This is a genomic window from Thalassospira sp. CH_XMU1448-2 (genome assembly GCF_037027285.1).
Classification (GTDB): Bacteria; Pseudomonadota; Alphaproteobacteria; order Rhodospirillales; family Thalassospiraceae; genus Thalassospira; species Thalassospira profundimaris_C.
In genome coordinates this window covers 341,895-399,565 of sequence record NZ_JAYMEA010000003.1, presented here as the reverse complement: position 1 = coordinate 399,565, position 57,671 = coordinate 341,895, and the positions used below count along the sequence as shown (strand labels likewise).

The 57,671-nt window shown below is 54.3% G+C and carries 52 protein-coding genes (2 of these 52 cut by a window edge); 20 read left to right on the top strand and 32 right to left on the bottom strand.

All coding sequences use genetic code 11. The features are described from left to right. The 3 genes in view from WA318_RS14360 to WA318_RS14350 are tightly spaced (at most 55 nt apart) and all read left to right on the top strand, a layout consistent with a single transcriptional unit that may run on beyond the window. Nucleotides 1–1,605, top strand: the 3' portion of a protein-coding gene (locus WA318_RS14360; protein WP_336082163.1) for a chemotaxis protein CheB. The gene continues 111 nt to the left of window position 1, outside the view; the window shows 1,605 of its 1,716 coding nt (coding positions 112–1,716); its start codon lies beyond the left edge, outside the window; the stop codon is at nt 1,603–1,605. A gap of 6 nt (nt 1,606–1,611) precedes the next feature. Continuing rightward, the gene (locus WA318_RS14355) at nt 1,612–2,967 is read left to right on the top strand and encodes a CheR family methyltransferase (RefSeq protein WP_336082161.1); all 1,356 of its coding nucleotides are present in this window, start codon (nt 1,612–1,614) and stop codon (nt 2,965–2,967) included. A gap of 55 nt (nt 2,968–3,022) precedes the next feature. Further along, nucleotides 3,023–3,670, top strand: a complete 648-nt coding sequence (locus WA318_RS14350) for a methyltransferase family protein (protein WP_336082159.1) — start codon at nt 3,023–3,025, stop codon at nt 3,668–3,670. A gap of 100 nt (nt 3,671–3,770) precedes the next feature. On the opposite strand, the gene ctrA is transcribed toward WA318_RS14350, so the two are convergent. After that, a complete protein-coding gene (ctrA, locus tag WA318_RS14345; protein WP_068518026.1) occupies nt 3,771–4,466 on the bottom strand; it encodes a response regulator transcription factor CtrA in 696 nt (231 codons plus the stop codon). Nucleotides 4,467–4,868: 402 nt separating this feature from the next. Between ctrA and fliI the strand changes: the two genes are divergently transcribed. Together fliI and WA318_RS14335 are read left to right on the top strand one after the other, a co-directional pair. Then, nucleotides 4,869–6,437, top strand: a complete 1,569-nt coding sequence (gene fliI, locus WA318_RS14340) for a flagellar protein export ATPase FliI (protein ID WP_114099012.1) — start codon at nt 4,869–4,871, stop codon at nt 6,435–6,437. A gap of 79 nt (nt 6,438–6,516) precedes the next feature. Beyond that, entirely contained in the window at nt 6,517–6,945 is a 429-nt protein-coding gene (locus tag WA318_RS14335) for a flagellar FliJ family protein (RefSeq protein WP_114099013.1), read from the top strand. Between the two features lie 11 nt (nt 6,946–6,956). On the opposite strand, the gene WA318_RS14330 is transcribed toward WA318_RS14335, so the two are convergent. Next, nucleotides 6,957–7,436 (bottom strand): YbaK/EbsC family protein, encoded by a 480-nt coding sequence (locus WA318_RS14330; RefSeq protein ID WP_114099014.1) that lies wholly within the window; start codon nt 7,434–7,436, stop codon nt 6,957–6,959. Then, a complete protein-coding gene (locus WA318_RS14325) occupies nt 7,436–8,170 on the bottom strand; it encodes a TerC family protein (protein ID WP_114099015.1) in 735 nt (244 codons plus the stop codon). Before WA318_RS14325 ends, WA318_RS14330 begins: the two co-directional genes overlap by 1 nt. Before the next feature lie 216 nt (nt 8,171–8,386). On the opposite strand from WA318_RS14325, the gene WA318_RS14320 reads away from it, so the two are divergent. The 4 genes from WA318_RS14320 (at nt 8,387) to WA318_RS14305 (ending at nt 12,658) form a co-directional block, all read left to right on the top strand. Next, entirely contained in the window at nt 8,387–9,616 is a 1,230-nt protein-coding gene (locus WA318_RS14320; protein WP_336082152.1) for an ABC transporter substrate-binding protein, read from the top strand. 42 nt (nt 9,617–9,658) lie between these two features. After that, entirely contained in the window at nt 9,659–11,308 is a 1,650-nt protein-coding gene (locus WA318_RS14315) for an ABC transporter permease (protein ID WP_336082150.1), read from the top strand. Nucleotides 11,309–11,311: 3 nt separating this feature from the next. Then, nucleotides 11,312–11,959 (top strand): ATP-binding cassette domain-containing protein, encoded by a 648-nt coding sequence (locus WA318_RS14310; RefSeq protein WP_114099018.1) that lies wholly within the window; start codon nt 11,312–11,314, stop codon nt 11,957–11,959. 144 nt (nt 11,960–12,103) lie between these two features. Continuing rightward, entirely contained in the window at nt 12,104–12,658 is a 555-nt protein-coding gene (locus WA318_RS14305) for a prolyl hydroxylase family protein (protein WP_114099019.1), read from the top strand. Nucleotides 12,659–12,688: 30 nt separating this feature from the next. Here the strand turns inward: WA318_RS14305 and WA318_RS14300 are convergent, their stop codons facing one another. The 25 genes from WA318_RS14300 to WA318_RS14180 all read right to left on the bottom strand — a co-directional run bounded on the left by WA318_RS14300 (nt 12,689) and on the right by WA318_RS14180 (nt 43,917). Beyond that, entirely contained in the window at nt 12,689–13,126 is a 438-nt protein-coding gene (locus WA318_RS14300) for a hypothetical protein (protein ID WP_258548750.1), read from the bottom strand. A gap of 54 nt (nt 13,127–13,180) precedes the next feature. Continuing rightward, nucleotides 13,181–14,803 carry a hypothetical protein gene (locus WA318_RS14295; protein ID WP_336082146.1) on the bottom strand — a complete coding sequence of 541 codons (1,623 nt, stop codon included), beginning with the start codon at nt 14,801–14,803 and terminating at the stop codon, nt 13,181–13,183. Between the two features lie 7 nt (nt 14,804–14,810). After that, complete coding sequence (locus tag WA318_RS14290; protein ID WP_114099022.1) at nt 14,811–15,599, bottom strand: MinD/ParA family protein; 789 nt, start codon at nt 15,597–15,599, stop codon at nt 14,811–14,813. Next, on the bottom strand, nt 15,596–16,576 hold the full coding sequence (locus WA318_RS14285) for a GTP-binding protein (protein WP_114099023.1): 981 nt from the start codon (nt 16,574–16,576) through the stop codon (nt 15,596–15,598). The genes WA318_RS14290 and WA318_RS14285 overlap by 4 nt, the downstream gene beginning before the upstream one ends. 56 nt (nt 16,577–16,632) lie before the next feature. Continuing rightward, nucleotides 16,633–18,795, bottom strand: coding sequence for a flagellar biosynthesis protein FlhA (gene flhA, locus WA318_RS14280; RefSeq protein ID WP_114099024.1), 2,163 nt, complete (start codon nt 18,793–18,795; stop codon nt 16,633–16,635). A gap of 93 nt (nt 18,796–18,888) precedes the next feature. Beyond that, complete coding sequence (locus WA318_RS14275) at nt 18,889–20,451, bottom strand: sigma-54-dependent transcriptional regulator (protein ID WP_336082142.1); 1,563 nt, start codon at nt 20,449–20,451, stop codon at nt 18,889–18,891. An 88-nt stretch (nt 20,452–20,539) separates the two neighbouring features. After that, complete coding sequence (locus WA318_RS14270) at nt 20,540–21,334, bottom strand: motility protein A (protein WP_114099026.1); 795 nt, start codon at nt 21,332–21,334, stop codon at nt 20,540–20,542. A gap of 21 nt (nt 21,335–21,355) precedes the next feature. Further along, nucleotides 21,356–21,718: a flagellar motor switch protein FliN gene (fliN, locus tag WA318_RS14265; RefSeq protein WP_044827611.1), complete on the bottom strand. Its 363-nt coding sequence runs from the start codon at nt 21,716–21,718 to the stop codon at nt 21,356–21,358. Then, nucleotides 21,711–23,255 carry a FliH/SctL family protein gene (locus WA318_RS14260; protein ID WP_336082137.1) on the bottom strand — a complete coding sequence of 515 codons (1,545 nt, stop codon included), beginning with the start codon at nt 23,253–23,255 and terminating at the stop codon, nt 21,711–21,713. The genes fliN and WA318_RS14260 overlap by 8 nt, the downstream gene beginning before the upstream one ends. Nucleotides 23,256–23,334: 79 nt before the next feature. Then, complete coding sequence (gene fliF, locus WA318_RS14255) at nt 23,335–24,936, bottom strand: flagellar basal-body MS-ring/collar protein FliF (RefSeq protein ID WP_258548751.1); 1,602 nt, start codon at nt 24,934–24,936, stop codon at nt 23,335–23,337. A 355-nt stretch (nt 24,937–25,291) separates the two neighbouring features. Then, on the bottom strand, nt 25,292–27,037 hold the full coding sequence (locus WA318_RS14250) for a flagellar hook protein FlgE (RefSeq protein ID WP_336082134.1): 1,746 nt from the start codon (nt 27,035–27,037) through the stop codon (nt 25,292–25,294). Nucleotides 27,038–27,087: 50 nt separating this feature from the next. Beyond that, nucleotides 27,088–27,852, bottom strand: coding sequence for a flagellar hook assembly protein FlgD (locus tag WA318_RS14245; RefSeq protein WP_336082132.1), 765 nt, complete (start codon nt 27,850–27,852; stop codon nt 27,088–27,090). A 20-nt stretch (nt 27,853–27,872) separates the two neighbouring features. Next, nucleotides 27,873–29,492, bottom strand: coding sequence for a flagellar hook-length control protein FliK (locus WA318_RS14240; RefSeq protein WP_336082129.1), 1,620 nt, complete (start codon nt 29,490–29,492; stop codon nt 27,873–27,875). A 267-nt stretch (nt 29,493–29,759) separates the two neighbouring features. Beyond that, the gene (gene fliS, locus WA318_RS14235) at nt 29,760–30,266 is read right to left on the bottom strand and encodes a flagellar export chaperone FliS (protein WP_114099032.1); all 507 of its coding nucleotides are present in this window, start codon (nt 30,264–30,266) and stop codon (nt 29,760–29,762) included. 57 nt (nt 30,267–30,323) lie between these two features. Continuing rightward, nucleotides 30,324–32,093 carry a flagellar filament capping protein FliD gene (fliD, locus tag WA318_RS14230; protein WP_336082125.1) on the bottom strand — a complete coding sequence of 590 codons (1,770 nt, stop codon included), beginning with the start codon at nt 32,091–32,093 and terminating at the stop codon, nt 30,324–30,326. Nucleotides 32,094–32,195: 102 nt separating this feature from the next. Then, nucleotides 32,196–32,558 carry a flagellar protein FlaG gene (locus WA318_RS14225; RefSeq protein WP_336082123.1) on the bottom strand — a complete coding sequence of 121 codons (363 nt, stop codon included), beginning with the start codon at nt 32,556–32,558 and terminating at the stop codon, nt 32,196–32,198. A gap of 98 nt (nt 32,559–32,656) precedes the next feature. Next, complete coding sequence (locus tag WA318_RS14220) at nt 32,657–33,997, bottom strand: flagellin N-terminal helical domain-containing protein (RefSeq protein WP_114099035.1); 1,341 nt, start codon at nt 33,995–33,997, stop codon at nt 32,657–32,659. A gap of 488 nt (nt 33,998–34,485) precedes the next feature. Further along, nucleotides 34,486–35,832 carry a flagellin N-terminal helical domain-containing protein gene (locus tag WA318_RS14215; RefSeq protein ID WP_336082120.1) on the bottom strand — a complete coding sequence of 449 codons (1,347 nt, stop codon included), beginning with the start codon at nt 35,830–35,832 and terminating at the stop codon, nt 34,486–34,488. 409 nt (nt 35,833–36,241) lie between these two features. Then, nucleotides 36,242–37,600 carry a flagellin N-terminal helical domain-containing protein gene (locus WA318_RS14210; protein WP_114098476.1) on the bottom strand — a complete coding sequence of 453 codons (1,359 nt, stop codon included), beginning with the start codon at nt 37,598–37,600 and terminating at the stop codon, nt 36,242–36,244. A gap of 110 nt (nt 37,601–37,710) precedes the next feature. After that, nucleotides 37,711–38,181, bottom strand: a complete 471-nt coding sequence (fliW, locus tag WA318_RS14205) for a flagellar assembly protein FliW (protein WP_114098477.1) — start codon at nt 38,179–38,181, stop codon at nt 37,711–37,713. A 100-nt stretch (nt 38,182–38,281) separates the two neighbouring features. Continuing rightward, complete coding sequence (locus WA318_RS14200; RefSeq protein WP_114098478.1) at nt 38,282–39,511, bottom strand: flagellin N-terminal helical domain-containing protein; 1,230 nt, start codon at nt 39,509–39,511, stop codon at nt 38,282–38,284. Between the two features lie 26 nt (nt 39,512–39,537). Beyond that, on the bottom strand, nt 39,538–41,946 hold the full coding sequence (gene flgK, locus WA318_RS14195; RefSeq protein WP_114098479.1) for a flagellar hook-associated protein FlgK: 2,409 nt from the start codon (nt 41,944–41,946) through the stop codon (nt 39,538–39,540). 17 nt (nt 41,947–41,963) lie between these two features. Next, nucleotides 41,964–42,425 carry a hypothetical protein gene (locus tag WA318_RS14190; RefSeq protein ID WP_114098480.1) on the bottom strand — a complete coding sequence of 154 codons (462 nt, stop codon included), beginning with the start codon at nt 42,423–42,425 and terminating at the stop codon, nt 41,964–41,966. Between the two features lie 2 nt (nt 42,426–42,427). Continuing rightward, nucleotides 42,428–42,775 (bottom strand): rod-binding protein, encoded by a 348-nt coding sequence (locus WA318_RS14185; RefSeq protein ID WP_114098481.1) that lies wholly within the window; start codon nt 42,773–42,775, stop codon nt 42,428–42,430. Then, nucleotides 42,775–43,917 (bottom strand): flagellar basal body P-ring protein FlgI, encoded by a 1,143-nt coding sequence (locus WA318_RS14180; RefSeq protein WP_336082113.1) that lies wholly within the window; start codon nt 43,915–43,917, stop codon nt 42,775–42,777. Before WA318_RS14180 ends, WA318_RS14185 begins: the two co-directional genes overlap by 1 nt. Before the next feature lie 379 nt (nt 43,918–44,296). Here WA318_RS14180 and WA318_RS14175 point away from each other — a divergent pair, with 379 nt between their 5' ends. Together WA318_RS14175 and dksA are read left to right on the top strand one after the other, a co-directional pair. Beyond that, nucleotides 44,297–44,740 carry a flagellar assembly protein FliX gene (locus WA318_RS14175; protein ID WP_114098484.1) on the top strand — a complete coding sequence of 148 codons (444 nt, stop codon included), beginning with the start codon at nt 44,297–44,299 and terminating at the stop codon, nt 44,738–44,740. Nucleotides 44,741–44,889: 149 nt separating this feature from the next. Continuing rightward, nucleotides 44,890–45,306, top strand: a complete 417-nt coding sequence (gene dksA / locus WA318_RS14170) for an RNA polymerase-binding protein DksA (RefSeq protein WP_008890403.1) — start codon at nt 44,890–44,892, stop codon at nt 45,304–45,306. Nucleotides 45,307–45,554: 248 nt separating this feature from the next. On the opposite strand, the gene flgH is transcribed toward dksA, so the two are convergent. From flgH to WA318_RS14150, 4 genes are all read right to left on the bottom strand, one after another. After that, entirely contained in the window at nt 45,555–46,328 is a 774-nt protein-coding gene (gene flgH, locus WA318_RS14165; RefSeq protein ID WP_336082104.1) for a flagellar basal body L-ring protein FlgH, read from the bottom strand. Between the two features lie 116 nt (nt 46,329–46,444). Beyond that, nucleotides 46,445–47,440: a flagellar basal body P-ring formation chaperone FlgA gene (gene flgA / locus WA318_RS14160; RefSeq protein ID WP_336082102.1), complete on the bottom strand. Its 996-nt coding sequence runs from the start codon at nt 47,438–47,440 to the stop codon at nt 46,445–46,447. A 111-nt stretch (nt 47,441–47,551) separates the two neighbouring features. Next, nucleotides 47,552–48,337 carry a flagellar basal-body rod protein FlgG gene (gene flgG / locus WA318_RS14155; RefSeq protein WP_114098487.1) on the bottom strand — a complete coding sequence of 262 codons (786 nt, stop codon included), beginning with the start codon at nt 48,335–48,337 and terminating at the stop codon, nt 47,552–47,554. 66 nt (nt 48,338–48,403) lie between these two features. Then, a complete protein-coding gene (locus tag WA318_RS14150; protein WP_114098667.1) occupies nt 48,404–49,171 on the bottom strand; it encodes a flagellar hook-basal body complex protein in 768 nt (255 codons plus the stop codon). Nucleotides 49,172–49,596: 425 nt separating this feature from the next. Between WA318_RS14150 and WA318_RS14145 the strand changes: the two genes are divergently transcribed. The 9 genes from WA318_RS14145 to WA318_RS14105 form a co-directional block, all read left to right on the top strand. Beyond that, nucleotides 49,597–50,133: a flagellar basal body-associated FliL family protein gene (locus WA318_RS14145; protein ID WP_114098489.1), complete on the top strand. Its 537-nt coding sequence runs from the start codon at nt 49,597–49,599 to the stop codon at nt 50,131–50,133. 42 nt (nt 50,134–50,175) lie between these two features. Beyond that, entirely contained in the window at nt 50,176–51,318 is a 1,143-nt protein-coding gene (gene fliM, locus WA318_RS14140; protein WP_114098490.1) for a flagellar motor switch protein FliM, read from the top strand. Continuing rightward, nucleotides 51,318–52,016 (top strand): DUF6468 domain-containing protein, encoded by a 699-nt coding sequence (locus tag WA318_RS14135; protein WP_336082096.1) that lies wholly within the window; start codon nt 51,318–51,320, stop codon nt 52,014–52,016. The genes fliM and WA318_RS14135 overlap by 1 nt, the downstream gene beginning before the upstream one ends. Before the next feature lie 148 nt (nt 52,017–52,164). Then, the gene (locus WA318_RS14130; protein WP_114098492.1) at nt 52,165–52,902 is read left to right on the top strand and encodes a MotE family protein; all 738 of its coding nucleotides are present in this window, start codon (nt 52,165–52,167) and stop codon (nt 52,900–52,902) included. Nucleotides 52,903–53,118: 216 nt separating this feature from the next. Continuing rightward, nucleotides 53,119–53,505 (top strand): response regulator, encoded by a 387-nt coding sequence (locus WA318_RS14125; protein WP_114098493.1) that lies wholly within the window; start codon nt 53,119–53,121, stop codon nt 53,503–53,505. 35 nt (nt 53,506–53,540) lie between these two features. Continuing rightward, nucleotides 53,541–54,182 (top strand): protein phosphatase CheZ, encoded by a 642-nt coding sequence (locus WA318_RS14120; RefSeq protein WP_114098494.1) that lies wholly within the window; start codon nt 53,541–53,543, stop codon nt 54,180–54,182. An 11-nt stretch (nt 54,183–54,193) separates the two neighbouring features. Next, nucleotides 54,194–55,078, top strand: coding sequence for a hypothetical protein (locus tag WA318_RS14115; RefSeq protein ID WP_336082091.1), 885 nt, complete (start codon nt 54,194–54,196; stop codon nt 55,076–55,078). After that, nucleotides 55,078–55,803, top strand: a complete 726-nt coding sequence (locus WA318_RS14110) for an OmpA/MotB family protein (protein ID WP_114098496.1) — start codon at nt 55,078–55,080, stop codon at nt 55,801–55,803. Before WA318_RS14115 ends, WA318_RS14110 begins: the two co-directional genes overlap by 1 nt. 2 nt (nt 55,804–55,805) lie before the next feature. Next, on the top strand, nt 55,806–57,671 hold the 5' portion of the coding sequence (locus WA318_RS14105; RefSeq protein ID WP_336082088.1) for a hypothetical protein. It continues 1,635 nt past the right edge of the window; 1,866 of the gene's 3,501 nt are visible here — the first part of the coding sequence; the start codon lies at nt 55,806–55,808; its stop codon lies off the right edge, out of view.

Genomic DNA, 57,671 nt, shown 5'->3' with positions numbered 1-57,671 from the left:
GTCGGATCGGTCAATAATGGCGAAGAAGCATTGTCGGTAATGGAACAGGGTGGCGTCGAAGTCATTGTTCTTGATATCGAAATGCCGGTGATGGATGGGCTGACTGCCTTGCCCAAACTATTGGAAATCGATCCGACAGTCCGGGTGATCATGGCATCGACCCTGACCAAGCGGAATGCCGATATCAGTTTCCAGGCGATGACCCTTGGTGCGGTGGATTATATCCCCAAACCAAGTTCATCAAAGGATCTGAATGTCGGGGCAGGTTTCCGGGCCGAGCTTCTGGACAAGGTAAAGGCATGGGCCGAACAGCGTCGCAAGATGCTCGAGGTCGAACATGCCCATATCGAACAGCAGGCCGAAGTTCGGCAGGAATTAGCCGATACTCCGGCACCCGAGGCAGGTCAGGCGTCCGAGCGGCTGGCGGCGCACTCGCCCGAACAAGATCATGAACATGATGACACAACAGGCCATCAGGACGGCAAGGCGACAGCCTTCCGGGCTGAAATGTCGGTTGAGCATCAGCAGCTTCATAAACAGGGCCGCATTCAGCGCAAAAGGTTTACCGCCGAACTGCGTCCGCGCCCGATGCAACAGCATCCGCGTCCGCAAGCCATGCAAACGCGTCCGGCACCGGTACAGCCAAACCCGGCATCGCAGACCCCGACATCGGCACAACCGTCGTCCGGGGCCGACAAGGCTGCTTCTTCTGACGGTGTTTCAGCGACCCGCAGCGCTGCAGTTTCAAATGCGATCCCAACCCGTCCCCAGACACCTTCGCGTGATCCGGGGCGTCTGATCCGGGATGCGGCCATCGCGGCCGGCGGAAGCGGACACAAGTCCGCGTCCACGCCGTCACGAACATCACCCACTGCATCAGCAGCGCGTACTGTCGCGGCACCCAAGCGCGCATCTGCGAATGTTGCAGATGGCGCAAAGGTCAGTCGTGCTGCGCGCGGTGGTGTTGCACCGGCACCTGTCCGTCGTCCGGCATCGCGTGGCGAAGTGACGCTGTTGCCTGAAAAGCGCCTGACTGTCGAAGCGATTGCAATTGGCAGCTCGACCGGTGGTCCGCAGGCGCTGTTTGAAGTTTTGCGGGGGCTGAACGGTGTGCGTCAGCCGATTTTCATTACCCAGCATATGCCGGCAACCTTTACCACCATTCTGGCCGAACATATCACCCGTCTGACCGGTTTGAAGTGTCAGGAAGGCAAGAACAATATGCCGATTGCCGGTGGACAGGTTTACCTTGCGCCCGGCGATTACCACATGACAGTAGAGGGGCGCGGTGGTTCGCGCCATCTGATGTTGAACCAGAACCCGCCAGAAAACTTCTGCCGCCCGTCGGTGGATCCGATGTTGCGCAGTCTGGTTGCGAGTTATGGTGGAAATATTCTAACCGCGATACTGACCGGCATGGGGCAGGATGGTATGTTGGGGGGGCGCGACGTCGTCAATGCAGGGGGCATGGTTGTTGCGCAGGACGAACAAAGCAGTGTTGTATGGGGAATGCCAGGGGCAGCAGCACATGCGGGTATCTGTTCTGCTATCCTGCCAGTTGGCGGAATTGCGGCCTATATCAAAAAATTTGCGGGGGGTCGTTAACCCATAATGATGAAGCCGGAAGACTTCGATTTCGTAAGCAGACTGATAAAGTCCAAGTCCGGGCTCGTTCTGAGCGAGGACAAGACTTATCTGCTCGAAAGCCGGCTGATGCCGATTGCGCGCAAGCGCGGTCTTAAGGATCTGGGTGAACTGATCGGTACGCTGCGTGGCGGCGACCGCAATCTGGTTGAAGAAGTCGTCGACGCGATGACCACCAATGAAAGCTTCTTCTTCCGCGATACAAAACCCTTTGATCAGTTCCGCCACGTTGTCTTGCCGCACATGATCAAGGAACGTGCCGCGAAACGGCATTTACGTATCTGGTGTGCGGCGGCGTCTTCGGGGCAGGAGCCTTATTCACTGGCGATGATCCTTGATGACTTCAAGGCCCAGCTTGCTGGTTGGCGGGTTGAGATCATCGGAACCGATATTTCGCGCGAAATTCTGGCCAAGGCCCGCGCCGGTCTGTATTCCCAGTTCGAGGTCCAAAGGGGCCTTCCGATTACGCTTCTGGTCAAGTATTTCCAGAAAAAGGAAGATCAGTGGCAGATTTCCGCCGATATCCGCTCGAAGGTGCAATACAAGGAATTCAACCTGCTTGAGGATTTCCGTCCGCTGGGGCAGTTTGACGTCGTTTATTGCCGTAACGTCCTGATCTATTTCGATCAGCCGACCAAAAGTGATGTCCTTGCCCGTGTTTCGGCCCTGATGCCTGATGACGGTTTCCTGTTCCTTGGCGGTGCTGAGACGGTTCTGGGGATTTCCGACAAATTCAAACCGCTGGCCCGCCAGCGCGGGATTTATCAGTTGAACCGTCCGGGGGCACCAGAAGTCGATTTGACAGCCCTTGAAAAGGTGCAGGCAAGCGGTGCTGCGGCTGCCGCAGGCGGTGCTGCTGCGGGGGGCTTTGCATTCCCCAAACCCAAGCATATGCAAACCGGTGCCGGGACTGCAGGTACAGCGGGCAGCGCAACTGCGCCACGTCCTGCGAGCACCGGCACGACCGGTACAGCCGGTATTCGTCCTTCGACGACGGGCACAACCGGCACCGCGGGCAGCGCAACCCAGCGTCCGCTTGGCACGACGGGATCCACGATCCGTCCGGCTGGAACAACGGGAAGCACGTTCAGCAAACCGTCAGGTTCGACTGGTACTGGTTCAACGACCCGTCCGGGAACCACAGGAACGACCGGGACAACCGGTTCGACCTATCGCCGCCCGCTTGGTACCGGCACAAGTACCAGTGGAACGACGCCAAGGCCGACGACAGGCACAGGAAGCACAGGGAGTTCCTCGGGAACGACCCGCCCGTCAACGACTTTTGACCGATCACGTTTCGGCAAACCGGACGACAAGAAGTAGTCGGCAGGCGGTGTGTCCCGACTGTTTCCGTTAAACTGAAACGTCGGGATTTGATATGCTCCACCACTCAACCGGGACTGTATCGGCGCCGCGTCAGGCACTTTCACTATTGCAGCGACGTCGCAAGCTGGTGATTGCCGGACTTGCCATTCTTTTGCTTGGCACCCTGCCACTGGTCCAGTCGCTTGCCAAAGTTCAGATGTCGACCCATGAGCTGGTCGAAGTGATCGGGATTTGCCTGATTGTCCTTGCCATTTTGGGACGTGGCTGGTGCACACTTTATATCGGTGGCCGAAAAGCCCGGCAACTGACCGACACCGGCCCATATTCCATCAGTCGTAACCCGCTCTATGTCTTCAGCTTTATCGGTGCTGCCGGTATCGGCGCGCAGACAGGCAGCCTTGTGATTTCACTCGTTTTTGTTCTTGGTGCGATTGCCGTGTTTCTGCCGGTGACCTTGCGGGAAGAGCGCGCGCTTGCGCAATTGTTTGGCCCGAAATTCGATGCCTACCGGGCGCGTGTTCCCCGGTTTGGCCCGCGCTTTTCCACTTGGAAAGATATGGACGCGCTTGAAGTTCGGCCCAAATTACTGTGGCGAACATTGCGTGACGGATTGGTGTTCTTTCTGGCTGTGCCGCTATTCGAGCTGTTTGACTGGCTACAGGTCAATGGCATCATTCACCCGTTTATTCATCTGCCTTAGGCATTCTGAATGCAAAAACGCCCCGGTGCAGACCGGGGCGTTTTTTGTAACGAGCACTGCTGTGACGTTTCCGGACTCTTTGGACAGGAACAGTCAGATGTCAGGCGGCAGCACTGTTGGTATCGGGATCGCGCAGCACATAGCCCCGGCCCCAAACCGTATGGATGTAATTGTCGCCTTTGGTTGCAGACTGGATTTTCTTGCGCAGTTTGCAGACAAAAACGTCAATGATCTTGAGTTCCGGCTCGTCCATACCGCCATAAAGGTGGTTCAGGAACATTTCCTTGGTCAATGTCGTGCCTTTGCGCAGCGACAACAATTCAAGGATACCATATTCCTTGCCGGTCAGATGCAGCGGTGATCCATCGACATCGACAGTCCGGGCATCAAGGTTCACATTCAGTTTTCCGGTCGAGATCATCGACTGGGCATGGCCACGCGAACGACGAACGATCGCCTGGATACGTGCCAGCAGCTCGACTTTGTCAAACGGCTTGGTAAGATAGTCATCTGCGCCAAAGCCAAGGCCTTTGACCTTGTCTTCGGTTTCGGTCAGACCCGACAGGATCAGGACCGGCGTATCGACGCGTGCGTCGCGCAAACGTCTGAGAACCTCATAGCCGTCAATATCTGGCAGCATCAGGTCCAGAAGAATAATGTCATAATCGTAAAGCTTGCCGATCTCGAGACCATCTTCCCCAAGGTCGGTTGTGTCAATCACCATGCCTTCCGACTTCAGCATCAATTCGATGCTGTCAGCATAGGTGTTGTCATCCTCTACAAGCAGCACCCGCATGTCTCTGCTCCGTTACCGTGTTCCGCAATAAGTCCGTGTTGATCCGGTTATTTGACAAGCGCCCCAACGTTTGTCGGTGGGAAATTTTTTCCCATTCCGTTAACGATACGTTGCTTTGCGACTCGTGGCAAGCAGGCGAGTCGCATCTTGTTAACTTTTTTTGATCTCAAGAAGCGACTCGGGGGCGGAATACGAGATTTCCCAACGGTTTGCGGCGTTAACCTCGAAGGGGTGTGTAAACAAAAAAATTGTCTTTTTTTCGTCTACACAGCTTTTTAACGTCAATTATGTCAATATATCTGGTACGACGCGGCGCGATTTGCCAGTCCCCTTTGAATTTGGCGGGGAAATTTCCCGCGCCATGGAAATTGACATCAACCGCTGGCTGAAAAGGTCTGATGCGTGTTTCAGATTGGTCGCAACATCATCGCCGAACTCCGACGCATTCCCGACTATCGTGTGGTCGGACGCGTGACGGCTGTCTTGGGCCTTCTGGTCGAGATTGGCGGGGTTGAGGGGGCGCTTTCGGTCGGCGATCGCTGCAAGGTAAAACGTCGCGATGGCAAGGAAGTCATTTGCGAGGTCGTCGGTTTCCGCAATGAACGGGCCCTTTTGATGCCATTCGGTATTCTTGACGGTATCGGGATCGGTTGCGAGGTCGAACTGGGGGATGCCCAGCCACAAGTCTATCCGGATGAAAGCTGGCTTGGGCGTGTGGTCAATGCCTTTGGCGAACCGGTGGATGGCAAGGGGCCATTGTCCGAGGGCAACAGGGCCTATCCGATCCGCAACATGCCGCCATCGGCCCATTCGCGTCAGCGCGTCGCAGGCAAGATCGATCTGGGCATCCGGGCGATGAATACGTTTCTGACCTGCTGTCGCGGGCAGCGTATGGGCATCTTTGCCGGGTCGGGTGTGGGTAAATCAAGTTTGCTGTCCATGATGACCCGCCATACAACATCGGATGTATCTGTCGTCGGCCTGATCGGCGAACGTGGTCGCGAAGCGCGCGAGTTCATCGAGGATGATCTGGGTGAAGAAGGCCTGCGCCGTTCTGTGGTCGTGGTGGCAACCTCGGATGAGCCGCCATTGATGCGCCGTCAGGCAGCCTACATGACCATGGCATTGTCGGAATATTTCCGCGATGTCGGGCGAGACGTTCTGTGCATGATGGATTCCGTTACCCGTTTTGCCATGGCACAGCGTGAAATCAGTCTGTCAGTCGGCGAGCCCCCCGCGTCAAAGGGGTATACGCCAACCGTGTTTGCCGAACTGCCACGTCTTCTTGAACGTGCGGGGCCGGGCGGGCCGGGGCAGGGATCCATTACCGGCCTGTTCACGGTGCTGGTTGACGGCGATGATCATAATGAGCCGATTTCCGATGCCGTGCGCGGCATTCTTGATGGTCATGTGGTTCTGGACCGCAGTATCGCCGAACAGGGACGCTATCCGGCAATCAATATCCTGCGTAGCGTGTCGCGTACGATGCCCGGCTGTAACAGTGAGGAAGAAAACCAGATCGTTGCCCGTGCCCGTCAGTTGCTTGCAACCTACGAAGATATGGCCGAGCTGATCCGGTTGGGCGCCTATCGTCAGGGAACAGATCACAAGGTCGATGAAGCCATCCACTATTTCCCGCTGATCGAGGAATTCCTCAAGCAGCGTAAAACCGAATGTACCCGGTTAAACGAAGGGTATCTTGAACTGGCGCGTCGACTTGACATGTTGCCACAGGAACCCGAAGACCCGCGCATTGCCAAAGGCAGACAGTCACAGCAAGCCCAGCAGGCGGCCCAAAATGCTCAAGCTGCACAAGGCATCCCTGACGAGATGCCGCCGCCACGGCCCGCACCACCGCCCTCGACCGGTCCAAAGATCAATCGCGGCCCCAAGGTCAATAGCCGATCAAAAGGCGACAATGAGCGCGACCTTAACGAAGCCAAGCGCGCACTTGGCCGGGACAGACAATAAAGGATAACCGTTCGTGATGATGGTTTTACCAATCGGTCCGGTACCGCTGCTGAGCGCGACGCGTGTCAGGACATAGGCCATGGCCAAGGATTTCAAAACACTGGTTCGAATGCGCAAATGGGCGCTTGATGACAAGCAACGCCAACTGGGCGAGATGCTTGGCGTTCTTGGTAATCTTGAGGCCGAAAAAGCTGCACTTGAACAGGCCGTGATCGCCGAGCAGAAAGTCGCTGCCGAAAATCCCGAACTTGCCGGTTTTGCCTATGGCGGCTTTGCCAATGCCGTGATCGCCGAACGTGAAGCGATCAGCAAAATGATTACCGCACAGGAAGAAAAGATCGACGCCTTTCGTGATGAGGTTGCCGATGCCTTCAAGGAACTGAAAACCGCCGAGATTGCCGAACGCAATCGCGCCGAAGCAGAACAGGCTGAAGCCGACAAGAAAGAACAGGACGAACTTGACGAGATCGGCACCCGTTCTGCCACCCGCGATGATGGCCTGATCTGACAGCCTTGTAATCAGGCCGAAATATTCACCCCGGTTTCAATGCCGGTGACATCACGCAATTCATCAGGTGTAAGCGAGAAAACCGTTTTGGGTGTGCCTGCGGCAAGCCAGATGGTGTCCTTGGCCAGCAACTTGGCATCAATCAGGGTTTCAACCGGTTTTGCATGGCCAAAGGGTGGCACACCACCAATTGCGTAGCCGGTATGTTCGCGGACTTCATTGGCATCGGCCTTGCGGATTGAAAGACCGATCAGGCTGGCGACCCGGTTAAGGTCTACCTGATCGGCACCATTCATGATGATCAGAACGGGTTTTGATTTTTCCGTCATGAAAACCAGTGACTTGCCAATGTCGCTGATGTCACATCCAATGGCGTTGGCAGCGTCTGCTGCCGAACGTGTCCCATCGGGGAATTCAAAGACCTCGACATGGTCAAGCTTGTTGGTTTCGAACGCATTTTGCAGGCATTGGGGCGGAGAAACTTTTTTCATTATCCGTTCTCTTGTGCGCGACGTTTGAGTTTGCGTTTACGGTTCAGAAGATTAAGCGTCTCGACCGAGAGGCTGAATGCCATGGCGAAATAGATATAGCCCTTGGGAACATGAATCTCGACGCCATCAAGCAACAACACAAACCCGACGAGTATCAGGAAAGACAGGGCAAGCATTTTGACAGAAGGATGCTTTTCGACAAATTCGCCAATGGTCTTGGCTGCGGCAAGCATCACCAGAACTGAAAGGATCACCGCAATCACCATGATGGAAATGTGATCGACAAGGCCGACGGCCGTAATGACGCTATCAAGGGAAAAGATCATATCAAGCAGCATGATCTGGACAATTGTCATGGCAAAGCCTGACATCAGTTTGCCCGGCCCGTGTTCCTCGGGTTCGTCGATCGTGTGATGGATTTCCTTGGATGCCTTTGCAATCAGGAACAAGCCGCCCACAATCAGGATCAGATCCCGTCCGCTGATTTCCTGGGAAAAGGCTGTGAATAGCGGGGCAGTGAGTTCCATCACCCAGGCAATCCCGGCCAGCAGGAAAAGTCGCATGCCCATCGCACCGATCAGGCCAATGCGTCTGGCCGCAGCCTGTTGCTTCTGGGGAAGTTTGGAAACAATGACCGACAGGAAAACGATATTGTCGATCCCCAGAACGATTTCCAGTGCGGTCAGGGTTGCCAGACCCATCCACATATGCGGATCGCTCATCCATTCAAACATGGTCTTAATTCCAGTACAGGCTGTGCCGACAATCCTTTATCAACTGATAAAGTGTAAGGCACGACGTTCTAACGCAAGCGTGAATTGATTTTACTCATCGGGCGCTTAAAACAATGCCATCAATAAAATCAGACAGCTGCCTTCATCATCCCTTAGTGAAGTGGGCAATGTAAACAGGTCGTCAGGTAAAAAGGATTGTCCGACATGCGCTTAAGAATGCGTGCTTTTGTCTCTGCGCTGGCCCTTGCAACGGGCATTGCAACCGCATCGCTATCCATGTCGGCATATGCCGATCCCGTACCCGATGTCGGCAACTGGCAGTCGGTTCTTGATCAGGCACGTGGTCAGACCGTTTACTGGCACGCTTGGGGCGGAGAGCCGCGCATCAATGATTATATTGCCTGGGCAGGCAATCAGGTTCTTGAACGGTACGGGGTCAAGGTCATTCAGGTCAAGCTGACCGATACCGCTGATGCCGTGACCAAGGTTCTTTCGGAAAAAACCGCCGGTGTGAATGATGGCGGGGCAGTTGATATGATCTGGATTAACGGTGAAAACTTTGCCGCGATGAAGCGCAATGATTTGCTGTTTGGTCCGTGGGTTGAGGACACGCCGAATTTCGACTATGTCGATGTCGAAGGTAAACCGACGGTGGTGAATGATTTTACGGTCCCGACCGACGGTATGGAAGCCCCGTGGGGGATGGCACAGGTCAGTTTCTATTACGATACCGCCAAGCTCGATAGCGTGCCGAAATCGGCACAGGCGCTACTGGAATGGCTTGTGAAACATCCGGGACGCTTTACCTATCCGCAACCACCAAACTATATGGGCTCGACTTTCCTCAAACAAATTCTGACCGAACTGGTCCAGGACCCGAAAGTCTTGCAGCAGCCCGCAGACGAGGCGGATGCAGAAGCGGTTCTTGCGCCGCTTTGGGGCTATCTTGAAGATTTACAGCCGCTTTTGTGGCGTAACGGGCAGGCCTATCCGCAAAATGGTGCGGCGATGCGGACCTTGCTTGGCGATAACGAGGTCGATATCGCGTTTTCATTCAGTTCGGGCGAGGTATCATCGGCTATCGAAGCCATGGAGCTTCCCGATACCGTGCGGTCCTATGTGTTTGACAGCGGGACCTTGGGGAACACCAACTTTGTTGCCATTCCGTATAATGCCTCGGCCAAGGCCGGTGCGGTTGTTCTGGCCGATTTCCTGATGTCACCCGAAGCACAGCTGCGCAAACAGGACCCGCAATATTGGGGGGCGGATACCGTTCTTGCGATGGATAAACTGCCCAAGGATATGCAAGACGCCTTTGCCAATCTTGATCTTGGCATCGCATCCCTGTCACCGGCCGAACGCGGCACGGTTTTGCCCGAGCCCCATCCGAGCTGGATGGAACTGGTCGAAACCGAATGGCAGAAACATTACGGCGTGGTGCAATAATCGCGCATGTTGCGATTTGTCCCCATTATAACGATCGCCTTTATGATCGGCCCGGTTTCCGCCGGGCTGATTGGCACTTTGTTACCTGCCTTCGGGATATTGCCAGCTCTTGGCGGAACTGGGCCCGGGCTTGACCCGTGGGTGGCGTTGTTTGAACAACCCGGTCTTTGGCATTCGGTGCGTCTGTCGCTGGTCAATGGCCTGATCGCAAGCTTTGTCTCGGTTGCGATTGTCGTGCTGTTCTGTGCAGCATGGCAGGGCACGCGTATCTTTCGGGTGATGCAGCGCATATTGTCACCGATCCTTTCGGTGCCCCATGCCGCGGCGGCATTTGGTCTGGCATTCCTGATTGCACCTTCGGGCTGGATTGCCCGACTTGTGGCCCAGTTTGCCGGATGGGACCGGCCCCCTGATCTGGCGATCATTCATGACCCATTGGGGGTTGCCATGATTGCCGGACTGGTTGCCAAGGAAATCCCGTTTCTGTTCCTCATGACGCTGGCCGCCTTGCCCCAGGCCGATACGGAACGCACCGCCCGGATAACCGCCACATTGGGTTATGGCAGGATTGCCGGATGGTTCAAGGCGACATTGCCGCGCATTTATCCCCAGATACGCTTGCCGGTTCTGGCCGTGCTTGCCTATTCGACATCGGTTGTCGATGTTGCGATCATTCTGGGCCCGACAACGCCAGCGCCGCTTGCGGTGCGTATATTGGGATGGTTGTCCGATCCTGATCTCGCCTTGCGGTTCATGGCGTCAAGTGCTGCAATCCTGCAATTGATCATTGTCCTGATGGCCATGGTCATCTGGATGACCGGGGAAAAAATCATCGGGGTGATAGGGCGTCATTGGGCCGAGAACGGGCAACGCTTCAAACGGGACCAAGGCGCGCGGCATGGTTCGGCAGTGCTGGCGATCCTTGCCACAGGAGCAATCATTCTGGGTCTTGTTATTCTGTTGATCTGGAGTGTCGCAGGGTTCTGGGGGTTTCCCGAAATTTTACCGCGCAGTTTCACCTTGCGTCTGTGGCAACGTGAATATGACGCGATTGGCAGCAGCCTTGGCACCACCTTGCTGATTGCCGTCCCGACAGTCATTATAGCGGTCGCACTGGTTCTGGGGTGTCTTGAAAACGAAGTGCGTCAGGCACACAAACCCGGTCGTGGTGTGATGTGGCTGATTTATTTGCCCCTACTGGTCCCCCAGATCAGCTTCATGTTCGGTTTGCAGGTATTCTTTACCCTGATCGGGCTGGAGCGCACCTTGATATCGGTGGTGCTTGCTCATCTGGTGTTTGTTCTGCCCTATGTGTTTCTGTCATTATCCGATCCATTCCGGGCGCTTGATCCCAGATATGGCCAGACGGCACTGTGTCTTGGCGCATCGCCAAGCGGGGTGTTCTGGAAGGTTCGGCTGCCCCTTTTGACCCGTGCTATCCTGACTGCCATGGCGGTTGGACTGGCGGTAACCGTCGGACAATATTTGCCAACTCTTCTGATCGGTGCGGGACGTTTTGCAACAGTTACGACCGAGGCGGTGGCACTTGCATCTGGCGGAGATCGGCGGATGATCGGGATTTACGGCTTGTTGCAGATGGTCTTGCCATTTGCCGGATTTGCCTGTGCATTACTGATACCGGCCATTTTGTTTCGCCATCGGCGGGGCATGAGTGCGCATAACAGGGGATAAGGGATGCCATCAGGTATCAAAACAGGTCTGGAACTTCGTGATGTGAGGATCGGCCTTGACGGACGGGAACTGGTTGCGGTCGACCTTGTGATCGAACCGGGCGAAATCGTGACCCTTATGGGACCAAGCGGGTCGGGGAAATCAAGCTTGCTTGGCCATATTTGCGGCACCTTGCCCGATCAGTTCAAGGTTGCCGGGCAAGTGATCCTTGATGGGCAAAGCCTTGATGGGAAAGCGCCGCAGGATCGACATGTCGGTATCCTGTTTCAGGATGATTTGCTGTTTCCCCATCTTTCGGTTGGCGGCAATCTTGCCTTTGCCTTGTCAACCAATGTACGGGGGAAGGCAAACCGGCGGGCGCGCGTTGAGGAAGCATTGAGGAGTGCCGACCTTGACGGGTTTGCCGATCGCGATCCGGCGACACTTTCGGGTGGACAACGCGCCCGGATCGCGTTGATGCGGGTCTTGTTGTCAGAGCCCTGTGCGCTGTTGCTAGATGAACCGTTCTCAAAACTTGATAGTGACCTGCGTGGCCAGATCAGGTCATTTGTGTTTAACCTGTGTCGCAAGAACGGTTTGCCGACCCTGATGGTGACCCACGATCCCGAGGACGGGATTGCAGCAGGCGGACGGGTGATCAATCTTGCATAGTTGGTTATGAATTATGTCATGTCCAGCGGGTTCAAATTTGCTGGCATTGCGGATTATTTGGCCCTATAGCAGATTACCGCAAAGAATGGTCTTGGGTCTGAGACATTAAATCAAAAGGCCCGTGCGGCATGGAGAGTGTCGTCAATGTTCCCGGAAGAAATGTATGCTGTCGTCCCCAATGCGCTTGATGCGGCAACCTGTGATCGCCTGATCAATGGTTTTGCCCATGAGATGGATGAAGGCGGTCTGGTTCAGGGGCAAACGGCAACCCATATTCGCCGCTCAAAAATCACCTGGTTTAACGAGGAACAGGAACCGGTCGTTTCACGACGGATCGTTGATCTTGTCGCCGATGTTAACCGCAACGTGTTTGATTTTGGCCTGACCGACTTTGCCGAGGATGCCCAGATTGCATGTTATGCCGGGGACTTGCGCGGTCATTATGACTGGCACAGTGACGTCGGTGCATCCGAAGTCGCACGCCGTCGCAAACTGACCATGGTGATCCAGCTTTCCGAACCCGATCAGTATGAAGGCGGGCAGTTGCAGCTTAATCCGGCGGGACATTTCATTGACGCACCGATGGAACGCGGAACGGCGATATTCTTTCCAAGCTTTGTTCTGCACCGTGTGGCCCCGACCACAGCGGGCCTTCGCTATTCCCTGACCCAATGGGTACACGGAAATCCGTTCCGCTAACCGGAATGAAGGGGTTCTTTGAGATCGGGCCTAATATCTTTCCAGACGATCAAGAAGGCGGGGGTTGCCCCATTTCGGCTGACGGTCTTCAAGCGCGGTTTCGTGATGGAACACCTGATCATTGTCAGCCGTTTGCTTGTCCAGACGCAGGCTGATCCAGCGCGGGACAAGCTCGTTGTTGAAATCATCCATCAGAAGCACGGCGGCCGCTTCAAAGCTTTCGAACGGGATGCTTTTGATTTCGGCATAATAATCGGCCAGTGAGTCCGTTTTCAGGATCAGCCGGTCGGGCACATAGCGCAAGGTCATGCGGGCCGGAAAGACATTTTCAACACCGGTCAGGTTGCTTTGCAACGTCACGACGTAATCAACCTGCGGGCCGGGATTTACCTCGGTCAGGATCAGGTTTCGACGTTGATAGATTTCAAGCATGACGTTTAACCGGTTTGATGTTTCTGGATCATTCACGATACGCCTCTGTCACAGGCAGGAAAAGCATTCATTTCATAAGCTTGTTCTGAATTATGCTTCAATTCCATGATGGGAATTGGGGCCGCTACGGTGGCCCGGCGGGGCAATCTGGACAAAGCGTGATCCATCCTGAAACTGGATATGCCCCTTGTAGCCGGAAATCTGCAATGCTTCGCGGAAAATCCCGCGAATATCATCGCGATTATGGGATTGCAGCGGATTTTCCGTGCGAATGATCAGGTCAAACTTGCTGTCTTCGCCTTTGACCAGTCCGTCAAGCTGGGTATGACCCACACCGCTAAAGGACAAATCAAGCAGAAAGCGTGTGCCCTGATCATCCTTTTTGTCGGGATCATTGTCCCGATCTCCGTGGCGCCAGCCCAGTTGCAGCTGCTCGACCTTGCCGCCCATATTGAATGGCATGGCCATCACACGCCAGCCATCCGGGCGTTCGTCTGCGGCCATTGCACGTAACTGGCCAAAGTCGCCCTCCAGCCGTTTCAGGCCGCCGCCATCCGCATCAGAAAGTGACGACAGGCTGTTGGCAGCCCGATCACCGATCCAGCCACGCAGACTTCCGCGTTGTCCGGTCATGGCAGCAAAGAAGAACATCATCGCCGTGGTCAGTTTGGGACCGGGTTGAGGCAGATTGTTCAAAAGCGTCATCGCCGCACCCGGATCATGTTGCTGCAAGGCAGTGACAGCCTTTTGCAAACTGTCCCAGTCATGGGTAAGCGCTGCATTGTGGCCGCGCGCAATCAGCTCGGCCTCGGTCATTGGCATGCCGGTTGGCGCAACCCGGCCACTGGCAGTGGCATTGACGCTAAAGGACAGGGTGGCGCCCGTCGGCGCGGGAACCGGCAATTTTATCCCGACAATACCGGCTGAGGTCCGAAGGGCCGTATAGCCCTGTGGCAACATACGGGCTTCTGCACTGTCAGGCGGCAGAACCGTGCCGGTCAGAAGCAATGTTGGCGCAGGTTGTCCGGCCGTTGTCTGGGCGGCGATTGTCGGTGTGATACCGGCAGTCGGACCAGCACCCCCCGGAACGCTGCCAGGCGCCCCTGTTGCTGCGTTCAGGACGTTGCTGGCCTGTTGTGCGGTGACGGTGCCCTGACCGAGAAAAATGACCTGTGTCTGGCTGCCTGCTGGTAACTGTGTGCCATTTGGCATGGTGAGGATGGTGGTGGTAACCGCATTGAAGGTCTGACCGGGGGTAAGGGTGGTTGCCCCGATATTGCCGGCAGCAAGACTACCACCTGCGCCGGATGCACCCGACGTCAGCGTTTGTGGCAAAAGTTGCAAACGCAGGGCATCGGCAGGGCTGCCCGCCCCGGAAGATTGTGTCGCGGCATTGGATGTCGGCAAGCGCGCCCAGATCAGATCACCCAGACTGGTTGGCAACTGTGTTGGCAGCTTGACCGTAACCTGCCCGAGAGCAGTGGCAAGGGTAAGCTGATTTCCCGACTGGGACTGGATGGATGCCTGTAACAGGGTTTCCACCGGAAGCTTTGCCAGTGCCGCTGCGACCTGTGGCGAAGTGGCGTTGGTAACGGTTGCGGTTACCTGCGCCGGGACCGATCCCTGTGAAGGTTGTCCTGTTGTGCCGCCCGCCGAGGAGGCCTGTCCACCGACCGCGTTTCCGGGCGATATAGGCTGTGGCGGGATCGTCATGACAGGATTACTCCTCGAGAATGATCTGGGCGATGGCCTCTATGTCGTGGGCGGCATCGCAATTGGGATGACGGGTCAAAAGAGGAGTCTGGTTACGGATGCATTCAGATACACGTGCATCCGCCCGGATAACGCCAAGCAAAGGAGGCGAAATCTTGAGGAAACCCTCGCACGCCTTAAGAAGCTTGTTATAGATCGCCTGACCTTCTTTTTTATCTTTGGCCATGTTGATCACCACCCGGATATCGGTTTTTGGGCGGGCCATATGGGTAACCTTGATAAAGGCATAGGCATCGGTCAGTGACGTCGGGTCGCCATTGGTAATGACAATCACCGTATTGGCAAGACTGGTCATCTGACGCACGCCCTGATCAACACCGGCACCAAGATCAATCAGCACCTTGTCATAGGATTTCCCGGTCTGAATAAGATCGTCGGAAAGTGCCTGCAAACGGGTTGCCGGAAGATTGGCAAGGCTGCCCGATCCACTGCGCCCGGCAATGATATCGAACCCGCCATCGGGGAACGGAGTGATGGCGTTCTTCAGGCTGATGCGCCCGGCAATGACGCCCCCCAGATCGTGCTTGGGCATCAGGCCAAGCTGAATGTCGATATTGGCAAGGCCCAGATCACCATCAAAGAGAAGTGCCTTGTGACCTTCGAGAACCATCGCATGGGTCAGGGTAATGGAAAACCAGGTCTTGCCCACGCCACCTTTACCAGACGCGACCGCAATAATATTGCGGCCTCTGGTACGCGGGGCAGATTTGGATGCAGCATCAGACTTGGTAGTCATTTCATGACCTCGGAGAAGCTCGGTTTCGCGGTATCAGCGCGATGGGACGGTATCAGAAGCTTTGCCAGGGCAAGGGGACTTAATGCGGTCAGTCCGTCCGCAACCTGGGCTGTCATACTGACATTACAAAGGGAAAGATTTCCTGAATCCGCCCCGTATAACGCACCGCCAAGGCGGGCGGCAACATCAAGACGTGAAATCATGACACGTGTTGCACCACCATCGGCAAACGCATTGGCAATATCGGCCGATTCATAAGCATCAATTCCCGCCGGGTTTACCAGAATGGGTTCACTCGGTATTGCCTTCATGAATTCACAAAGCGTGCCAATCTCGGTTTCAAGATAGGGATTGCAGCTTGCAGTATCGATCAGGATGACATCCGCGGTCCGAACATCGGTAAAGCGCGATTTCAACTCTTCGGGTGACTTCGCCTGAAGCAGGTTGACCTTGAGAATACGGGTAAAGGCTTCAAGCTGGGCGATCCCGCCCGCACGTTTGTAATCGGTTGAAAGAACGGCAACTTTGCGCTTTTTCATCACCGCACGTGCGGCTGTCTTGGCAACGGCAAGCGTCTTGCCCGAACCGGGCGGGCCGACAAAGGCCAATGCACGTGGCGTGTTTTTTTCGGGCAAGGGCGAGAAATCAAAAATCTCGTCCAGAGCCCCGGCGAGTAATTGCTGTGCAGATGAAGCAGCCGTTTCGCGTGCCATGATGTCGCACAGACGGATACGCAACCGTTCAGGCAAATTGTGCCGGGTCAATGCCGCCTCTGCAGTATCAAGCTGTTCCTGCAAGGTCGGGGTGTGGGTGATTTCGGTTTCGTAGTCCGGGTCGCGATCAAGGGCAGCCGTCAGGCGCACGCCGCTTCCGGGGATATCCTGTGTCGATACAATGATGGCGTCGGCACCCATATGCTCTTTTACAAGCGCCATGGCTTCGGTCATGGTCGGAGCGGTAAAGGTCTTAAGACGCATTCATCTCCTCCCAGCAAGAATTGACCGCAACACGGGGTGTCTGCATGTATCCGTCATCAGATCTGCCCCAGTGTTTTGAGTTGTGCCTTGGGGTGAATTTCGTTTTGCGACATCACCACCGTGCTTGGGCGGAAACGTTCAACGATGGAACGCACATAAGGACGAATACCCGGGCTTGTCAGAAGAACCGGAGACTCGCCCATCATGCCAAGGCGTTCAAAGGTCGTGCGCACCTTGTTGATGAATTCCTGAAGCTGGCTTGGCGGAATGGAAAGCTGCTTTTCCTCGCCTGAGCCAACAAGGCTTTCGGCAAAAATCTGTTCCCATTGCGGGGACATGGTCACCAGCGGAATGACGCCATCTTGATTGGTGTTCACATCCGACAACTGCCGGGCAAGGCGTGAACGCACATGCTCGGTCATGAAAGTCGGATTGCGGGTAAAGGCGGTGGATTCAGCAATGCCTTCAAGAATGGTCGGCAGATCGCGGATGGATACGCGTTCGGTCAGCAGATTCTGGAGAACGCGCTGAACGCCACCAACCGAAACCTGACCCGGCACGATGTCTTCGACCAGTTTCTTCTGATCGTCATCAAGTTCATCAAGCAGCTTTTGCGTTTCCGCATAGGACAGGAGTTCGGGCATGTGATCCTTGATCACTTCGGTGATGTGCGTGGTGATCACGGTTTGCGGATCAACGACCGTATAGCCACGGAACATGGCCTCTTCCTTCATGCCCTGTTCGATCCACATGGCCGGAAGGTTAAAGGTCGGTTCCATCGTCTTTTCGCCCGACAGGGTGATTTCCTCGCCCCTCGGGTCCATTACCAGCAACATGTTCGGGCGCAGATCGCCTCGACCTGCCTCGATCTCCTTGACGCGCAGAACATAGGTATTTGCCGGAAGCTGCATATTGTCCTGAATTCGGACAGACGGCATGACAAAGCCCATATCACCGGCAAGCTGACGACGCAGGGCCTTGATCTGATCGGTCAGCTTCTGACCGCGTTCGGTACTGATCAGCGATAGCAGTCCGTAACCCAGTTCAAGACGCACATAGTCCATGCGCAGGGCATTGGCGATGGGTTCTTCGGGCGGCGGGCCAGCGGCATCTGCTGCGGCCTGGGTTTCTTTCATTTCCTTCTGGGTGATGGCGTCTTTCTGGCGCTTGCCCATGTAATAGGCGAGATACCCAAGTCCGATCGCAAGTCCCAGGAACCAGATCATCGGAATACCGGGCAGAAGCGACATCCCGGCCATCAGGGCTGCTGCAACACCGAGGGCCGCAGGATAGTTACTGACCTGACCAAAGACGGCTTTCTCTGTCGCGCCATCAAGGCCACCCTTGGTGACCAGAAGACCGGCTGCAGTCGATACGATCAGAGCCGGAATCTGCGACACCAGACCGTCACCAACGGTTAGGATCGTATAGGTTTCAGTGGCCTCTGCAAGCGACAATCCCATCTGCGCGGTACCAATGATGATCCCGCCAATCACGTTGATGAAGGTAATCAGAATACCGGCAACTGCGTCTCCGCGAACGAACTTGGATGCACCATCCATGGACCCGAAGAAGGAACTTTCATCTTCGAGTTCCTTACGGCGGGCCTTTGCCTGTTCCTCGTTGATCAGGCCCGATGACAGATCGGCATCGATTGCCATCTGCTTGCCGGGCATTGCATCAAGGGTGAAGCGCGCCGCAACTTCGGCGATACGGCCGGAACCCTTGGTGATAACCACAAAGTTGATGATGACAAGGATGGCAAAAACAATGATCCCGATTACGAAGTTGCCGGAAATCAGGAAGCTGCCAAACGCCTCGATCACTGCGCCCGCTGCATGCGTGCCTTCGTGACCATGGCCCAGAATCAGACGGGTGGTCGCGATGTTCAATGCAAGCCTGAGCGATGTCGCCACCAGCAGGATCGTCGGGAACGAGTTGAATTCCAGAGGTTTTTGAATGAACAGGGACGTCATCAGGATCAGCACAGAGAAACTGATCGACAGAGCCAGCATGAAGTCCAGCAACCATGGCGGCATCGGGAACATCATGACGACAAGGATCATGATGAAGCCAAGCGCCATCGCAATGTCGCCACGCTTCATCGCTGAAGCCACACGGGCCTGCAATGCGCCGAAATTTATGCCGCCGGACGCACCGCCACCGGGGCCATCAGAGCCGCCAGATCCGGTCGGTGTGATTTCTTGACCTTCGGCCATGGTGTTTGCTTGTTATCCTGTTGGTTGCTTTGTGCCGTTTGCGCTTTTTGTTGTTTCCCATTGATATGGGGCGCCATCGACAAGATGTCATGTTCAGTCCTGGCCGTCACCTGGTGCCGGAACAGCCAGACCTTCGTCGGTATATTGACGCAACTTGTTGCGCAATGTGCGGATCGAAATGCCCAGAATGTTGGCGGCATGGGTACGGTTGCCAAAGCAATGCTTAAGGGTGTCAATGATCAGATCGCGCTCTACATCGGCGACTGTGCGTCCGACAAGTGCTGCGGTTATCGAACCGTCATTGCCTTTGGTGCTATCGGATGCCGTGTCCTCGTGCGCACCCGGATCAACCTCGTCTGCCGAGGGTTCCAAAGGTTCGTGCTGAACTGGCGGCTGGGATGCCGGGGCACCGGACTGATAAGCCGATGAAGCAGCACCATAGGCAGCATTTGCACTGGCATAGGCCGAGCTTGCCCGTGCCGAGGCCGATGACATCGGTGCAACCGGGGCAGGGCTGGGGGCCTGCGGCGCCGGGGCGCGGGCAGGTTCGCTGCTTGCAGAACCCGACAACATGATGGCTTCCGGGCCGATTTCGTCAGGACCGGCAATCAGAACAGCGCGGTGCATGGTGTTTTCAAGTTCACGCACGTTGCCGCGCCAGTGATGCGAAAGCAGACGGGTAATCGCAAGCGGGCTGATCGGGCGGACCGGAACATCATTGGCTTCGGAGTATTTCTTGACAAAGAATTCGGCCAGAACCGGAATATCGTCGGGGCGTTCGCGCAGCGACGGGATGTCGAGATTGACGACATTCAGGCGGAAATACAAATCCTCACGGAAATTGCCGGCATTGACTTCGGCCTCAAGATTGCGGTTCGAGGTCGCCAGAATGCGAACATCGACCTTGACCGGGCTTTTGCCACCCAGACGATCGATCTCCTTTTCCTGAATGGCACGCAAAAGCTTGGCCTGAAGGCGGACATCCATTTCGCTGATTTCATCAAGCAGCAATGTCCCGCCATTGGCTTCTTCAAACTTGCCGATACGTCTGGCCTGTGCGCCGGTAAAGGCACCTTTTTCGTGTCCGAAAAGTTCGGATTCAAGAAGATTATCGGGGATCGCTGCGCAGTTCACAGCAACAAAGGGCTTGTCCGAGCGGTTCGACTTGCGGTGGACATAGCGCGAAATGATTTCCTTACCCGTGCCGCTCTCGCCGGTGATCAGGATGGATGCGGAACTGTTGGCGACCTGTGCTGCCAGACGCAGGGTTTCAGCCATGCGCGCATCACGATGGATCAGCGCGTGGCTTTCTTCGGTGACCGCTTCAAAGATTGCTGCGATCAGATCGGCTTCCGGCGGCAGAGGGATGAATTCCTGGGCGCCTGCCTTGATCGCATTGACTGCACCATTGACGTCGTTACCGATACCACATGCAACCACCGGCACAATGATACGTTCCTGTACCATGGCATCAATCAGGGCAGCGACATCCAGTGCGATGTCTGCCATCACCAGATCGATCCGGTTGCCGGCACGCAGGATATTAAGCGCAGTTGTTACGCTTTCGGCCAACTGGACCGAAGCGCCGCGCGCCATAGCGATCTTGCTGGCTGCGCCTATCTGTCCGCCCAGTCCACCAACGATCAGTACCTGCATAGTCTCATCTCTTTCCGATCAGTTCCAGTTGGCCCCGGTGACCGGATGAATTACCGGTCATCAGGGCCTTGCGTATTCACGTTTCAGATCAATCGAAATAGCTGACGCGTTTTGACGGCGGCAGGATCGAGTTGATCAGCATTTCCAGACGGCGCGGGTTTTCCTGACGACCGATGGAAACAGCGCCGACCATATAGACAGAATTCAGAAGTTCTTCGTCGCTTGAGTTGCGTTCAAGTTTACCGGCAAGCGGCATGAACACCATGTTGGCCAGAACCGCACCATAGAAGGTGGTCAGAAGTGCGACAGCCATGGACGGACCAATCGATGACGGATCGTCAAGGTTGCCAAGCATCTGCACCAGACCGATCAGTGTACCGATCAGCCCCATTGCCGGAGCAACATCACCAGCCTTTTTCAAGATATTGGCACCTTTCTGGTGGCGACCAATGGTAGCGTTCATGTCTTTGCGCATGATCGCTTCTACTTCTTCGGCCGGTGTACCATCAACGACCAGAGACAGGCCTTTCCACAGATATTCTTCACTTTGCAGGCTGTCGAGATGCCCCTGAAGCGAAAGGACACCACCTTTACGGGCGATTTCTGCCAGTTGCAGGATTTGCAGTGCCGCGTCTGCCGGGTTGCGCGATTTATGGAAAATCGTGCGCATCAGAACCTTGCCCGAACCAAGGAACTCGCCCATTGCAAAGCTGACGGCCGTAATTGCCGCCGTACCGCCGATAACAATGAGGACAGAGGGGATATCGATAAACGCGCCCGGCGAGCCGCCAAAGATAATAGCAGCAATCACCAACGCAAAGCCGATGATCAGTCCCCCGACTGTCGCAATGTCAAACGACGTTTTAGTCCCCCCTTCGGCCATAGTCGCAAATCCTCTCTTACGTTAGCTTTTCTCTGATTTGATGATTTCCGTCATGGTCACCCCAAGACGGTCTTCGACAACCACCACTTCGCCACGTGCGACCAGACGGTTGTTGACATAGATATCAATAGCTTCCCCAACTTTGCGGTCAAGCTCTACGACAGCCCCACGACCAAGTTTCAGCAATTGGCTGACCTGCATGGTTGCTTTGCCAAGGACTGCGGAAACCTGGACGGGAATGTCATAGACGGCTTCTAGGTCCTTTGACGTCTTCATCTGTTCGCTGCCAGCTTCGGCAGCGGCAAGAAGTTCTGTCCCTTCGCCCTCTAGTTCGATGTGATCATCGTCGAGTTCCGAAAGTTCAAGATCGTCATCATCAGCCATTTTCGTCTCCTGCGTCTTTGGTTGGTTGCTTCACAGCAGCCATCTTTTCGGCATCGGTCGGGGGCGCGGTCGTTCCATTTGCGGCATTCGCGGTCTGTTGGTTCAGTCCCTGCGATGCCGTGGATGCTGATTGTGGTCCCGGTGATGGTGTTGCTGGCTGTTGTTGCCCCGAAACGCCAGCGGCTGCTGCATTTGGCGTGGGGGAAGCGGTGCCAGCAGACCCGGTCTCCTGAGGTTTTGCATCCGTTCTTACGTCGCCTGTCCGTCCTGTTGCCTGTTGTGTGTTCTGGGCAGATGCTTTTGCCTGATTTGCCGGGTTTTCCAGTGCGTTGTCAGGTTTTGGCATTGCATCATTTGTCGATGTTTGCACATTCCGTGCGTCGGTGCCATCGCCAACTGCATTAACGGTCCCGGGAGCCGGGGAGCGCTGCTGGGGATTGGGGGGGGTAGTACCGGCGGATGGTGTTGGCGCATTTTGAACCGGACGCTGTACCGGGGGCTGGACCTGTCCGGCATCCGGTGCCTGTTGTGTCTGGGCTGGTCGCTGCTGAGGGGCCCCTACACCATTCGATACAACGTCCCGAGGTGCCTGACTTGTGGTGGGTGTTGCCGGTCCTGACGCAACAGATGGTTGCTGTGCTGCCTGTGGTGCCGACTGTTGTGCTGTTTGCGTCGGGGCTTGTGCCGCACCCTGTGCCCGGGAATGATCAGGCTGAGGCGGGGTGGGATCTGTTTGTGTCGTTGCAGCGGGCTTGGCTGGCGCAGGTGATTCCTGAACTTTGGGATCGCCCATATCGCTTTTCGGCAATCCATGTTCACTGGCATGCAGGGCAAGGGCCGTTTCGACAATGCCGTTGATTTCCGACCAGAGGCGTGCGCTGTCGCGCACAGCGGTGCCATCACCCCAGGAAACCGCACAATCACCAACCGCCACATCCGGCTCGGCGACGACAACAACCTTACCCGAGAACCCGCGCGATTCTGCAATGCGCTGGGTAACATCGGCCAGTTGATTGGCGAGATCCGGATTGACCTTGATCATGACTTTGGGGGCGTCAAACAGATTGGCCAGACACTGACGGACAATGTCTTCGATTTCGACCAGGTTATATTTCTTGGACCAAGCCGGGGCCAGTTTGCGGATGACGCCAAGTGCGACATGGATTGCATCTTCGTTGATTTTGGCATTGGCGCGTTTTTGCTGCTCGTCGATCTGGCCCAGCTTCTCGGCAATGACGGATTCAACATCACCAATGGCTTTTTCAACCGACGCCATGACTTCCTGATACCCTTGTTCAAGGCCTTGGACGTGACCTTCGGCAAGGCCCTGTGCATGGGCTTTTTGTTCGGCTTCGGCCACCATCTGGGCTGCCTGTTCTTCAGTATAGACAGCTGGCGGCGGAGGCGGTGTGTCGTCTTTTTTCTTTTTCTTCTTTTTGCCGAGTTCGTAATGCTCATCGCTATCACCCGCAGAGCGAATAACATTGTCTGCGTCATCGAAGCTAAGAGCAAAGGTGAACTTTTCAATGGCCGTCATATCAAACCGTTAAACTGCCTTGTGCGACAAAAGGAAGGCAGCCACAGGGCTGCCAGTGAGCCGACGGCTGATCGGAGCGTTAATTCTCCTGATACAGCCAGTTGCGAATGATCGAGAGAGCTTCTTCCGGATGCTTTTCCACGATCTCGCCGATTTTCTTGACCGAGGATGCCTTAACACGACCTTCAACCTGCGACAGGTTGATCAGTTCCTCGCCGTCATCCATGCCCGGTGCCATCGGGACCGGTGCGGGGCCTTCAAGTGCCGGTGTGCCTTCGGCCGTCATATCATCGGCAAGAAGCTGACGTTGTGCCATATCTGCGGCACTAGGCAGCGTTTCGAAAGCACGGGTCAGAAGCGGGCGAACCACCAACAGGATGACCAGAATTGCGACGATGGCCAGTACCAGCATCTCGGCGATGCGGAAGATTTCGGCCTTATCGAGCCCGAGGAAGGTTTCAATTTCTTCATCCGGGAACAGATCGCCAGCATCGGCAAACTGCATGTTAATCACTTCAACCTGATCACTGCGCTGCGGATCATAGCCGATCGCGCTGCGAACGAGGGCGGCGATCTTTTCCAGATCTTCGGGCGAGCGTTCCTGATACTGGCGTTCACCGTTTTCATCGGTTGTGTAAGTGCCGTCGACCAGAACTGCTACCGTAACGCGTGAAATCTCGCCAATTTCCTTGACCTGTGTGGTCGTGGTTTTGGAAATTTCGTAGTTAACCGTTTCTTCGGAACGGCTTTCCTGGCTTTGTGCCCCGGCACCGTTTGGATTGCCTAGGTTCGGATCGGGCAGATTGTTTTGCAGGGTAACAGGATCCGTGCCTTCGGTCTCGGAATTGGTCGAGTTTTCTTCAATTGTCTGGCTGGAACGTACGACACGTTCATCAGGATTGAAGCGTTCATCCGCAGTCGTGACCTTGTTGAAGTTCATTTCAACGGCGACTTCAGCGCGGACTTCACCGTAACCAAGCGAACGTGACAGCAAATCTTCGATGGTATTGCGCAGGCGGCTTTCGGTACGAATGCGCATTTCATCGGCCGTCTGGGTCAGGAAGGTCGATGATTGCTGTTCGCCATCCCCTCGGGCCAGCAGGCGACCACGTTCGTCAATGATCGAAACCTTGCCAGGTTGAAGTTGGGGAACAGCGGCAGCAACAAGGTGCTGAATGGCGACAACCTGTTCGGGTTTAAGTTCGCCACCGGCCATTTTGACTGCAATCGAGGCGCTGGCTTCCTGTGTTTCACGCGAAAACATCTGGCGTTTCGGCAGTACAAGGTGAACACGGGCCTGCTGAATGGCTTGAATTGACGCAATGGTTCGGGCCAGTTCGCCTTCAAGAGCACGAACATGATTGATGTTCTGTTCGAAGCTGGTCGCGCCAAAACCATCGGAATTGTCAAAAACTTCATAACCAACCGAGCCGCCAGCCGGCAGGCCGCTTTCGGCCATGGAAAGGCGCATGCGGTTGACCTGATCAGACGGGACCAGAATTTCGGTGCCGCCATTGAGAAGCTGATATTGCACCTGCTGGTCTTCGAGGCGGTTTACGATCTGGCTGGCATCTGCAGGCGAAAGATCACGATACAACAGTTCCATGTTCGGGGCAGAAACACGCAATATCAGGAAGGCAAAGAACACAAGCAGCAACACACCCACGCCGCTGATGGCCATCAGGCGCGTAGGTCCAAGACTCTTGAGTGTCTGTAACAAGCCGCCCACTTTCGACTGCTCCGAAACCAATTTAAACCACTGTCCCCGATGCAGGTCGCTCCGTACGGAATCCGACCAGCATCAACAACGAATAGTTCTCCATGCTGAAGAACAGGTTAACAACCGGCAATTTTTGCCCAGTTGTCTGTTTCAATTTCACTAGCGATTTGAGTCATTTGTATCTTTGTTAACCAAGTTGGCCTGCGTTTAATGTAGTGAGTCAATGCGCCAAAAAGAAGCCCGGCACAAGTGCCGGGCGAGTCCCTGTAATCGCAGAACGTTGCAGGACCGGCTAAAGCCCTGCAACAGAAGTCAATTACCGTTTGATCCGGATCAGCTCGTCGAGCATTTCGTCGGTGGTGGTAATCGTTTTGGTGTTCGCCGAGTAGGCACGCTGGGTCACGATCATGTTGGTGAATTCTTCTCCGAGATCGACGTTCGAGCCTTCAAGGGCAGATGCCACAACGTTACCCGCACCGTTCAGGCCCGGTTCGCGCAGCAGATAGTCACCCGATTCACGGGTCTGACGATAAACGTTACCAGTGTGGTTTTCCATTTCATCAGGTGCTTCGAACGTTGCGATGGCCAGTTTGTAGACCGGACGCTTTACACCGTTTGCGAACTCGACCTGCAGGAAGCCTTCCTCGGTCAGGGCATAGTTCACCATGGTGCCGGCCTGTGCGCCGTTCTGGTTGATGAAGTGGGTGGTATAGTTAACAAGGTTGCCGTTGGCATCCGCACCGGCCGCAAACTGCGTTATGCCGTTGCCAAGACCGATTGTCCCGAAATCAAGAGTGAAGGAGCTGTCATCTGAGCCATTCGTCCATTCTGCCGAGATATTTGTATTAGCGAGGTTGCCGGTCGTACCAACGGTTACAGTGCCGATGGTTGCAGCAACACCGGTGAAGGTCTGAAGGTTACCCGAGCCGTCAAAGGTGATGATACCTGCCTGGATCAGTCCGTTCGGGTGATCCGTTGCGTCAAGTTCTCCCGTGGTGGTGTTACCTGTCAGCTCAAAGCCCCAGCGGTTCTGACCAAGTTTGACAACCTGCAGATTGACGGTGTGCGCCGAACCAAGAGAGTCATAAATGGTGACCGGCATGGTATTGTCTTCGGCAACGGTCCCTGTGGCAAGGTTACCAGCGACATAGGTCGGTGCAAGAGTACCCGGAACACCCGGAACGGTGATACCGGTTGCACTGAACGGCGTACCTGCCACGTTGGCAAAGGTCACACCCTGATCGGCAAATGCAGCGGTGAGAGTCAATGTATCGTTGGTGCCGGTCGTTGTTGTGGTGGCGTTGATGCCCGTGACCGCACTGATAGCCGAGGCCAGATCTTCAAGGGTGTCACCGGTATTGATAGTGATAGTTGTTGTCGTGCCGTTATGGGTAATCGAGAACTGGTCACCGTTGGCGATACCGGCAAGGGTCGTCAGATCGGTGGTGTCATAATCAAGGCCAACCGTGGTCGAGGTCGCAGTGCCACCGGTTACAGCGGTTTCGTCGGCGTTAAGGTTGGCACCAAATTCGATCGAGGTCGTCGATGCCGCCGCGGTCAGGATCGAGTTGATATCGAGAACCTGAAGGTCGGTCACAGCCGAGCTGTTTGACGTGGTAGTGTTACCGTTTGCGTCAAGCAGGGTGCCTTCACGGTCGGTCGCCCAACCCTGAACATAATATCCCGCAGTGTTGCGCAGGTAACCATCGTCATCGGGCTTGAAGTCACCCGCACGGGTGAAGAACAACTCGTCGTTCGTGCCCGGGTTTGCATTGTCGCGGACGATGAAGAAGCCATCACCGGAAATTGCTGCTGCCGTGGTGGACGAAGTTGCCTGAAGCAAGCCCTGCTTGCTGATCAGCGCCGTCGGATGGAACAGCACACCACCGGGTGTATAGCGGGTGTTAGATGCGGACTCAGTCACCAAGGTCGAGAAGCGACCGATGGTTCCCTTGTAACCGATCGTGTTAAGGTTCGAGATGTTGTCCGAAATGACGCCCAGGTTCTGAGACTGCGCGTTCAGGCCGGAAACACCGGAAATCATTGCACCAAAAAGGCTCATTTTTCTTCTCCTGCACTTACAGGGTGTTGATCAAAATCGGAAGAAAGCCCTCAGGCTGCTTCGTCCTGTACGTCACTTCCGGAATCATTTCCGCCATCGGTGGTATCGGTTCCGCTCGCGCCCAGTTTCACGTTGGTGAGGGTCGAGAACGGTACAGAAACATCGCCAATACGGAGATAAATATCGCGATCGTCGATATCGACACTATCGACAGAGCCGATGATGCCAATCGCGACAGAGGCAGGTTTGCCTTTGTCTGTTTTGAAGGTGTCACCATTTGCGGCCATCGGTTTGACAACCAGGGTGTAGGCTCCTTCACCCTGTGCAACGCCGCTGTTGTTCTTGCCATCCCAGGTGAAGGACTGGAGACCGGAAACGTCGGTGAGTTCTTCGGAATAGATCGTTTTGCCTTCCTGGTCCTGAATCTGCAGTTGCAGACGCGGAACTTCGGGCGAAACGTTGTATTTGTATTTGAGCTCGCCACCTTCCTCGAGCCAGTTGGTATCACCAACGGCTTCGATTTCTGCGCCGACATAGGAAAGTGCAGACAGCTGACGCTGCTGGCTTTGCATGGCAATCAGGTCTTCAAGGTTCTTGTTGCTCTGAATGCCCTGTTCAACCTGGGCGAACTGGCTCAGCTGGTCAGTGAATTTGTCACTTTCCATCGGCGACGTCGGGTCCTGGTTCTTGAGCTGGGTGGTCAGAAGCGTCAGGAACGTATCAAAGTTCTGCGCAAGCTGACTGGCCGAGCTGCTGGACGCTGCGTTGTTATTTGCCCCGGCAAGACCAACGTTGGTCAGGGATGAAATGGCCATGGGATTTTCCCTTTACCTTTCTAAATCCGAATATCGACAAGACCATTGGGATTAATCCCATAGCCAATGCCAACATGTTCGGCGAGTTCGGCTCCGCTCAGGATGTCGCCTTCGTCAGGGCTGCTGCCCTGATCGGCGATTACCCGAGATTGGCTTTGGCCTTCCTGACCTTGCCCACCTTGATCTCTGTGTTCAAAGGTGAAGCTCTGACTGTCTGCATTCAGGCCGGCATCCTTAAGAGCCTGCTGCAATGCACGTGAGTCCTGGCGCAACATGTCCAGTGTTTCACGTGTATCTGCCTGAATGACGCCCTGGATACGGCCATCGTGGCCGATCTCCAATTTTACATCCACGCGCCCGAGATGTTCCGGGCGCAGCTGGACAGAAATCTTGTCAACGCCGTCACTGGCGGCGTTTTTGATGGAAACCGCAACTTGCTGCTGGACCTGTTGTGCAGGGGCATGGCGGGCCGTCTGTGCCGTATGTCCACTGGTGTTGGTCTGGTGCAGGTTGTTGGTGGTATTAAGCTGACCGGTGCCAACTTGCGGAGTGGCATCGGTTGCGCCAGTTGCTGTTACTGTGCCATTGGCAACCGTACTGGCAGCATTATTTTGCATATTCTGTGCACTTGCTGCTGCGGCCATGGCTTGTTGTGCCGCCTGGGCAGTTTGTGCCGGGTTACCCGTCGCAGTCGTTTGTGTTGTCGTTGCGTTCGATGACTGGCTGTTGGCCGTTGCATTGGTAACGCCCGATGTATCGGTTTTGGCTTTGCCGTCGCCACTCATGGAATCAACAAGGTGTGACAGGAACTTGTCAGCGGATGCGTCATCCCCGGTTGCTGCGTCAGCACCGTTCAAGGCGAGTTTTGCCGAAGATGCGGTTGCAGGCTGTGATAGTGCAGTCGAGCTCATCAGGCCGTCAGTGGTGCCATCAGCGGCAGCACCATTCGTCGCCATGCCGGGATTAGCCTGACCATTTGCTGCTGCGCCGTTCTGAGCAGCATTCGTGCCCGCGATCGACTGGGATGCAGCTGCTTTGGCTTTGGCAAGATCTATGGCTTGCTGGGATCCTGGCAGTGGAACGGTTGCCGCAGGCTGGTTCGGGGTTATGATGCCCGGTGCCGCTTGAGCGTTGGTGGCGTCGCTTGGCTCAACATCGGAAGGTGCCGCTTCTTGCTGGCCTAAAGATTCGGCTTCGTCATCAGGGGCGGTAGCTACCTCTTCTACGGAATTTTCGTTGTCGACATGCTGTGTGTCGTTGTCCGACGAGGCTGTGTCGCGGCTGCTATTTTCAACATCGCGCTTGTCTTCAGGCTTCGGATCATCAGTCTCTACATGATCTTCGTGGTTGTTGTGATCCGCGCGGAGAGGTTCATCATCGTGGCGATCATCATTGCGTGCAGAGCTCTGCGTGTCGGTATCGTCAGTATTACGATTTGAACGCATTTCCGCGCGATGATCGTCCCAAGTGCTCTGGGCAGATTTTGCCGCGTCAATCTTGGTCTGATTTTTACGCTCAGACCAGTTTTCTGTAATTGAGGCCATGACGTCACCAAACCCGGAACCCGCGCTTTCACTGGCGGTTGAGCCCGGAATGGAGACAGTCGGCATAATGCTGTTTGTAATCGCAGAGCTGTTCATGACCTTGGTCCTTTTGGAAACAGTGTCAGAACAATTGCAAGTGCCGGGCCAGTTTTGCGCGTTAATGATTTATACAGGATTTCAGCGCGTTAGGATGTGACGTGCCATTCCTCGAAGCTTCTGGTGATATGTCACGCCTATGGAACCGGGCAAAAATGATCCTGTGGTTGCAAAGGAAAGCACGATTGTTCCAAGCAAAAAGGCCCCCGCGTTTAAGCAGGAGCCTTTGAACAGGAGGGTTGTTTTGGCGAATACGCCCGACAGGGGTTAGGCTGAAATGGACAGTCCGGTTTTTGCCGGTGCAGGAGCATTTTCAGCCTCAGAAGTTGTCGTCTGGCTTGCTTCGGCAACAGGAGCAGGGCGGTCTTGTTGGGCAATCATGATTGCCTGACGCAATTCACCTTCGCTGCGTTCGGCCAGCTCGGCCCAGGAATCACGCAGCGGGGTCAGTACCCGGGCAACGTCATCGGCGGCCTTCGGATCATTTTTCCGATCAACATCCATCAAACGGATCAGGCAATGTGCATAGATACGCTCCAGATTGGCAGCAATTTCGCCACCCTGTTCCATATCCAGCGTATTTGAAAGATGGGCGATCAATTCCTGTGCGCTGCAATTGGCGTTGCAGCGCCCCTGGATATCGTTTCGCTCGATCGCGTTTTTCGCCTCTTGCAAGCGCGACAGGGTCTTTTCAAACAGCATGAACACCATCTTGGCTGGTGAGGCTGTATTTACCTGTTGGTGCTTGTATGTTTGGGCGGCGTGTTCATTCATGCGACACTCCTTGGTATGCGATACGTCTACTTAGTGTGCATGTATGGCATGGAAAAGTTAACTACTCTTTTTACCTGCAGCCATCAATTCGTCGAGAGAACTCTGGATATTCTTCATACGAGCAAGGGCCGATTCCATCGCAATGAACTGATCCATCAGGACTTCTCTCTGCCGTGACAGTCGATCATCAATGCGTTCGACTTTTTCGTCATAAGACGTGTTTTGTGTCTCAAGATCGGAAATTGCCTGGGTAAGTGTACCGTTTTCTTCATCAAGAATTGAGTCGAGTTCAAAATAGAACTGCGCCCCGATACCAACAGAAGTTGTAACAGAGGCCGTGTCGTTGGCAGTCGCATCGCCACCGTAAAACAGACGCAGGCCATCGGCAGTACGGATACTGTTGCCCGATACAACGGCGTTTTTGCCCGTCGTCGTCACACCATCGACGGTGATGTCATAGGTCACGCTGGTGATCGAGCCAGCCGATGCATTGATAGTGAAATCATAAGTCGCAGCATTTGTACTGCTGTTGAAGCCGGTCACGGTCACATCAGAGTTATCCGATTTGCCGCGGAACAGGAACAGTTCCATGACTTCGTCAGGTTCGTTCAGAAGTGCAGCATTGAGTGCTGCTTCATCAATCTGGATTGTCTTTTTGACAAGTGGATCTTCGTTAGAGCCATATGCCACGAAGTCCAGACCAATTTCTGCCAGAACCGAATAATCGTCCTCACCTGCGCGGTCGGTTACGCCATTGGCGAATGAGCCGGCGATCTGCTGCAGGGCCGATTCAATGCTTTTAACTGACGTATTACCCAGAAGGATGGCATCTTCGGACGCTTCACCGGTGGTCGGGTCGACAAAGGTTTTTTCGTTGATAAAGGTCTGAACCGCGTTATAGGCATCCACGAAATCAAGGATTGCCGTTTTCGCCTGATTCAGGTCCTGCTCAATCTCGATGGTGATTTCGGTTCCAGGTTCGGAATCATAGAGACTGATGGTCAGGCCATCGATCAGATCGGAAAACTCGTTCGACCCGCGGGTGACAGAAATACCATCAAGCATGATGTTGGCATCATTGCCGTCATCGATGACGTTGCTGCCTTTAATGGTCGTTGCGTTGCTCAGAACGCCAAGGTTCTGAAGCACAGAGCCGGTATCGTCACTGAACGACATACGGTTATCCACACCTTCTTCGGTCGAGGTGAAGATGATCGTGCTTTCGGTATCCGATACCTTGACTATGGAAGCCTGGACGCCGGTACTATCCTTGACGTTATTGATCTTGTCGCGAATGTCCTGAAGCGTATCGCCAGCAGAAACCGTAATGGTCGAGTTTCCGGCGCCTCCAGTGATGGTAAAGCTGCCGGTACCAGTGATGCCGGTGATATCTGCGCTTGCCGCGACGGCCTGGGTATCGCTTGAAAGCTTGTGCTTGCTTGCAACGTCTACGATTTCGAACTTGTAGCTGCCAGTTGCAGCAGCGTTGGTGGCCGTAACACCCATCAGCTTGCCAGCTTCACTTCCGTTCGAGGAGGCGAAAATCTGTTTTGCTTCGAAGATGTTCTTCGAGTTGTCGAAGCTGGTCGCACCGTAAAGGTTCGCCATCGAATCTTTAAGCGTACCGACAAGTGTCTGCAGCTCCTTGAGGGCCGTGATCTTCTCGTCGTTTGCTTCGATACGTTTTTGGAGATTGTCCGCAGGAATGCGACGAGCAGCAATCATCTTGTCGACGGTGTCGACGAAATCGATGTTTGACGAGCCGCCAGACAACTGGACGCGACCGTTGTCGCCAACATAGATGTTATTTAAATTCAAGCTGCTCATTGGTTTAGCTCCTTGGGCCCGCTCGGTCGATTTTACCTAGTTTCGGACTATACCATTCTACGAAACAGCAAAATTCGTGCCTAAGCCTGCCCGATCGTCCCGTTAAATTTCTTCGTCCACGAAGCTGCCCAGATATTCGCGCATCTGGGAAAACAGCTGCTGCAACTCTTTAGACGGAATTTCGCGAAGAACGTCACCGCTGACACGGTCAGTGACTTTGGCTATGACCCGACCTGTGTCCTGATTGAAGTTCAGTTCGACACGTGCAGAACCGTTTGCCACATCGGGCAGATCAAGGTTTGCAAGAGCATCCTGAAGCTTCTGCGAAACCGCAGACGGCTTGCTGGCGGCAGCGACCGCAGTGCTTGCTGCGCTGTTTACCGAAGTATTTTCAACCTTCGGGGTCGGGGTAGCATAGCTGCCCGTCGAACCACCTGGTGAACTGTAATTGTTTACGACTTCCATTTTTCCAAACTCCCAAGCCGTCTTCCTGCAATCGCAGGACATCATGTTGAATTAAAGAGGCAATCCAACATGGACATGCCCAAGGTTAATTGAATTGCTTACTGCAACAGACGCAGCAAATTCTGCGGCATCTGGTTTGCCTGTGCAAGCATCGCAACGCCTGACTGGACGAGGATCTGCTTGGAAGTGAACGCTGTCATTTCAGCAGCCACATCAAGGTCAAGCAGGGTAGAACGTGCTGATTCAGTATTTTCCTGAGTGGTCGCAAGGTTCTGACCAGCAAAATCCAGACGGTTCTGAGAGGTGCCCACTGCTGCGCGGGCCCGCTGCAAGTCGTCAATGGCACGGGTAACGACTTCAACAGCAGATTGTGCTGATGCTGCGGTGCTGATGGCATTGGCACCAAGATCCTGAAGTGAAGTCTGCGTACCCAGTGCGCCGGCACCGAGTGTATCAGAATCAACTGCATTCAGGGTGATTGAAAGGCGGTCGTTTGCGGTGTTGCCGCCCCCAACCTGAAATTCGATGGAACTCTGCAACTCCTGTCCATTGTCCGCAGCCATCGTAACGGTGTTCGCCGTCGAGTTGTTGGTTGCGCCGCCATTGAACTGGGTATCGGTACCGAAGTCGGATGCACCAGTCGCATCAGCGTTGATTGAGTCAACCGAAGCAGTGAAGTTGCTGTTGATCGAAAATGACAGGCCGAGCTCGTCGAAGCTCAGTGTATCCTTGTCACCTGCGCTCATTACTTTGGTTCCGCCAGTGATATAGTCACTGACATCAATCGACTGGGTCCGGTTATCACCATCAACTGTGGCAGCAACGGTCATGATTACCTGCCCGCCAGCAGCATAGTTGATATCAACGGTAAAGCTGTTATCGGTAATGTCTGTATTGGTATCGGTTGCCCAGTAGTTGTTGTCGGTGATGGCAATGGCATCAAAACCGTTAACCGCCGAGAGTGCCGCGCCTGTGCCGCCTGCATCAAGATCGGCGAAGTCCAAAGCAACATCACCGCCGTCCCCCAACAGTTGAATGCCGTTGAAGTTCGTTGAGGATGCTATGCGGTCTATCTCTTCGCGTAGCTGGACAAATTCGTCATTGAGGAAGCCGCGTTCAGTATCAGAAAGGTTGCCCGAGGAGGCCTGAACAGAAAGCGTTTTCATACGGACAAGAATATTGTCGATGGTTGCCATGCCGCCGTCAGCAATTTGCAACATCGAATTGGCTTGTCCAACGTTAACGGAGGCGGTTTTCAGAGCTTCGGTCGTCGCATTCAGTCGGGCACCGATTGCCATAGAGGCTGCGTCATCGCGCGCGGAAACAACACGCGTACCAGACGACAGCTTTGACAGAGAGCGTGTTGCCATCGTGTCAGAGGCCGAAAGGTTACGGTGTGCTACGTTCGCAGCATAGTTCGAAATAATATTAAGAGCCATGACGCATCTCCTACTTGGATAGCTCTGAACAACTTCTTGCTGTTCGAAATCCGGCACATCGCCAGAAGTGTTTTGGTTACCCTATATGGGAACAAAAACGATATTACAGGTAAGATGAAATATACTTTTAGGTTAGTCCTGAGTCCAGAGAAAAAAACAGGTGGTAAATGTCAATATAAAACAAAAGGTTAACAGAGTCGGAAATTATGATTGATGGAATTTTCCCTGTATTCTCAAGCGAATCCAATTGTATGCCGTATGATTTTCTCAATGGCTTCCATATTGAAAATCCATTGGTATAGGTCGTTGATGAGGAGGGCTGCTGGGGATGACTCGTCTCATAGCATTGATATGGAAGCTTCGTGGAGAAGGTGCACCAAATGTGTGTGGCGGAGCTGCATATGATTGAGCGTGCGCAAAAACTGGTGAGTAAAAAACAAAAAAGGCAGCCCGAAGGCTGCCTTTCGAAAGATTGTATGTCGCCAGAATTACTGGAGCAGACGCAGCAGGTTCTGCGGCATCTGGTTTGCCTGAGCAAGCATGGCGACACCCGACTGAACCAGGATCTGCTTGGAGGTGAAGGCAGTCATTTCTGCAGCCACATCAAGGTCAAGCAGGGTAGAACGAGCCGATTCAGTGTTTTCCTGCGTAGAAGCAAGGTTCTGACCAGCGAAGTCCAGACGGTTCTGCGAGGTACCAACCGCAGCACGTGCGCGCTGCAGGTCGTCAATCGCACGGGTTACAACTTCAACAGCGTTCTGGGCAGAAGCCGCGGTGCTGATGGCGTTGGCGCCAAGGTCAGCAAGCGACGTGTCGGTGCCGGCAGAACCGGTGCCGAGTGCTTCAGAGTCAACCGAAGTCAGGTTGATCGACAGACGGTCATTAGCAGTGTTGCCGCCGCCAACCTGGAATTCGATGCTTGCTGCCAGGGTCTGACCATTGTCAGCAGCCATCGTAACCGTGTTTAAAGTCGAGTTGTTGGTTGCGCCAGCGTTAAACTGGGTATCAGTGCCGAAGTCGGATGCGCCGGTGTTATCGGCAGCGATCGAGTCAACCGAAGCGGTGAAGTTGTTGTTGATGGTGAAGGACAGACCAAGCTCGTCGAAGTTAAGAGTTGATTTGTCGCCTGCACTCATCTCTTTGCTGCCGCCGGTGATGTAGTCACTGACGTCGATCGACTGGGCACGGCTTGCTGCGCCGTCGATGTTGGTGGAAACGGTCATGATGACCTGACCACCTGCAGCATAATTGATGGCAACGGTAAAGTCGTTGTCAGTAACGCCGCCGGCATTCGTGTCGGTTGCCCAGTAGTTATTGTCAGTGATGGCAATCGCATCAAAACCGTTGGCAGCCGAGATAGCAGCACCTGTACCAGCTGCTTCAAGGTCTGCATAGTCCAGCGCCACGTCACCACCGTTACCCAGAAGCTGGATACCGTTGAAGTTAGTGGAGGAGGCAATACGATCAACCTCGTCACGCAGTTCGGTAAACTCGTCGTTCAGGAAGCCACGTTCGGTATCGGACAGGTTGCCCGAGGAGGACTGAACAGCAAGCGTCTTCATGCGAACAAGGATATCGTCGATGGTTGCCATGCCGCCGTCGGCAATCTGGAGCATCGCGTTGGCTTGGCCAACGTTAACGGTTGCCGTTTTCAGAGCCTGGGTGGTTGCGTTGAGACGTGCGCCGATTGCCATAGAGGCAGCATCGTCACGTGCGGAAACAACACGCGTACCGGACGAAAGTTTCGACAGCGAACGGGTCGCCATCTCGTCAGATGCTGTCAGGTTACGGTGCGCAACGTTAGCGGCATAGTTTGAAATAATATTGAGAGCCATTTTTCATCTTCCTACTTGGAATGCGCAGAATCGATCTGCGAAAAATACGGACCAGAAGTTCTTCTTGAACAACTCTATTTAGTCCAGACCTGCTGATTAGATATTCAAACTACGAATGAGTCCAGAAAAAAAATCAATTCATGTCAAAAAAAATGCTGACTGTGGCCTGTAGTCGTTGATATCGTGAGGAAATTTTATTTTAAGATTGGTTGTTGTGCGGTGAAAAAACGACGTCTTTCTTACAAAAGAAGATAAGCTAACTTTTGGCTTGCGAATCCGGTCAAGGTCTAAGATTCGTCGATGAGGTAAACAAACTTTAGTGATCAGAAGGAAATAATCGGTGTACGCATAAGGAAACGGCGGCAAAAATAGTTTGCCGCCGTTGTCGCTGCGATAGCTGCTGCAGCTGTTAGCCCTGAAGCAGACGCAGCAGGTTTTGCGGCATCTGGTTGGCTTGGGCAAGCATCGCAACGCCCGACTGAACCAGGATCTGCTTGGAAGTGAAGGCAGTCATTTCTGCTGCAACATCAAGGTCAAGCAAGGTAGAGCGAGCTGATTCAGTATTTTCCTGCGTAGATGCAAGGTTCTGACCGGCAAAATCCAAGCGGTTCTGATAAGTACCGATATTGGCGCGTGCGCGCTGCAGGTCATCAATCGCCCGGGTTACGACTTCGACTGCATTCTGTGCATTGGCAGCAGTATCAATCGCGTTGGCGGTAAGATCGGCAAGTGATTCCTGTGTGCCAGCAGCGCCAGAACCGAGGGTTTCAGAGTCCACTGCGGTAAACTCAATCGCCAGACGATCATTTGCAGTGTTGCCGGCACCAACCTGGAAATCGACAGTCGCCTGCAATTGCTGGCCGTTGTCAGCGGCCATTGTAACGGTGTTCAAAGTAGAGTTGTTGCCGGCGACACCGTTAAAGGTTGTGTCCGTACCGAAGTCCGAAGCTCCGGTGTTGTCGCCAGCGATAACATCGACAGATGCCGTAAAGTTACTGTTTAGCGAGAATGTAAGGCCAAGCTCGTCAAAGTTCAGGGTCGCTTTGTCACCAGCACTCATGACTTTGCTGCCGCCAGTAACGTAATCACTTACGTCAATTGACTGAGTGCGGTCATTGGTGGTCACAGCACCATCAATATTGGCAGTGACGGTCATAATCACCTGACCGCCCGCCGCATAGTTTATAGCAACGGAGAAATCGTTGTCCGTAACGGTGTTGGTGTTGGTATCTGTCGCCCAGTAATTGTTGTCAGTGATGGCAATCGCATCAAAGCCGTTCACGGCTGACAGTGCAGCACCAGTGCCGGCAGCGGCAAGATCTGTGTAATCCAGTGCAACGTCACCACCATCGCCGAGCAACTGAATGCCGTTGAAGTTGGTCGAGGATGCGATGCGGTCGATCTCGTCACGAAGCTGAACAAATTCGTCATTAAGGAAGCCGCGTTCAGTATCAGACAGGTTGCCCGAAGAAGCCTGAACAGCCAGTGTCTTCATGCGAACGAGGATGTCATCAATCGTTGCCATGCCGCCATCGGCAATCTGAAGCATCGAGTTGGCCTGACCAACGTTAACCGTTGCGGTTTTCAGCGCCTGGGTCGTTGCATTCAGGCGTGCACCAATGGCCATTGACGCCGCATCGTCACGAGCGGAAACAACGCGGGTACCAGAAGAAAGCTTTGCAAGCGATCGGGTCGCCATCGTGTCCGAATTGGTCAGGTTGCGATGGGCGACGTTCGCTGCATAGTTGGAAATAATATTGAGAGCCATTTTTTTCCTCCTACACGGATAAGACAGAATGGCTCAGCCATTCAATCCTTCGGCTACATTGCCTTACGGGACAATAAAGCAATGCGCGTGCCAAATTTACTAGGCAAAAATTACAGGTCGTGCTGCACAGAGTATTTCTCGTTTGGCAGGATATGCTGCCAGGCGACCTGACGGCCGGTATCCACAAGAATTGGTGCACGCAGATTGGTCGACATTGTGATGCCCTGACCACCAGGTGCGCTGCGGATCGTGACAACCATCAGAATGGCCATGTCCGCAGCATCAATTGCGAGACTTTTCTGGGCATTCGTCAGGTCTTTTTCTGCATAAACGCCGCTTTCCATATTATAGGGTGCGACAATAAAGGAGAGGTTCGCGTCCGTCAGGCTCTGATAGAGCTTGAACTGATCCAGTGAGGTATTGGGAATATTTGCCAGTCCGAAGACGTGGTGCTCGGGAAAGCCAAGAAGGCCGACCGGCATATAAATGCCTTTGTCCCAGCTGAATTCGATATCGCCAAAGCGTGTTTCCACTGTGACGGATTCAGGGGTTCCGTTTTCGGCGACGTTTTCGGTATCCATTCCCGTAATACTCCGACGGTCGAAAGGTTCTGTCTACTTACACATTTCGCGCTATTAAGCGGACAAAACAGGTAAAGAAGCAATTAAATATGTATGATAATCAACGCAAATAGTTAGCCAATGATAAATCCGAGGCCCGCGAAATGGCAATAAAACTTGCCTGCAGGGCGGTTTCATACTGCGACAGTTCCGCGAGCGTCAGCGGAACATCAACGGTTTCAATGTCACTAATTGCCTGGGCCGCGAAAACCTTGAAGTCTTGATGGCGCGTTTCGAACCGTTCGACGTTTGAAATATCAAGGCCGATCTGTCCCTGAACGTTTGGCAGATCGTTGATGGCGTCGTTGATAAAGCCAAGTGCAACGGTCATTGCGTCCTGGTCTTCCGTGCCTGCCGCAATCCCGAGGCCCTGAACCAGCTTCTGGAAAGCCGGGTTATCGGCAAGAATTCCGTATGAAACGTTATATTGTTCGTCGATACGGACTTCGAGGATTTGTTGATCGCCGTCATAATAATCTGCATCCGGGCGCGGGTTCGGGATCTTTTCCATGCCAAGCTGGGTCAGGAAATCGCCTGCACCGGTTTCGGTAATGGTAATGGACCCATTGCCGACATTTTCGATATTCAGAAGCGGATTTCCATTGCCGCCAAAACCGCGCAAGGAGGCGATTGCGCCATTGGTCGTGACACTGTTGATGGCATCAAGAATGTCATCAATGTCATCTGTTGCGGCATTATAGTTGACGTTGGTCGTCACGCTGTTGCCGTTGACATCGGTGCTGACAATCTGAAGCTGTCCGGTTGTGACCCCGAGGGAGGCCAGTGTGGTCGCACCGGTCAGGGCAACGTCCATGTCGCTCATATAGTTATCCGGTGCGCCAATCTTGTCGAGATCGACAGCCGGTTCTTCGGAACGGCCACCCGCAAACAGATAACGGCCATCAAGGTTCGTATTGAGCAGATTGGCAATCTGCTGCAAGGCCTGTTTGGCTTCGTCCTTGATGTTTACATCGTCGGCCTGCTGGGCCGAGCTTGCCTGAATCAGAAGCGACTTCATCTCTGTTGCGATGGTCATCATGCTGTCGACAGCAGATTCCATGCTTTGCAGACGGAGTTTGGCCTGCGTCGTGTTGCGCAGATACTGTTCAGTTCGGGTATATTCGCCTTCCAGATTAAGCAGGCGCTGTGCGCTGTCTGCAATACCGGCATAGTCGCGCGATTTATAGCCGCTCGACGCCTGGTTCTGCAGATCCGTTACCTTTGCCGCGTTCCGGATGGCAAGATCCGAAAGCAGCGTATGGTTCGTATAGGTTGCGACACGAGATACCATGATATCCTCACTTCATAAGCCGAAGTTTAAACTGCATTGAGCAATGCATCAAACATTTCATCAACCGTAGAGATCACCTGGGCCGATGCGGTGTAGGCGCGCTGGAAGATGATCAGATCAGACATCTCTTCATCAAGGTTAACGCCGGCTTCATTCTGGATGCGGGTGGTCAAATCGGTGACCAGTCCTGACTGGAATTCATAAGAGCTTTCAGCAACCTTGGTCTTGGTCGCTGCGGTGGCGACGATGCCTGCTGCAAAGTCCGTCAGGGACGTGCGCTCGCCAGACAGGCCATCGGTAGCCTCGAATTCGATATCGGTTCGCTCAAAGGTATGGCTCATCATCAGGGCAGCACTGTTGTCGCCCTCATGAACGCCAAAATTGATCCCAAGACCAAGAACGGTGGTCAAGGAGTCCGTATTCGGCAGGCCATTATCACTGAAATAGAACGGATCGCCATCGGCGTCTGTCACGCTGAGTTTGTAGCCGCCAATCTGGCTGTCAAAAACCACTTCTGCCGTGATGTTGTTATCGGTCAATGTCGCGCTGTTATTGATCGCATCTGCAATGTCCTGCAGGGTTGTGTTGCTGTCATAATCAATATCGACATCGGTGAAATCACCGCTGACAGTCAGGGTATAGTTGAGCGGCGGCGGAACCAGCGGGCCAAGGTTCGGAATGGCATTGTCCGGATTGACCACGGCGTTCGAGGTTTCATAAGTGTCGGCATTCAGCTGTCCACGCACAATGCGTGACGGATCATTCTGAATAGCGGCCGAAACGCTCATATTTCCCGAAAGATTGGGCTGATCTTCGCTCAGGCCAAGCTTGCTCGACAAGGTGCCTGAATCTGTGACTGTCATATTGGCGTTATAGTCAATGACAAGACGATAACGATTGCCATCCTCGACAATGAACGCGGTTGTTTCTGAATCTGCGACCGTCATGCCGGCCCCTTGCAGGGCGGTGCGAATGTTATCGCGAATGTCTTCAAGAGAGTCCGTAGCTGTGTAGTTGACCGTAACCCCGCCAACCAATACACCCGATCCCGCTGAAAGCGTAAAGGAGCTGGCGGTAATATTGAGTGCATCTGTCGAGTTGCGTTGTGCCGTGGTTGTTATGGTGTCCGACTGCTTGACTGTCGCAATAAAGTCATTCAGGCCGAAATAGTGGGACATACCCTGTTTGCGGCCATCACCGGTTGTAATCTGGCTGTCCATTTCATTGATCGAAACGCGGTTACCATCTGTGCCTTCGATAACCAGCTTGTTGTCAATCAGTGACGCTGTCAGATAGGTTCCGGCATCGGAGCTGTTGATGGCGTCAACGATCCCCTGAACCGTAGCAGGGGTGGTCGGCAGAGCAATATCGGCCCAGCTGTCGGTCGCAACAAGTTGCCCGTCGGCATCAAGGGCCGCTACACGAAACGCACCGGTTGCAGTGAGGGGATCGCTTGCTGCAACGACGCGGTTGCCTGAAAGGTTGGCTGGCGGCGGGAACGCTGTACCTTTGTTGTGTTCTTCGTTCAGGGCATCACGTAATTCGCCTGCAAGCTCGTTGATCTGATCGTTGATGGCGGGAATTTCAGAATCGCGCATTTCAAACAGGCCCTTAAGAGTGCCTGTACGCAGGGTGGCGGTGATATCTTCGCCATTAAGCGTAATTCCGGAGCCCCCGGTGCCCGGCTCGAAGCCTGCCGTCTGGGTAAAGGTCAGTTTGTTCGGGGTACGATCAAGAAGGGTGTTTGCACCTGCGGCCGAATAAACCACCATCGACCCGTCACTGCGGGAAAAAGTGGTGATGTCAATGATCTTGGAAAGCTGGTTGAGCTTCTGGTCGCGTTGATCTTCTAGTTCGGTCGTTGGCTGTTCAAGGTTTTTCAGGCGGATAATGCCGGTATTCAGATCTGCGATCTGGCTGAGCAGGGTATTGGCGGTGTTGACCTCGTCGGTGATCTGATCGTCGATGTCATCGCGCATGTCCTGAAGCTGGCTTGAGAGCTTTTCAAAAGACTCAACAACCTGAATAGCGCTTTCAATGGCTTCGATGCGCGGCGAGTTCTGATCCGGGGTAACGCCAAGCTGTTCAAAAGCATCGGCCAGATCATTGATGCGCTGGCTGATGGCTGCATCCGACTGAACCGTACCAAACAGGGTCTGAACACGCTGGAAAAACTCGTAGCGGACTTCTTCGCGCCCGGCTTTGCCCAGCTCGCCGCGAACTTCACGCAGGAGGCCTTCATTGACGTTACGATAGATATCGGCGATCTGTGAACCGGCACCCGTACCGTCAAGTGTCAGGGTTTCTTGTCCGGCAATCTTCTTTGAATAGCCTTCGGTATTCACGTTCGAAATGTTCGAAGACGTGATGGCAATACGTGACTGAGCAGTATTGAGGCCGGAAATTGCCGTATTGAGTGCCTGGGTCAGTGACATGATATGTGCCTTTACCCCTAGAGCGTTTCATTGACGCTAAACGCGCCGCCGGATTTGTTCATCGTACGACCATAGCCGCCAAGGGTTGCCTTGCTGGTTTTGGCCGAGCGGTTATAGGTGGTGCAATCTTCCTTGGCCTTGTCATTGACAGCACGGACGATCGCCTGAACCATGCGTTCATTGGTTGCCTTGGCTGCCTGAAGGGCCGTCATGTTGCGACGCGCAGTTTCCTGGAATTCGGCCTGGAGTTCACGCAATTCGGCACGGTCTTCTTCGGGCATGGCGCGCAATTCATCGCCGCGGCTGCGCAATTTCACAACCAGCTGCTCATACTGCATCGACAGGGCAGATTTTTCCGAGATGAACTGTTCGTACTCGCCATGCGACAGGGTGCGCAGGTCGGTCGTTTCACGTTCCAGCAGGGACATGAGGTCGTAAGTGACACTTTTCAGTTCAGTAACCAACTCTTGGGTGGTCATTTTTACCCCTCCTGGATTTTGAGGATTTCGCGTGTGACAGCATCTGCAATTCCGATGCCACCTGCGCGGGTCATTTCTTTGGCATATTCATCAACCAGCATGGAGCGCATCATCGTTTCGCCATGACCACCGCCAAACAACTCGTTGGTTTCGATCCCGGAAAACATGTGGCTCAGCATCTGGCCAAGAAACATGGATTCAAATTCTTTGCCGGCCTCGCGGGCTTCGGCTTCGGTTTTGATGTGACCGTCCGTAAGCGAGCTCATCTTGGCAGCCATATTGTTCTGGGCGCCATATTGTGCGCTGGCTTGCGCCTGTGCCATCAGGGCTGTTGAGCTGTCGGTCTGCATTACATCACCTCGATTTCGGCTTGAAGCGCGCCGGACGTTTTGATCGCCTGAAGAATGGTGATCATGTCGCGTGGTCCAACGCCAAGGCTGTTAAGGCCATTCACCAGTTCCTGAAGGCTTACGCCGCCATCCATGATGCCAAGCTGATTGTCCTGGTCTTCATCAACTTCCACATTGGTCCGGTCCACTGTTTGGGTCGTGCCGGTCTGCGAGAAGGGCGAAGGTTGGGAGACCTGTTGGCTTTCAGTTACGCGGATGGTCAGGTTGCCCTGGGCAATTGCGACCCGGTTGATCCGGACATTTTCACCCATGACAATGGTTCCGGTATTCTCGTCGATCACAACGCGTGCAATCTGGTCGGGTTCAACGCGCAACTGTTCAATATCGGTTAAAAGGGAGACAACATTCTGATTGTAACGGTCCGGAATGTTTAGGCGAACCGTACCGGGATCACTCGGACGTGCTGCAACTTCGCCAAGATAGGCATTAATTGCTTCCGAGACACGACGAGCGGTGGTGAAATCCGGGTTGCGCAGCACAACAGACATGTCCTGCATCGAGTTCAGGTTAAAATCGATCTCGCGTTCAACAATGCCGCCATTGGCAATACGTGCGGAGGTCGGGACACCTTTGACAATGGTTTCGGCAGCGCCACCGGCAGAAAATCCGCCAACGGCAAGGTTGCCCTGGGCAACAGCATAAACTTCGCCGTCTGCGCCGACCATCGGGGTGACAAGAAGGGTGCCGCCCTGAAGGCTTTTAGCAGTACCAATGGCGCTGATGCTGACATCAATACGGGCCCCCTGACGGGAAAATGGTGGCAGGGTCGAGGTGACCATGACTGCTGCAATATTGTCAGACTCCAGATCTTCAATCTGGTCGCGGACGTTGATGCCAAGGCGTTCAAGCATGGCAACCAGACTCTGGCGGGTAAAGTCCGCGTCGCCAAGATCATCGCCAGTACCATTCAAACCAACCACAAGACCGTAACCGACCAGCATGTTGTCACGCACGCCTTCGAAGTCGGCGATATCCTTGATGCGTGACTGTGCATGTGCCGGGGCAAGCTGCGTCAGGGCGAGCATAGCCAGTGCGACTGCGACTGTCGCTTTGCGCGCTGATTTGCCAAGACCTGTGATCATATTCTCAATTCCGCTTTGACATGGGATGCATGGGCATCCGGCAAATGGTGCGATAGAAGACGTTAATCGCGTTTGTCATATGGTTTGCGAAAATCATGCCAAGTCAGGCTTTCCGGGGCTTCTTGCGAAAGACGCCAAGGATTCCGCGAAAATGTGCCATCAAATTCAGATATGGGGCCGCTTCACACATATCGGTGCCGTCTACCCGGCATTTTTTTCCCGTTGCGCGGTTTCTGCGATTGAGGGAGACTCTTATATCGTAATCGACGCATGATTCAGTTCGGCGAACGGATTGGCATTGGTGGCCATGGGCCATATCTGACAGCTCATCCGTTGCGGATTGCGCAATGATCGTATCATAACGAGACGGAAACAGGTCATGAAGGTTAGCGGTTCCAAGGCAACCGGGACGAGCGGAACATCACGTAAGAAGGCATCTGGCGCATCAGGCGGCAGCGGCTTTGCAGATACCATGCGTTCGCTTGACGGTTCGGGGGATGCTGGCGGTTCGGTTGGCGTTCATAGTACGGGAAGTGTCAGTGCGCTTGATGCGTTATTGGCCTTGCAGCAAAGCGGAGACGCGCTCGACTCTCCGCGCAAGGCTGCTGTTTTGCGGGCCAAAAGCCTGCTTGAACAGCTTGAGTCCATTCGTGACGGCTTGCTGAGCGGGGCTCTGTCTGGGGCACGCCTGCAACAGCTTGTCGGCTTGATGGATCAGCAGCGCGAAACGATTGACGATCCCAAGCTTTCGGCGGTTCTTGACGAGATTGACCTGCGTGCCCGAATAGAGCTGGCGAAACTTGAGGTTTCCGGCCTGATCTAGCTTTTTAATTTGCGGTATTTGAGGGTGAAAGCCGCAGGTTTCTGCCCGTTTCAGGGTAAATCAAGATTTATTTGTTCAATCGGCTTGCACCACCCGCTGGCTCCCTCTATATTGCCGCGCGATCGATGAGTCCTGTATAGAGGGCATACATGACTATCACATTACCACCTGACTATCGTCCTGCTGAGGACGAAGAGTTCATGAACCCGCGTCAGCGGGAATATTTCCGGCAGAAACTTCTGACCTGGCGGGCAGAACTTCTGCACGAATCTTCGGAAACATTAGCGAACCTGCAAGATGGCGGGCTTCAAGAACCTGACCTGACCGACCGCGCGTCGGCGGAAACGGACAGGGCGCTTGAGCTTCGTACTCGTGACAGGGCGCGCAAGCTTATTTCAAAAATTGATGCTGCTTTGCGTCGAATTGAAGACGGATCATATGGTTACTGCGAAGAAACCGACGAGCCGATCAGCTTGAAAAGACTTGAAGCTCGTCCAATTGCGACCCTGAGCATCGAAGCCCAGGAACGCCATGAACGGATGGAGCGCACACGTCGCGACGATTGATCGCGCCGGGTGACAAAATCAGGAGCCGCAAAGTCGGCCCGTGCCATGCAACGATGTGGCCTTGTGGGAGATTACTGGTTAGGGATAACCAAATTCAAAAGCCCGGTCATATGACCGGGCTTTTCCCGTTTATACTGGGGTTCTAAAGAAAAAGACCGTCCGGAGACGGTCTTTTGTCAGGTTTACTGTGTGATGATCTGTCTGACAGGAACCCGGGCAACGGATCAGGATCAGATCACAGCAACTCCCTAGAATGGCAGAATGATATCAAGAACTTCACTGCCATAGCGTGGTTGCTGGACATCGGAAATCGTGCCGCGTCCGCCGTAGGAAATGCGTGCTTCTGCAATCTTGTCATATCCGACTTCATTGGCGGAAGTAATGTCGGCAGCGCGAATAACGCCAGCGATCTGAACTTCGCGGACCTCGCTGTTTACACGAATTTCCTGACGGCCATGGATGACGTAATTGCCGTTCGGCAGAACTTGAATCACGATGGCGGCAACACGCAGATTGATTGCCTCGGTACGATCCAAAGATCCAGCGCCACGGTTGGACGTTTTGCTGTCCATATCGAACATTGAACTGGGATTGATCGCTTCTGGCAACACCTTGGTGAATTCTGCTTCAAGGCCGAACAGGTTCGGGACCGCTAGATCCTCGGAATTTGTGCGAGAACGCGTCGTGGTATTGGCAAGGGCTGCGCTGTCAGACATATTGACAACAACGGTCAGAATATCACCGACCTGATTGGCACGCTGATCCTTGAAGAAGGATCGTGCACCCGCACGCCACAACGAGTTCGGGTTGCTTTCGGCAACTTGCGGTGCCGGCATCGGCAGGCTGACAGGATGATAGTTTTCCGACTGGGTCGGATTGTCGATCGACGACAATTTTGGCGGTTCGCCGACTTCGGAAAGACGTTTCATCGCGTTGCAGCCTGAAAGCAGTGCCGTGGCACCAATCAGTCCGCTGACAAGCGCGATACGCCGCCATGAAATCTGTGTGTTTTTACCGGGCATGAATTCCTCCTGGGTTCCTGCCGGTATCTACGCAAGGATCATGCCAGTTGTAGCAGGGAAGTCCGGGAAAAGCTTGCCGGGTGCGAAATGTGTCGTATCGGGCTTGAGGCTACGGGTTATTGTGACATTGCAGGCAGGGCCCGGACTTCATTTTCGGCAACGACTTCAACCTGAATGGTCTTGTTGCTGGTTTGATTGACGACACGGATGATGTCGCCCTTGGATCCGTTTTCAAGGGCCTTGCCGCGTGCGGTTAGCGACATATTGGCGGTGACAAGTCGAACGGTTACCAATGCGCCACGTCGAACGAGAATTGGATTGGTCAGGTCACGGAACAGCAACGGTTCGTTTGGGGTGCCTGCTCGGACAACTTCCTTTCCGATGACGTCATTGATGTCCTGAATAGCGCCGTTCGGCACTCGTTCTGTTCGGAAATCACGATATTCAACCTGGTCAGGACGAATGATTTGCCCCCGGGCAACCGGTTCAACCAGAACTGGAACGGTTGAAAGCGGGTAATATTTGCCGCTGATGCGATATGTGCGTTGTTGTGCAGTTTGTGCGCCGGTTGTCACGCTGGCGACAAAACGCTGGGTTCGGGAATTGAGTTCGACCGAACTGACGGTGACATCACTGCGAGCATCAACGGGCAAATGGATCTGGAAGTTCTCGCTCGAAAGGTCAATCGTGAAAGGGCGTTTTATCCCGTAATCAACAAGGGCAACTTCAACAGCGTCGCGAATTTCTTCGATCGTGATGATCTGGCTTGCCCGGGTGATCAGAACCTGATCGGCCGTGGTGCGGGGGCGCCAGTTAATTTTGTGCCGCTGGGCAATGCCATAAAGCCAGCGGTAATCAAGAACGGCCTGTTTGCCGGGCTGCGGTGCGTGGGCAACGGCAATATCTGCCTGTTGCGGGTCGATGCCAGAAAAAATATCCCCAAGCGTCACATATTGCCCTTCGATCAGCGCATCAGGTTTCAGCAGGATGTTTTCGTCAACCTGTTGGCTGGTGCGCGAACTGCTGTTCCTTGTGGACTGCGCAAAGGCATCCCCGGTCGAAAGGGCAAAGGACAAGATCGCGAACGAGAGGATTAATTTCTTTATCTTCATGCGCCTACTATACCACGGAACGGTATACATCGCGTAAATACAGTTCGCAAAAGTCCGCGATCTTTCAGACCGCGACTTGTGCAAGCGAATAACTGTATTCAGAACGCCGGATTAACGCAGATTGCTGACTGCGCTCATCATTTCGTCGGTGGTCGAAATCGACTTGGAGTTCATCTCATAGGCACGCTGTGCCTTGATCAGGTTGGTGATTTCCTGAACCACGTTGACGTTCGAGGATTCCAGATAGCCCTGCTGGACCGTGCCATAACCGACATCACCCGGTGCGCCGGTATTCGCCTGACCCGAGGCCTCCGTTTCAAGGTAAAGGTTATCACCAAGAGCATCAAGGCCGGCCGGGTTGATAAAGGTTGCGAGCTGAATTTGTCCCAGATTGGAAAGGGCAACCTGACCATCGATTTCGGCATAGACCTCGCCGTTGGTGTTGATGGTGACCGACGTTGCGTTGTTCGGAACGGTAATGCCCGGCTGAACGGCAAAGCCGTCCTTGGTGACAAGCGCCCCGTTGGCATCAAGTTTCAGCGTGCCATCGCGGGTATAGGCGGTTTCACCGCTCGGCAGGTCAATCTGAAGATAGCCGCGGCCCTGAATGGCGATATCAAGTTCGTTCTCGGTCAGGGTAAGTGTGCCTTGCCCCATATAACGGCCAATTGCGGCGGTTTTGACACCCAGACCAACCTGGACCCCGGTCGGGACAATCGTTCCGGTATCAGATGATGGCGAGCCGGCACGACGCAGATCCTGATAAAGAAGGTCCTGAAATTCCGCGCGCTGGCGCTTGTAGCCGGTCGTCGTCATGTTGGCGATGTTGTGCGATGTAACGTCCACGTTGGTGGACTGGGCCTGCATCCCCAAAGCGCCGATATCAAGTGACCGCATCTGTCTTCTCCTTCGATTGCGCAAGTTTTGCGCCAAATTTCTGTGGTACGGGTGTCAGCGGCCAAATCAGGCGCGAACATCCCCGAGTTTGCTGATCATGTTGCGCATCCGCTCGTTCTCGCTTTCCAAAGAGCGGGTGACGGATTGATATGTTCGCAAGACGTCGATCATCTGTGTCATGGCGCTGATCGGGTTGACGTTGGATTTTTCAAGGGCTCCCTGAACAATGCCGGGGTTTTCAACTTGCTGAACGGCAATTTCCTCGTCATCCCCAGCTTGCTCGTTGGGCGCCCGATAAAGCGTATTACCAGTCACGATCATGCGCTGAACATTATCAACCGTGATGACCTGCAATTTGCCAATCTGGCCAATGTCAGTAGAAACGGTCCCGTCACCCTTGATTTCAATCTGCCCATCGGCCTGATTGAAAAACATAGGCTGACCAGCGTCGCTCAGGACCGGGTAACCGTCATTGGTGATGAGCTGTCCGCCGGGGTCGAGCGTGAAATTACCGTTGCGGGTATACTGGACGCCGGTTGGCGTCTCGACGGCAAAGAACATGTCGGGCTGACTTAGTGCAACGTCGAGCGGCCTGTCGGTATGCTCAATGTTGCCGACCGTCGTGTTGCGATACTGGGAAATATCCTGAACAAGGGAAATCTCGCGCTCGCCGCGGAACGGGGCGTCCTTGTTCTTCGCGATCCAGTCGGTGAACATCATCCGCTCTTCTTTGTACCCGGTCGTGTTCATGTTCGCCAGGTTCTGCGAAATGTTGTTCATCATGCTGCGAAGCGTCTTCTGACGGGACAGCGCGATATATGAAATATTTTCCATGGTCAGTTTCCCGGTTGGGGCAATGATTTGCCAACACAAATGCGAAAGCCATGCCAGAACATTCAAGACATTGAAAATAAACAAAAAATTTCGTGTTCGGCATTTGTTGCCGGGGTGTCTAACGTGGGGATTGGCAGAAACTGCCGCGACGTAAGCCATTCAAATGGACAAAGTTTTCCGGGTCGGATTTTTCGAGGGGTCGGAGGAATGTCGTAAAATGCAGCAGGGCTATTTCTGCCAGGTCGAGGATCGCTTTGATCTTGTGGGGGAATTTCGTTTCAAGTCTTGGTGGTTGAATGGTCTGAAGGTACGTAAGCTGTCGGAAACGAAACGGATTTTTAACGTGATAGCGTTATGGCTGTTAATCCGGCACAGTGTTTGCTGGAGATGACGACATAATTTCAAGCGCGGGAATTGGCGAAGCTATGGGCGACGATGTCGACGAAATCGAAATGGACGAAGGTGGCGGCGGTCGCAGCAAAAAAATGCTGATCGTGGTCGTGCTGCTTGTGCTGCTACTGCTTGGCGGAGCGGCCGCGGCCTATTTCACCGGATTGCTTCAGCCGGTAATTGACATGCTGACCGGCGGTGATGGCCAGCAAACCGAAGAAGTGATTTCCGAAGATGCGATTGAGCAGGCACCAGGTGTGCCTGAGAATGTCGGGTTCGTGGATTTGCCGGAAATTCTGGTCAATCTGAATACCGGTGCAGGCAAGCAAAGCTATCTTAAAATTCGTGTCAGTCTGGAAGTGGCCGATCAGTCAATGTTGCCGCAGGTCGAACAGATGATGCCGCGTATTATTGACAACTTTCAGGTTTATCTTCGTGAATTGCGTCCGGAAGACCTTTCCGGTTCCGAAGGCATGTTCCGACTGCGTGAAGAATTGCTGATCCGGGTCAGTGCCGCGGCCAAGCCTGCAAAAATTAACGACGTTCTGTTCAAGGAAATGCTGGTACAATAAACTTGTAGCGGCCCGAATGCCAAAATCAGGAAGCAATCGCTGATGGCTGATGAAGACGATGATGATGCACTCGCTGCCGAATGGGAAGCCATGGCGGGTGGAGATGACGAAGGTGGAGACGACGGCGGCGAGGATATGGCCGCCGAATGGGAATCCATGCTCGGCGACGATGACGGCGATGACGGTGGCGATGATATGGCCGCCGAAATGGGCGGTGGTTCGGCACGCGTTCTGAACCAGGACGAAATCGACAGTCTTCTGGGCTTTGATGACGGTTCCGGCGCTGGCGACCAGTCCGGTATTCAGGCAATCATCAACTCGTCGATGGTTGCCTATGAACGTCTGCCGATGCTTGAGGTCGTGTTCGACCGCCTTGTCCGCATGATGTCGACATCTTTGCGTAACTTCACGTCCGATAACGTTGAAGTGTCGCTCGATAACATTCTGTCGCTGCGTTTCGGTGATTATCTGAACTCGATCCCGCTACCGGCGATGCTGGGTGTTTTCAAGGCCGAGGAATGGGATAACTATGGCTTGCTCACCGTTGACTCAGCCCTGATCTATTCCATCGTCGACGTTTTGCTGGGCGGGCGTCGTGGTACGGCGGCCATGCGTATTGAAGGTCGTCCCTATACGACGATTGAACGTAACCTTGTCGAACGTATGATCCATGTGGTGCTTGGCGACCTTTCGGCTGCGTTTGATCCGCTAAGCCCGGTAACTTTCCGGTTCGAACGTCTTGAAACGAACCCGCGTTTTGCAACCATTGCCCGTCACGCCAATGCGGCGATTGTGGCCAAGTTGCGCATTGATATGGAAGACCGCGGTGGCCGGCTTGAGCTGCTGATTCCCTATGCGACGCTGGAGCCGGTTCGTGAACTTCTGCTTCAGATGTTCATGGGGGAAAAGTTTGGTCGTGACTCTATTTGGGAAAACCACCTCGCAAACGAACTGTGGCAAACCCATGTTAACCTGTTAGCAGTCCTTGATGAACAGGTGATGGCGCTGGGCGATGTGCTCAATCTGGAAGTTGGCAACCGTCTGGTTCTGAATACCAGTCCGACTTCACCTGTCGAGGTCCGCTGCGGCGATGTTCCGTTGTTCAAGGGCATGATGGGACGCAAGGGTGACCGGATCGCCATTCAGGTGCGTGATCGCGCGCGCATAAACGAGGAAGAGAAGTGATGGACTTCGCGTTCTATCTTGATCTTGTGATGATCGTGCTGCTGGTTGTGACGATTGTCTATGCCATCATTCTGAATCGCAAGCTCGCCGCATTCCGGCGCAGCCGGGAAGACATGCAGAACTTCCTGACAGCGTTCAATGCGGCCAATGAACGGGCGGAAACCTCGATCATGGCTCTCAAGGACATGGCCGAACAGTCAGGCGAAAAACTGCGCGAAAACATCGAAAAGGCCAGTGGCCTTAACGAAGACCTGAGCTTTATGGTCGATCGCGGTGAAAGCATCGCAAACCGTCTCGAAAAGGCTGCCAGTGATGTGAATGCTGTGCGCCGTTCGGGGGCGTCTGGTGCCGGGCAGGTGGCGGGCGGTGCTGACAGTGCGCCTGTGCGTTCGGGCAAGGGCAGCGGTGCAGGACTTGGAAGTATGATGGGCGGCGGCAAGGATCGCCACGATGTTATTGATGACCGGGACCGCCTCGGTGTGGAAACCCGTGCCGAAGAACTGGCTGCGCGCATGGTGGGCGAATTCGAGCGCGGCGGAAACGCGATGAGTGATCGTGACCGCGATGATGTGTCTCTTGGGGGATCATCTGCCGGATATGGTGATGCTGGTGGTGCAGACCCGTACGATCAGGACGAAGATGCCGGTCGCTCAGAGGCAGAGCGCGAATTGCTCGCGGCTTTGCGGTCCGTACGCTAGATTTGAAATTTGTTCGGGCTTCCGGTCCGGACTTGAGATCATGACATTTCTTTATATCTAAAGAGTGATCCGTCATTCTGATGGAATTAAAGATAATTGAAGCGTGAAGGAGCATGGGCACAAGATGCCTCATTGCTTAGGTGAATAGATGTCTGGTGTGCGTATCTTGCCATTGGTTGTTCTGGTTGGACTGATGGTATTGTCAATGCGGGTGGTGAACCTGTTTTCGGGAGGGGATGATGTCGTTGCGACGTCTGAGTCCCAGCCGACAGGTGTAAGCATGGTCCAGATGGCCCAGGCGCAGGCTCCTGCACCGGCAAGCGCACCTGCAGGACAGGATGCAGCTTCTCAGGCTGCGGGCCCCGGCCTTGATGATCCGGCGGCGATGACGATGGAAGGTACCCCGCTTGAGGGGGAGGCGAGCGCAAGTGATATTGCGCCGACCCTTGGCGGTGATCCGACCCTGTTTACCCAGGAAGAAATCGACCTTCTTCAGAACCTTTCGGTGCGCCGTGGCGAGCTTGATCGCAAGGAACAGCGCCTTGACGAACGCGAGAGCCTGATTGCGGCAGCCGAAGCCCGGATTGATGCCAAGATCGAAGAAATGAAATCCTTGAAAACGGCCATCGAAGGATTGGTCGAAACCAAGGAAGCCCAGGAAGATGACCGGATCAAGAAACTGATCAGCGTTTATGAGAAAATGAAACCGAAAGACGCTGCGCGGATTTGGAACGATCTGGATATGGATATCCTGTTGCAAGTGGCGCTGGGGATGCGCGAGGCCAATACTGCTGCTGTTCTGTCGCAAATGACGCCGGAACGTGCGCGGGCATTGACAGCTGAACTGGCATATAAGCAAGATATAAACATGCTGCCATTGCAATAGGGGTTACAAAAATAGGTTGGTTTCGATTTTCGTGCCTTTAAATAGAAAAACGGCCAATTTTTCGAGAATAGTCAATGTGATGGAATGATTTGATCTCTGGTTAAAAACCTTGATTAACCAATATTAAATATGTACATCACGATTATTAGGGGCCTTGTCTGTGTGCGTTGAAATATGCAGCAAGGGTGAGAGATCAGATAGCTGATGGAGTTGTGAATGGCCGTCGATCCGAATATGCCGATCCTGATTGTGGATGATTACAAAACCATGTTGCGTATCATCCGTAACCTTCTGCGGCAGCTCAACTTTACGAATATTGAAGAAGCGACAGATGGTAGCATGGCGCTTCGTAAACTGCGTGAAGCTCCGTTCAGTCTTGTGATTTCCGACTGGAACATGGAGCCGATGACCGGTCTTCAGCTTCTCAAAGAAGTCCGTGCAGATGCCAAGTTGAAGGACCTCCCCTTCATCATGATTACCGCCGAAGCCAAGACCGAAAACGTCGTGATGGCGAAAAAGGCCGGTGTCTCCAATTACATCGTGAAGCCGTTCAACGCCGAGACGTTGAAGGGCAAGATGAAAACGGTTATTGGCGATTTCTGATCAGGAGCGCGGGGCCTGCGTCCCGCGATACCGCTATGTCCAAAGCGTCCAAGGACGAACTCCGGAAGCTGCTTAATGACCTTCGAGCACGCCTTGATGGTGATGACCTGAAGGTTGAGCAGCTGTCTGATCTGATGGATCAGCTTTCCCGTTTCATGGGGGACGCGCCGTCTGACGATCAGAAACGCCTGTTTGGTGAACTTGATGAATTGTCCGGCATCATCCGCAAGATGAAGTCGGAGATTGCATCGCTTCGTCCGGACGATATCAAGGCCGAATATATCCCCAATGCCACCGATGAGCTTGATGCCATTGTGGATGCGACGGCCGGGGCAACCCACGAGATCCTTGACGCCATGGATGTGCTCGAAGAATTCGCATCGACCTTGCCCCCTGAACAGGGCAAGATTGTCACCGATGCGACCATGCGGGTTTATGAAGCCTGTAATTTTCAGGATATCACCGGGCAGCGCACCACCAAGGTGATCAAGGCCCTGAAATCCATCGAGGAACGCGTCGAGGGACTGGTCACCGCATTCGGCGACGAAATCGCCAAATACGCTGCCGCAAATCCAAAGCAGAAAAAAGAACCGGAAGGCGAGGAAGCTTTGCTCAACGGGCCTCAGCTTGAGGGTAAAGGCGTTTCGCAGGCTGACATCGACGCGATGTTCAATTAAGTGGCGTTGACATGGCGGAGATAGAGGACGACGGACCCACACCACCATCCCCCCCTGCCAACGGGGCTGTGGCGCTGTTTTTGGCTCTTTATCTTCTGCTGCTGGCGTTCTTTATTCTGCTCAATACCATTTCGACCTTTGAAGAGGTCAAAACGCGCGAAGTGCAGGAAAGCCTTTCCTCCGCTTTTGCCGCCATTCTGCCGCCAACAACCAGTTTGCAAACCGTGACCTCGATTGAGGGCCCGGTGGTTGCGGCAGAAGACATGCAGGAAAAGCTTGGTCAGTTGTTTGAGACCGCCATCAAGGTTGTCCGGGTCGAAGTCATTCAGCCCGGAAAGCTGATGGAAATCATCATGCATGTTGATCAGTTGTTTGATCCCAACTCCATCCTTATCAGGGAACGGCAGGCAAGCTTCATGAAGCAGCTCGCATCTGTCCTTGCCGATGATGAGGGCTATGCGTCCTATGAGATGGAAATGGTGATGGGCAGCCAGATTGAATCAAAAGGCGTGATCGAGATCGAGAACAATCTCCAGATCGCACGTGCCGGTTCCTTTGCACGAGAACTGATTGATGCAGGCGCGCCGGAAAATCATCTTTATGTCGGTATTGATCCGGGCGCGGATCCGTTTATCGCGACTTTCCGGTTTTTCTGGGATTTTGGCCCCAAAGAGCCACCAGCTCCGATTGAGAAAACCGGTGCGACCGGCACTGGTCAGAATGGCACCTCTACCAATGGCGGTACTGGTGCGGGGACAGGTGGGAACGGGGCGGCAAACGGGGCGCCTAGCCAGATGCTGATCCCGCCTAAAATGGCTATTCCGCTGCCGGGGGGCAATCAGCCCGCGGTGAACCAGCCCATTCCGCTTGGACCGCAGGCCGGAGGAGGTGGCTGATGAGTGATGAAGTCAAAAAAGACAACGGCCCAAGTGGCCCGCCGGTCTGGATGCTCAGCCTTGCCGATCTGATTTCGCTGTTGCTGACTTTCTTCGTGATGCTGTTTGCGATGTCCAAGGTCAAGATTGACCGCTGGGACGAGGTTGTTGATGCGCTGTCGCAAAGCATCAAGCCCGCTCCCAAGGAAGAAAATGACGAGCCGATGGCAAGTCTGAACATTCCGCGCGTTTATCGCAAACCGGCGATGAACCTAGATTATCTGAGTGCTGTGATTGACGACGCCATTGATGACAACCCGGTTCTCGGTGACGCCAAGATGTCGCGTGATGCCGACAAGCTGGTGATTTCGCTTCCCGGTGATATCCTGTTTGTCGCTGGCAGCTCTGAAATGACGCCAAAGGCCAAGCAGGCCTTGTTCGTGTTGGGCGGGGTATTGCGCAATATCGGGAACCGTATTGGTGTTCAGGGTCATACCGATCCGCGACCACTTAGCGGGCGAGGCCAATATGCCTCGAACTGGGAGCTGTCTCTTGCCCGTGCCGGTGCTGTTGCCAACGAACTGAAAAAATCAGGCTACACAGATTACATAAATATTTACGGATTTGCGGCATCAAGATACGACCAGCTTCCCAAGCTGCTTGATGAGGAGGCGCGCTTTGCAATGGCACGCCGGGTTGACATCGTCATCGAGCCTCATGGTGGAAGCGGGATCGGAGGCACGTAAGTATGGCAAAACTTGCCGTGCGCGTCCTGCTGGCGGTTGTTCTTGCGACCACCACGGCAATTTTGTTGCCCCTAGGCGGAATGCGCCCAGCAATGGCCCAGGCGGTTGATCCAGTTATCATCCGCTCCGGGCTGCATAGCGGTTATGGACGAATTGTTCTGCAATGGAGCAAGCCGGTCAATTACAGCGCCGAGATCATCGGCGACCAGCTTGTTGTGCGTTTTGACGAGCCGCTTGTTGCTTCCTTGCGCGGGGTGCTGACCCCGATTTCCAAATATGTTTCGGATGGGTTCTTTGATCCGGATGGTCGCACCGTCGCCTTTGTTCTGAGCGACGATTACGAAGTGCGCGCCTTTAATGTCGGAAGCAACGTTGTCCTTGATATTCTGGACAAGCAACCGCCGACACCGGTAGCTGCACCGGAACCGGCAGTACCATCGGTTCCGACCCCGGAACAAAAGCCGCAAATCACGCCCGCACCGACCAGCCCGGTTGAAACGGTGGCAACCGAAGATGCGACTGCTTCGGCAGATGCGTCAGCAGATCTTCTTGATGTTCGTGTCGGACGTCACCCGACGTTCTATCGGCTGGTTTTTGATTGGCCAACGCGTACGGATTATGCCCTGGAAGGCGATCAGGGATCGCAGACGGTTGCCTTTCAGTCTCCGGCGCGTATTGATGCCACGGGTCTGTCACGACGCCTGCCCGAAGGTGTGCGTATTCGCCAGGCCGCGACAAACCCGCTTGATGTTGTGATTGAAACCAGCCCGGCGCGCCAGCTGCGTCATTTCCGCTCGGGCAACAAGGTTGTCGTTGACATAATGGGCGCCCAGCGCGCACCCGCAAGTGAAACCGCACAGTCACGTTCAGCGTCGCCAGCAGAACCCCGGGACGAAGCGGTTGCCGTCGCTGCACCGGATGCCCCGGTCGCCCCGGCACAGCAAAATGAACAGCCGGATAGCCAGACCGGAACCAACACGCAGCCAGCTGCGTCAACCGGTGAGGTGCTGGACCCGAATTCACCCGAAGCACTGGCACGCGCAGCTGCCACCGGGCAGGGCAATGGCGGTAGCACAGGCGGGGTGCCGCAGGAACGTACCAGCATCGGTGAAATTCCGGTTACGGTTGAACAGACTACGACAGAACTCACATTGGGCTTCCCGTTTGGGCAGCCCGGCGGGGCAGCGGTGTGGTCGCGTGCCGGTTTCCTGTGGATGGCCTTTGATGTTCGGGCAAATCTTGATCTTGAAACCGTGCGTCAGGAAGCGTCACAGATCATCGGGGTAATCGAACAGATCGACAGCCCCTATGCCACCGTCTTGCGGATGACCATTCCGGACGGGGTTGGCCTTTACACAACCAGAACCGAAGTCGGTGACTGGCGTGTGACATTGCAGCAAGGCACCATGCAGCCGGTTGAAAAACTGGGTCCGTCGATTGAGCTTGATGACCAGACCCGTGCACGCCTGATTGTTCCGCTTGAAGATGTCGGGCCGATTGTCCCGATTGATGATCCAGAAGTCGGTGATACCCTGCGCGTTGTGACAACAACACAATCGGGTTATGGCATCGAGGTCGCCCTGAATTATCCGGAATTCGAAGTGTTGCCGTCCGTGCAGGGGGTTGTTGTTGCGCCGATGAATGAAAGTGTTCAGGTGGCCGGTCGTGATGACGGGCAGGCCGTAATTGTTACTGCCGCCGATGGCCTGAACATTTCACCCGAAGGCGCACGTCTGCTGGCTTCGGCAACCGGTGTGCGGGCAAGCACCGGTGATGGCCGTGAAGGTCTGATCTTTGATCTTGATACCTGGCGCCGTGGCGGACTTGATGATTTCAATGATGCCATTCGCGAGCTGCGCGGCAATATT

What these genes read in the sequence shown, in the direction of transcription:
- ctrA (WP_068518026.1), bottom strand. Translation starts at nt 4,466, where the DNA reads ATGCGGGTGCTGCTTGTAGAGGATGACAACACCTATGCTGACAGCATC.
- WA318_RS14115 (WP_336082091.1), top strand. Translation starts at nt 54,194, where the DNA reads ATGGCGGAGATAGAGGACGACGGACCCACACCACCATCCCCCCCTGCC.
- WA318_RS14275 (WP_336082142.1), bottom strand. Translation starts at nt 20,451, where the DNA reads ATGCAGGTACTGATCGTTGGTGGACTGGGCGGACAGATAGGCGCAGCC.
- WA318_RS14130 (WP_114098492.1), top strand. Translation starts at nt 52,165, where the DNA reads ATGTCTGGTGTGCGTATCTTGCCATTGGTTGTTCTGGTTGGACTGATG.
- fliW (WP_114098477.1), bottom strand. Translation starts at nt 38,181, where the DNA reads ATGGATACCGAAAACGTCGCCGAAAACGGAACCCCTGAATCCGTCACA.
- WA318_RS14215 (WP_336082120.1), bottom strand. Translation starts at nt 35,832, where the DNA reads ATGGCTCTCAATATTATTTCAAACTATGCCGCTAACGTTGCGCACCGT.
- WA318_RS14355 (WP_336082161.1), top strand. Translation starts at nt 1,612, where the DNA reads ATGATGAAGCCGGAAGACTTCGATTTCGTAAGCAGACTGATAAAGTCC.
- WA318_RS14120 (WP_114098494.1), top strand. Translation starts at nt 53,541, where the DNA reads ATGTCCAAAGCGTCCAAGGACGAACTCCGGAAGCTGCTTAATGACCTT.
- flgK (WP_114098479.1), bottom strand. Translation starts at nt 41,946, where the DNA reads ATGTCACTGACCCAGGCACTCAATACGGCAATTTCCGGCCTCAATACT.
- fliM (WP_114098490.1), top strand. Translation starts at nt 50,176, where the DNA reads ATGGCTGATGAAGACGATGATGATGCACTCGCTGCCGAATGGGAAGCC.
- WA318_RS14190 (WP_114098480.1), bottom strand. Translation starts at nt 42,425, where the DNA reads ATGACCACCCAAGAGTTGGTTACTGAACTGAAAAGTGTCACTTACGAC.
- fliS (WP_114099032.1), bottom strand. Translation starts at nt 30,266, where the DNA reads ATGAATGAACACGCCGCCCAAACATACAAGCACCAACAGGTAAATACA.
- WA318_RS14315 (WP_336082150.1), top strand. Translation starts at nt 9,659, where the DNA reads ATGATCGGCCCGGTTTCCGCCGGGCTGATTGGCACTTTGTTACCTGCC.
- flhA (WP_114099024.1), bottom strand. Translation starts at nt 18,795, where the DNA reads ATGGCCGAAGGTCAAGAAATCACACCGACCGGATCTGGCGGCTCTGAT.
- WA318_RS14185 (WP_114098481.1), bottom strand. Translation starts at nt 42,775, where the DNA reads ATGCAGACCGACAGCTCAACAGCCCTGATGGCACAGGCGCAAGCCAGC.
- WA318_RS14310 (WP_114099018.1), top strand. Translation starts at nt 11,312, where the DNA reads ATGCCATCAGGTATCAAAACAGGTCTGGAACTTCGTGATGTGAGGATC.
- fliD (WP_336082125.1), bottom strand. Translation starts at nt 32,093, where the DNA reads ATGAGCAGCTTGAATTTAAATAACATCTATGTTGGCGACAACGGTCGC.
- WA318_RS14305 (WP_114099019.1), top strand. Translation starts at nt 12,104, where the DNA reads ATGTTCCCGGAAGAAATGTATGCTGTCGTCCCCAATGCGCTTGATGCG.
- WA318_RS14295 (WP_336082146.1), bottom strand. Translation starts at nt 14,803, where the DNA reads ATGACGATCCCGCCACAGCCTATATCGCCCGGAAACGCGGTCGGTGGA.
- WA318_RS14325 (WP_114099015.1), bottom strand. Translation starts at nt 8,170, where the DNA reads ATGTTTGAATGGATGAGCGATCCGCATATGTGGATGGGTCTGGCAACC.
- WA318_RS14290 (WP_114099022.1), bottom strand. Translation starts at nt 15,599, where the DNA reads ATGACTACCAAGTCTGATGCTGCATCCAAATCTGCCCCGCGTACCAGA.
- WA318_RS14175 (WP_114098484.1), top strand. Translation starts at nt 44,297, where the DNA reads ATGAAGGTTAGCGGTTCCAAGGCAACCGGGACGAGCGGAACATCACGT.
- WA318_RS14135 (WP_336082096.1), top strand. Translation starts at nt 51,318, where the DNA reads ATGGACTTCGCGTTCTATCTTGATCTTGTGATGATCGTGCTGCTGGTT.
- WA318_RS14180 (WP_336082113.1), bottom strand. Translation starts at nt 43,917, where the DNA reads ATGATCACAGGTCTTGGCAAATCAGCGCGCAAAGCGACAGTCGCAGTC.
- WA318_RS14320 (WP_336082152.1), top strand. Translation starts at nt 8,387, where the DNA reads ATGCGTGCTTTTGTCTCTGCGCTGGCCCTTGCAACGGGCATTGCAACC.
- WA318_RS14245 (WP_336082132.1), bottom strand. Translation starts at nt 27,852, where the DNA reads ATGGCCATTTCATCCCTGACCAACGTTGGTCTTGCCGGGGCAAATAAC.
- WA318_RS14285 (WP_114099023.1), bottom strand. Translation starts at nt 16,576, where the DNA reads ATGCGTCTTAAGACCTTTACCGCTCCGACCATGACCGAAGCCATGGCG.
- WA318_RS14220 (WP_114099035.1), bottom strand. Translation starts at nt 33,997, where the DNA reads ATGGCTCTTAATATTATTTCGAACTATGCTGCGAACGTAGCACACCGT.
- WA318_RS14200 (WP_114098478.1), bottom strand. Translation starts at nt 39,511, where the DNA reads ATGGTATCTCGTGTCGCAACCTATACGAACCATACGCTGCTTTCGGAT.
- WA318_RS14330 (WP_114099014.1), bottom strand. Translation starts at nt 7,436, where the DNA reads ATGAAAAAAGTTTCTCCGCCCCAATGCCTGCAAAATGCGTTCGAAACC.
- WA318_RS14350 (WP_336082159.1), top strand. Translation starts at nt 3,023, where the DNA reads ATGCTCCACCACTCAACCGGGACTGTATCGGCGCCGCGTCAGGCACTT.
- WA318_RS14225 (WP_336082123.1), bottom strand. Translation starts at nt 32,558, where the DNA reads ATGGAAGTCGTAAACAATTACAGTTCACCAGGTGGTTCGACGGGCAGC.
- flgG (WP_114098487.1), bottom strand. Translation starts at nt 48,337, where the DNA reads ATGCGGTCACTTGATATCGGCGCTTTGGGGATGCAGGCCCAGTCCACC.
- WA318_RS14335 (WP_114099013.1), top strand. Translation starts at nt 6,517, where the DNA reads ATGGCCAAGGATTTCAAAACACTGGTTCGAATGCGCAAATGGGCGCTT.
- WA318_RS14210 (WP_114098476.1), bottom strand. Translation starts at nt 37,600, where the DNA reads ATGGCTCTCAATATTATTTCCAACTATGCAGCGAACGTCGCCCATCGC.
- WA318_RS14110 (WP_114098496.1), top strand. Translation starts at nt 55,078, where the DNA reads ATGAGTGATGAAGTCAAAAAAGACAACGGCCCAAGTGGCCCGCCGGTC.
- WA318_RS14240 (WP_336082129.1), bottom strand. Translation starts at nt 29,492, where the DNA reads ATGAACAGCTCTGCGATTACAAACAGCATTATGCCGACTGTCTCCATT.
- dksA (WP_008890403.1), top strand. Translation starts at nt 44,890, where the DNA reads ATGACTATCACATTACCACCTGACTATCGTCCTGCTGAGGACGAAGAG.
- WA318_RS14270 (WP_114099026.1), bottom strand. Translation starts at nt 21,334, where the DNA reads ATGGCCGAAGGGGGGACTAAAACGTCGTTTGACATTGCGACAGTCGGG.
- WA318_RS14260 (WP_336082137.1), bottom strand. Translation starts at nt 23,255, where the DNA reads ATGACGGCCATTGAAAAGTTCACCTTTGCTCTTAGCTTCGATGACGCA.
- flgA (WP_336082102.1), bottom strand. Translation starts at nt 47,440, where the DNA reads ATGAAGATAAAGAAATTAATCCTCTCGTTCGCGATCTTGTCCTTTGCC.
- WA318_RS14145 (WP_114098489.1), top strand. Translation starts at nt 49,597, where the DNA reads ATGGGCGACGATGTCGACGAAATCGAAATGGACGAAGGTGGCGGCGGT.
- fliN (WP_044827611.1), bottom strand. Translation starts at nt 21,718, where the DNA reads ATGGCTGATGATGACGATCTTGAACTTTCGGAACTCGACGATGATCAC.
- fliF (WP_258548751.1), bottom strand. Translation starts at nt 24,936, where the DNA reads ATGGCCATCAGCGGCGTGGGTGTGTTGCTGCTTGTGTTCTTTGCCTTC.
- WA318_RS14150 (WP_114098667.1), bottom strand. Translation starts at nt 49,171, where the DNA reads ATGGAAAATATTTCATATATCGCGCTGTCCCGTCAGAAGACGCTTCGC.
- flgH (WP_336082104.1), bottom strand. Translation starts at nt 46,328, where the DNA reads ATGCCCGGTAAAAACACACAGATTTCATGGCGGCGTATCGCGCTTGTC.
- WA318_RS14250 (WP_336082134.1), bottom strand. Translation starts at nt 27,037, where the DNA reads ATGAGCCTTTTTGGTGCAATGATTTCCGGTGTTTCCGGCCTGAACGCG.
- WA318_RS14125 (WP_114098493.1), top strand. Translation starts at nt 53,119, where the DNA reads ATGGCCGTCGATCCGAATATGCCGATCCTGATTGTGGATGATTACAAA.